Origin of the sequence: Granulicella sp. S190 (assembly GCF_009766095.1) — a bacterium.
Lineage (GTDB): Bacteria > Acidobacteriota > Terriglobia > Terriglobales > Acidobacteriaceae > Edaphobacter.
In genome coordinates, this window is sequence record NZ_LMUD01000014.1 from 367461 (window position 1) to 408085 (window position 40625).

A 40625-nucleotide genomic window follows, 5' to 3' on the forward strand; every position below is an offset into this window, starting at 1 on the left:
TGTCCGTCGCACTGCCAACGTCGGTCGAGCCCCATGGCGATGACCCGCAACTCGTGCCCCTGCAACAGCATGAGATGTCGCACCCGCAGATCTAGCATGGGAGACCCCGGCACGCGCTTTCACCGATGTCGACACCCGGGCCGTCCCGGCTGAGTGTCGCTTCGTCTTAGCCACTGCCGTCGTTGTTGCGTTCGCTCTCCCCCCAGCTCCAAGAACAAGGCCGAAGAGAAGTGCGCCTAAAACCTTCAATGATCTCGACACAGGCGATCCCTCTTATTGATTTGACTGCAATCGAACTGCCATCGATCCAGAATTCATCTAATAGAACACTCATTTAACAGCATATGTCGCGGCAGCACAGTTCCCCATTTGTGCTACTCCACCCGAAATCAGTTGTACCACTAGTTCCCGCGACGCAGAAACGCTGGTATATCAAGCTCATCCGACTCCGCTTGCCCAGTAGGCACCACCGTTGCGCTTCCCGACGCCGGAACACGTGCCGACGACTCCGCGCCATCTCCCGCCGCAGCACGGACATGTTCCTGTTGGACGTGCAATAACGCAGAAAAGTGAGTCGCCTCTCGCGCCCGATCCGTCGGCTCAGCCTCCGCGCGATCTGCTTCAGCGGCTCTCTCAGCGCGCCCCGCGGGTGTTCGGAAAAAGTCGTCATCGAAGACCGAAGCCGGTACCGGAATCAACTCCGCGCTGCCACCCTCTCTCTTCACCACCGGCTCTTTTATCTCATGAGACTCGCGCTCCGGCTTCGCAGCCTCAGGCCTCGTCTCCATCTCGCTCGCAAACCGCGTCGTACCCGCCCGCGGAGTCACGACACGCGGCTGAATCGGCACGTCATACCGCATCGTTGGCAGCGTCGCCTCAGCCAGCATCCGCTCCCGCCGCTGCGGCATCTCCTGCTGCTTGAATCCCGTCGCAATGACGGTGATCTTTACCTCATCACCCATCGACTCGTCCTGCACCGCACCGAAGATGATATTCGCATCCTCATGCGCCGCATTCTGAATGATGCTCGAAGCCTCATTCACCTCGCTCAGCTTCAAACTGCTCGAACCCGTAATGTTGATCAGAATTCCCCGCGCCCCATCGATCGCTCCGGCCTCCAGCAGAGGCGAAGCCATCGCGGCCATCGCAGCCTCAACCGCACGATTCGCGCCCGACCGCACGCCCGTTCCCATCACCGCATAGCCCATCCCCGCCATCGTCGTCTTCACGTCGGCGAAGTCACGGTTGATCACGCCAGGAATCGTAATAATGTCCGAGATCCCCTGCACACCCTGCCGCAATACATCGTCTGCAATCCGGAAGCTCTCAAAGAATCCCGCGTCCTTCGCCACTGCCAGCAGCTTCTCATTCGGAATCACGATCACAGTATCGACCGACTCCAGCAGCTCCTGCATACCGCGCTCCGCCTGCTGCATCCGTCGCTTGCCCTCGAACGCAAACGGCCGCGTCACCACCGCCACCGTCAACGCTCCCATCTCGCTCGCGAGGCTCGCAATCACCGGAGCAGCGCCAGTCCCCGTACCTCCGCCCAGCCCAGCCGTAACGAACACCATGTCCGCGCCCTCGAGCGCCTCGATGATCTTGTCCGAATCCTCCAGCGCCGCCCGCCGACCCACATCCGGATTCGCGCCCGCACCCAGTCCGCTCGTCAGCTTCACCCCAAGCTGCAGCTTCACCGGCGCATTCGACACCTGCAGCGCCTGCACATCTGTATTCGCCGCAATAAACTCCACGCCGACCACATTCGCCGCAATCATGCGATTCACCGCATTGTTGCCACCGCCACCCACGCCGATGACTTTAATCCGCGCACCGTGCGGTATCTCATCGTGATAGTGGATACGAAGATCGTCTGGCAGATTGGACATAGCGGCAGTACTCCTTAAGGTGTTTCAATTCTCCCATCTCCGCGCCAAACGCACGACCCTCGTTTTCCACCGCCCGTACCACGCATGGTTCCAAATCCCGCATAGCTGCACCACTTTTGGTGTGATGAGTCTTCGCCCTTCGTTACACTTTCGTTTCCCTGCAGTCAGTACGACTTTCTCCTTGCAAAGATCTTCTTCGCACCCCACACTAAAACAGTCCCTCACAATTCAAAGTCCATCGGAGCCATCGCAATGAGCCTGACCCGACGTGTCTTCCTCCAACGCATCGCCCAGATAGGCGGATACTCCGCCGCATTCGCCACCATGCAGGCACTAGGCCTCATGCCCGCCGTCGGCCAGTCTCCGATTCCAACTCTTGCCGCCGACTTCGGCAAAGGCAAGAAAGTCATCATCCTCGGCGGAGGCATCGCCGGCATGACCGCCGCCTACGAACTACGCAAAGCAGGCTTCGACTGCACCATCCTCGAAGCCCGAAACCGCCCCGGCGGACGCAACTGGACCGTCCGCGACGGCACCAAAGTCGAATTCACCGACGGCACCATCCAAAACTGCGAGTGGCAGGACGGCGGCTATCTCAACGCCGGCCCCGCGCGCATCCCCTCCATTCACACCCACATTCTTGGCTACTGTCAGGAGCTCGGCGTTCGCCTCGAAGTTGAAGTCAACAGCTCCCGCTCCGCTCTCATGCAGTCTCCCAAGCTCAACCATGGCGACCCCGTCCAGCAGCGCCAGGTCGTCCACGACACCCGCGGCTATCTCGCCGAACTCCTCTCCAAAGCCATCAACAAACACACCCTCGACGACGAGCTCTCCAAAGAAGAAACTGCCCGTCTCCTCGAATTCCTTCGGAACTTCGGCGACCTGAACAAAGAGGGACGTTACACCGGCACACCTCGCGCAGGTTTCATCACTGGCCCCGGTGCAGGCCCCGTCAACTCCGTTCTACACAAACCGCTCAACTTCTCCGAACTCCTCGCCGCCGACATGACCACCGGCGAGTTCTACGAGGAACAGATCGACTGGCAGGCCACCATGTTCCAGCCCGTCGGCGGCATGGATCGCATCGCCTACGGCTTCGCAAAATCACTCGGCGACATGATCCACTACGAGTGTCCCGTCACCGAGATCACCACCTCCGCCCAAAGCGTCACCGTCGCCTACACCAAATCCGGCACCACCCAAACCATCACTGCCGACTTCTGCATCTGCACCCTACCCCTACCAATCCTCGCCAAAACCAAAAACAACTTCTCTCCCGAAGCACAGCAGGCATTCACAGGCATGCCCATGGTCCCGCTCTATAAAATCGCCTGGGAGTCTCCACGCTTCTGGGAGAAAGAGAACAACATCTACGGCGGCATCTCCTTCCTCAAAGACAAGGTCGACCTCGTCTGGTACCCCACCGACAAACTCTTCTCCCCCACTGGCGTCCTCGTCGCTGGCTTCAACTCCGAGCAGAAGATCGTAGGCGGCGTAGGCGGCACTACAACCGGCGAGCTCTCTGCTTTCGGCGCACTCCCCACCATCGAAGCAAAGTTCGAAGCCTCCCGTCAGGCCGTAGAACTCCTTCACCCGGGCCGCTCGCACCTGCTCACCAAACCAATCTACGTCGCATGGGCAAAAATCCCATACTCACTCGGCTGCCTTGCAAACAACTTTGTCGCCAGCAGTGACCCGGCCTACAAACAGCTTGAAAAACCGGAGGGCAAGACCTACTTCGCCGGCGACTACCTCTCTCATCTCGTCGCCTGGCAGGAAGGCGCAGTCCTCTCCGCCCACCACGCCATCGAGCGCATCGCAAAGCAGGTTAAGAGCTAACTTCGCTCTACAACAAACCATGATCCTGATTCAACAAATCGAGCTGCCCATAGCAGGCCTGGAAGAACTCCACGCGGAAGCGAAACAAAGTGGCTACGACTTCATCGACACTCTGGTCGAAGAGTGGGCCAGCGGAGCCAATCGCTTCGAAGCTCCCGGCGAAATCCTCTGCGGTCATCTCCACCACGATCAACTCGTCGCAGTCGGCGGACTCACCCTCGACCCCTTCACCGCCGAATCACACACAGGCCGTATCCGCCGCGTCTACGTCCGCTCCGCATGGCGCAACCAGGGAGTCGGCCGCGCGCTTGTCTCCGCCCTCATCGAAGAAGCTCGAAAGAACTTCCGCCACGTACGCCTGCGCGCAGAGAATGCCAATGCCGCTCGTCTCTACGAAAGACTCGGCTTCACTCCCATCGACGACCCTGACGCAACCCACACTCTCTCTTTCATCAACCTTGCCGCACCCAACTAAAGCCACGCCAGCTGATCAGTCAGCCGGTCGAGGCTCTGACACCACCCCTCTGTCATTCCCGAAAGGTAAGGCGGCGCTGCAGGCGTCGTCTTGATCACTCGCGCAACCAGCGAGATCTCCGTTCCGCCACGTGCTTCCGTAAAAATCACCGTATTCAGTACTTCGAACATCGGCGTCCCCGCACCGTCAATCGCCGCCGTCACAAAGACCAGCCTGTGCGGCCGATCGATCGTCACAAATCGACCGGTCATCGGACAAACCACTCCATCCGGCGAACACATCTCGATCATCATTGCACCGCCGATACGAGCATCGACCTCGCACATCAGGGTAGTGAAGCCCTTCGGCCCCCACCACTTCGCAAGGTGCTCCTTCTTGATCCACGCCGCGAACACCACATCCGGCGAGGCCGCCACTCTTCGTGTCAGACAGACCTCCAGCAGCCCCGCCTCCATCACGCCAGCTCCAAACACCATAGTTCACCTCGCCAAAAAATCCTCCAGCTTATCGAAGCTGCTGTTCCATCCCTTCCCATGCCCGTCCCGGTCTTCTTCAGTTACGAAGAAAGTCTGGTGGAAGTTCATCGTCGTCTTTCCATCGCTCTCCGCCAGCGTGATCGTAATCACGGTGTCATGCTCTGGAAGTCCGCTGCCCTCTTCCCAATGAAACGTGAAGACAAGCCTCTCAGGCTCAACCAGTTCCAGATACTCGCCACCCTGCCACAGGTCTGCCGTCCGCCACTGACCAGCGGTATCGGTGAATCCGTCACTGTGCAAACAGTTTCGCCACTTACCGCCCGGCCGAACGTCTGCGGTCAGATTTCGGGCCTCAAACAGGCGGGGTCCGAACCACTGCGCCATATGTTCAGGGTCGGTCCATGCTTTCCACACCAACTCTCGTGGCGCATCGAACACCCGCGTAATCCAAAGCTCGTTCTGAGTCCTCGCCTTCGGAGATACAGTTACAGTACTCATCGCACTCCTCCTTGTTTGTTCGCCGCGAGCCGCTCCGACAGATAACCCGCCAGCCGCTCCAGCGTCTGCTTCCCGCCCTCAATCGATCCGTAGTCACGCACATTCTCGTCACGCGCCTCAGCCGAAGCAAACACATGACGCATCGTCACCCGCGTACCGCCCGCCACCTCTTCAAAGGTCGCGGTCTTTACAATGTTCACCACTGGCCCGCCTGCTCTACCGCCGGTCAACGTGTACACCAGCAACTCGCGCGGCACTACCTCTAAAAACACGCTCTCGTTCGGATAATCGGTGCCATCGGGCCCATGCATCACGTGCTTCCACACACCGCCCGGCCTCACATCCATCACTTCAATCGTCGTCGTAAAGCCCTTCGGCCCCCACCACAACGCAACCTGTTTCGGATCGGTCCACGCCTCCCAGACCATAGCGCGCGGCGCATCGAACACTCTCGTCAGAACGATCTCCCGCTCTGCGGTGCTCCCTTTCATCTCTACTTTCGTATCAACCGTCATCCCGCATCTCCTCGTCTTTAGTTTTGTCGTTCAATCTGTTGTGAAATCTATCGTCAGCCTTCCTTCTCACGTCGCCTCGTAGGTAACCAGAATCTTTCCGTTCTTGAAGACTCTCGTCTTCACCAGCTTCAATGTCAGCTTCTCTGTCATCCCCTCGAACATCGTTCGCCCTTTACCCAGCGCTACCGGATCGATCATCATCTGGTACTCATCGATCAGCTTCTCCGGCGCCAGCTGCGACACGATACTGCCGCTGCCAAGAATCACCATGTCCGGCCCCTGCTGCTCCTTCATCTTGCAAACCTCGGAGACAAGCTCGCCCCTCACCAACGTCGTGTCGCTCCACGCAGCCTCTGCAAGACTCCTGGAAAACACGACCTTTGCCATGCGATTCATCCCCTTGGCAACCGCAGGATTATGCTGATCGGCCATAGGCGATGGCCAATACCTCGCCATCAGTTCGTAGGTCACTCTACCGAACAACATCTGACCGGCACCACCCGCATTCCCCGCAACAAACTCCGCATACTCCGGATCGTCATTGCCGTTATGAGCCCAACTGAAGTCGCCGTTCGCTCCGACAAAATATCCGTCCAGCGACACATGATTGAACACGCTCAATCTCCGCATATCTGGTCCCTCTCCTCATCTCATCTCGTCTGCGCGGGCCCGATAATCCTCATCTCAACTTCGTCTTCGCCTTAGCCCTCTTACCGTTCTTCGGCGCCTGCTTCTTCTCTTTCGCCTGCAACGTCTTCAGGTACTCATCCAGCCGATCGAAGCTCTGCTCCCAGAACCGCCGGTACTCATCCAGCCAGTCCGCCGCCTGCCTCAGCGGCTCAACCTCCAGCTTGCACGGCCGCCACTGCGCCTCGCGCCCTCGCGAGATCAAACCCGCCTTCTCCAGAACCTTCAAGTGCCGCGAGATCGCCGGCATGCTCATCTCGAACGGGGCGGCAATCTCGGTAACCGAAGTCTCCCCAAGAGCAAGCCGCGCAAGAATCGCCCGCCTCGTGGGATCGGCCAGTGCAGCAAACGTCGATGTCATCTCGTCTGTCATAACCTATTTAACCATCAAGTTAATTAACCATAACGTTAAATACAAAATCTGGCTAGAGGAAAATCGAAATAATTATTTTTTTTTGAAGAGCCCTGCGACCTGCCCGAAAAAAGCTGGCCCCGTCCTAGAAGCTTCCAGCGAAGATCGCCTTCAACTTCGCTCGCAGCCCCTGCTCTTCGCTCGCTCGCCGAACCTGCGTGCGGTGCGTATAAAGCAGCATTCCAATCGCCGCCGCATACTCCGGCACAGCCAGCTCAGGCGGCATCCTCGACAGCGGAACAGGATAGCCAATCCGTGCCGGAACCCGCAGCAGACTCTCCGCGTTATCCAGCAGCCCCGCCATATTCGCGCCGCCTCCTGTCACCACGCAGCCCGCGCCCAGAGCCTCCAGCACTCCACCCTGCCGCAGGTTATCCCGCAGCATCGTAAACAACTCACGCGCACGCGGCTCCAGTATCTCTGCAAGAAATCTCTGGCGCACCATACGCGCCGGCTGGCCTCCGGAGAATGCCAGATTCCCGCCCACTTCAATCTCATTCAACTGCGGCACAGCCGTCACCACGCAATGCCCGTACAGCTTCTTCAGATACTCCGCTTCCTCCACCGTCACATGCAGACCAACCGCAAGGTCGTTCGTAAAGTGGTCTCCGCCAATCGGCAGTACGGCGGTATGCGCAATCGATCCTTCAAAGAATACCGCCAGCTCCGTCGTGCTCGAGCCGATATCGGCGATGCACACGCCCAGCTCCCGCTCATCTGCGCTCAACACCGCCTCAGCCGCGGCTATGCCTTCGTACACCGTATCCTGCACCTCTAAGCCCGCGCGGTTCGCACACGTAATCACGCTCTGCGCCACACCGCCCGAGCAAGTCGAAAGATGCAGATTCACCTCAAGCCTGTTCCCCACCATCCCCACCGGATCATGAATCCCCGGCTGGTCGTCGAGAATGAACTCCTGCGGCAGCAGGTGCAGCACCTCACGGTCGGGCGGCAACGCCACTGAACGCGCCCTGTCCACCGCCGCGCGAACCTCCTCCCGCGTAATCTCCCGCATCCGGCTGCCCATGCTGATGCCGCCGCGAGAGTTCACCCCGCGTACATGTGTCCCGCCAATCCCCACAATCGCTGTTTCAATTCCGGCCTTCGCGACTCGCTCCGCAGTCAACGCCGCGCGGTTGATCGCCTCCGCCGCCGGCCCCAGCTCCGCAATCAAACCCTTGCGCATCCCACGCGAAGGCTCTACGCCATGTCCGCGATAGCGCAACACGCCGTCCAGCAGCTCCGCCACCAGCACACAACTCTTCGTGCTTCCCGCGTCGAGCACGGTAATCAGATTGTCCTGCTTCTGATTCATGGTTGAACCGCCTGCGAAGGATGATACTGCGTCGAGCTGGCCGACGGCTTACCAACCACCGGATGGGGCTTCACAACGACAACATGCTTGGCCTTCGGAGCCGCCTTCTTCGCTTTCATCGCCGCACTCTTGGTGCTTCCACGAGCAGGAGTCTTCGTCGCGGGTCTCCCCTTCACCGTCGCCCCATGTCTCGCTCCAGGCTTCACAGGAGTCTTCGCCACAGGCTTTACTGCAGGCTTGGCCTCGTCGCCCCCCGCATCCACAGCCGCTTGCGCAGTAACCTTCGAATCTGCTGCCATCACCGCAGCGCCGTTCGTAGAAGAAGTGACAGGAACGCCTGAGCCAGCCTGCATCTCCAGCACAACCTGTCGCTCATACCTCATATCCACCGACGATAGCTTCGGATAAATTGTCCGCCACTCCGGCAGATGCTCTTCAAATCGTTTATACCGATCGAGAAAATCCACGTCGCCAAAGTGAACCTGGATCTCGGTTGACTTATCCGGAATCAACGCCTTCACATCTTCTGGATTCGATAGATCGACCTCGCTCAATTCCTGCGAGATCTTCTCTCCCGAACCATCCAACTCCGTCGTAAAACGCTCATAGATCTTCATCCGCGCAGCACGTGTCGAAAGCGGCTCATCCGCGGAGATCCCCGTCACCACCGGAAACGAATACTGTCCGTTCGGCTTCGTCTCCACCGGCATATCCAGCAAGACCCCGTTGGCGTCCACCAGCCCGATACGATTTCCCTGCCGCACAAAAGCGACCGGGGTTCTCTCCACAATCGAAACCCGCATCCGGTTCGGCAGCAGCCGCATCACCGTCGCATGCCCGACCCACGGCAGGCTCTCCAACTCCGCACGCCTCTGCGCCAGCGACACCGTAAAAATATTCCGCTCCACATCCTCGCCAAAGACGCTCAGCAACTGCGCCCGCGTCACATGCGCATTGCCCTCGAACTCAATCGAAGAAGACGATGGAATCACAAACCGCTCGTCATGCAACAGAAAACTCCTCACCATCAGGAACGCTCCGGCGAGTATTCCCAGCAGCACAACCAGCCCACATCCCGCGGCAACCCTGCCCCACTTCGTCGCAGGTACTCCGCGAAACCGTACCCTCACCCCCGCCTTACGCCTCCCTACGGGAGCGTCATCCTCCCACGGCAGATCTGCGAAGTCTTCGCTCAAATCGCGACGCAGCTTTCGATCAGGGACAGTCGTCACTCGTTGAGGCCCCCTCGAACGTCGGGTCTCTGAGGCATAGTTCTTCTCAGGCGCTTCTAGCACCGTTGTTCCACCCCTCGAAACCGCATCGCTTTGTCGCACGCCTGAGCAAGGCCGCGAGAATCGCCACCCTGAGCATAACCCGCGCACCCTCCGTTAAAATCCACCATCTTAGGCACGTACCCTTTCAGGAACTCACCCATTGGTCCCCAGCGCCTCCAGCAGCGCCGCGCCTGCCTGGGAGACACTCCCGGCCCCCAGCGTCAAAATCACATCCCCCGCCTTCGCCTCACGCGCCACTGCCCTAACACCCTCCGCCACCGAAGCCGCATACTCCACCCCCGGCCCACCGCTGGCGCGAATCGCCTTCACCAGCACCTGCGCATCGATCCCCTCAATCGGCGCCTCGCTCGCTGCATAGATATCCAGCACCTCGACCGTATCCGCATCATGAAACGCCCCGGCAAACTCCGCCATCAGATCCCGCGTCCGCGAGTACCGGTGCGGCTGAAACAGCACATGCACCCGCGAGTATCCACAATCCTTCGCCGTCCGCAGCGTAGCTAGAATCTCCGTCGGATGATGCCCATAGTCATCCACCACCGTCACGCCGCGCACCTCACCCTTAATCTGAAACCGCCGATCCACCCCGCGAAACGTCTCCAGCCCTGCAGCAATCTGGTCCGGGGCCACACCCAATTGCACCCCAACCGCCACCGCCGCCGCCGCATTCAGCACATTATGCCTCCCCGGAACATGCAACCGAAACTTCCCCAGCACCAGTCCCTTGTAGTTCACCGCAAAGCACGAGTGGCAAGCCTCATCCTTCGGCAGCATCTCCACGCGAAAGTCCGCATCCGCACTCTCTCCATACGTGTAGACCTTCCGCCTCACCCGGGGCAGCACCGTCCGCAGCAGCGCATTATCGACACACGCCGTAGTCGCTCCATAAAACGGCAGCTTATCCATAAACTCGACAAACGCTCCCTCAACATCCTCCATATCGCGATAGCAATCCATATGCTCGCGATCGAGATTCGTCACCACCGCCAGCACCGGCGACAGCTTCAAAAAGCTTCGGTCGCTCTCATCCGCCTCAGCCACCAAATACTGCGAGTTCCCCAGCCGCGCATTCGACCCCAGCGCATTCACCCTCCCACCCACCACCACCGTAGGATCCAACCCACCCCCAGCCAGCACCGCTGCAATCATCGAGGTCGTCGTCGTCTTCCCATGCATCCCGGCCACGGCTATCCCGTACTTCAGCCGCATCAACTCCGCCAGCATCTCCGCCCGCTGAATCACCGGAATCTTCCGCTCCCTCGCCTCCACCACCTCAGGATTGTCCTTCGCCACAGCCGAACTCGTCACCACCACATCGCTCGCTGCGGCATTGCTCGCCGTATGCCCTTCAAAGATCCGCGCGCCCATCCCCAGCAGCCGATCCGTCACCGCACTCCGCTTCAGATCGCTCCCCGAAACCGAGTACCCCATCGTCAGCAGAATCTCTGCGATCCCGCTCATCCCGATGCCGCCGATCCCGATAAAGTGAATCCGCTGCGACGGCGCAAACAAAAAGTGTCCAGGCACAAACATGCTTCGTAATCTCAACTTTCAAAATCGAGCGCTGATTCTTCAGATTACCAGCGTTCCCACCTCCCATCCGACCAACGGAAGGAGCACATCAATAGCATCACGAACACAAGGTACAAAAGTCACGAAGTGACCGCGCGAATCGGGGTCCCCACAAACAGGTCTTCGTTTGTGGGGTGGCAAGCGCAGTGGGCCCGTCCGGCAGGACATCATCTCTAAAAAATCGTGATATATAAAAGATCATGCCCACCAACCTCACCCGCTCCGCCGCCCTCTGCGCCGCTGCACTCCTCACCCTCCCTGCAATCGCGCAGCAAAACCACACCCTCCTCGCCACCCCCACCACCGTCGCCTGGGGCTTCTACTCCGCCAAAGCCACTCCAGCCCTCACCGTCCACTCCGGCGACACCGTCACCATCCAGACCCTCTCCACCTGTGGCTCGCCCGACCGCCTCAAATCCCTCGGCGTCGCCGCATCCGACATCCCAGCCTACGTCGACGACATCTACACCAAGGTCCCCGCCAGCGAAAAAGGTCCCGGCGGCCACATTCTCACCGGCCCCGTCGCCATCACCGAAGCCGAGCCCGGCGACGTCCTCGAAGTCCGCATCCAAAAGATCACCATCGACGTCCCCTGGGCCTGCAATGGCTTCGGCGCCGGCCGCGGCTTCCTCCCCAACGACTTCCCCTACAGCCGCACCCGCATCATCCCCCTCGACCGCGAAAAGATGATCGGCCACTTTGCCCCCGGCATCGACATCCATCTCCACCCCTTCTTCGGCAGCATGGGCATCGCCCCACCCGAGTCCGCCGGCAAGTACAACTCCGCCCCACCCTGGATGCACGCCGGCAACATCGACAACAAGGAGATGGTCGCCGGCACAACCCTCTACATCCCTGTCAACTCCAAAGGCGCCAACTTCGAAGCTGGTGACGGCCACGCCGGTCAAGGCAACGGCGAAGTCGACATCACCGCCCTCGAAACCCAGCTCACCGGCACCTTCCAGTTCATCGTGCATAAAGATCAACACCTGCTCTGGCCTCGCGGCGAAACCCCTACTCACTACATCGCCATGGGCTTCGACGAAGACCTCAAGACCGCCACCGAGATGGCCGTTCGGAACATGATCACCTTCCTCTCCGAACAAAATCCGGATCACCCCCATCTCACCCGCGACGAAGCCTACGCCCTCATCTCCACCTCGTGCGACGTCGACATCACCCAGCTCGTCGACACCAAGAGCGGCGTCCACGTTATGTGCCCCAAAAGCCTCTTCGTCAACACTCCAGGCACCCACTAAACAACCAAAAATCGCCCAAACTGGTACAACCATTGGCATCAAACCAAACGAATCGCGCCCATCAATCATTTAGCAACAAAGGGAATAAATTCGTGTCTAATCAACTGAGCACTTGACCCGGGACCGCTCCGCCGGGCTGGAACTCGTCCTTGCTCTCCGCGAAGTCCGCCGCACGTATGCACCACCGGATAAACGAAGGCTGAGCAGGAAGGTAACGCCATGACGTTCGCCCGCCTCTTCAGAAACTCCGTCGGTGCCATCACTCTCGCTGGCTTCGCTCTGTCTGTGCCTCTTATGGCCCAGGTTCAGATCCAGCCCTACAACCCCAACGACCAATACGGTGCGCCCGCAGCACTGCAGGCCCAGCAGGATCCCCAGTACATGGCCCAGCAGCAGGACAACACCGCTCCCCCGCAACAGTACGGCCAGCAGTACGGCGCTCCCGACCAGAACGGTGCTCCGCAACAATACGGTGGTCAGCAGCAGTACGGCGCACCTCAGCCCGGCCAGCCGCAGGGCATTGAACAGGCCCCCCCCGCTATCCCTGACTACGCGCAGCCCCCGGCTCCAGCAGACGGCGATATATGGACCCCCGGCTACTGGGCCTGGACCGCTGATGGCTACCAGTGGGTTCAAGGCGCATGGGTTCAGGCTCCTTACACGGGAGCCCTTTGGACCCCCGGCTACTGGGGCGACAACGACGATGGCTACTACTGGAACGCCGGATACTGGGGTCCCTACGTCGGCTACTACGGCGGCATTAACTACGGCTTCGGCTACTTCGGCATAGGCTTCTACGGCGGATACTGGGGCGGCGGTCGCTTCTTCTACAACCGCGCCTACTGCAACATCGGCCGCGGCTTTCGCGGAGGCAACTTCTACAACCGCTCCTATAACGGATACTCCGGTCGCCCCGGTGGAGCGAGCTTCAGCCGCGTCAACGGCGGCGGCTATCGCGGTAACAGCTTCTCCGGCGCCCGTGGATCCAACATCAACGGTCGCAGCTTCGCTCAGTCCAACGTTGGCCGCACCAACGGAGGCTACGGTAACTCCAACGCTGGCCGCACCAACACCGGCGGCTTCGGCAACTCCAACGTAGCCCGCGCCAACTACGGTGGCAACAACGCAGCTCGCTCCTACAACGGCGGTAGCTACAACGCCAACGCAGGTCGCGCCTACAGCGGAGGAGCAGCCAACTACAACGCGAATGCAGGTCGCTCTTTCAGTGGAGGCAGCGCCTACAGCGGAGCGTCCCGTAGCTACGCGCAACCCGCACAAAGCCACGGCAGCTACGCCAGTGCCCCACGCGCCTCCTCAGGCGGAGGCAACTACGGCGGATCACACGGCGGTGGCAGCTACAGCGGCGGAGGAGGCGGAGGCTTCCACGGTGGTGGTGGCGGAGGAGGCGGCTCACACGGAGGCGGCGGAGGCGGTCACCGCTAAACCGAAACAATCGACCAGAAAAGAAAAGGGCTGAGGAGCAATCCTCAGCCCTTTCTCTCTCCCAAACCCAAAGAATCGTCATCTCGACCGAAGCAGCTCACAGCCCCATCGTGAGCTGCGCAGCGGAGAGACCCCCGTATTTCGCCGTTGTCTGTTTTGGTTTGTGATCTCGCAGCGTAGTGCATGAGTCTGCGACGGTCTGCTCGGCTGCTTTTTCTGCTGCTTTTGCTGCTGCTTTGCTTTCGCTTTTATCGTTTCCCCAGCCCCCAAATAATCGTCATGTTTCCCCCAGCCCCAAAGAATCGTCATCTCGACCGAAGCAGCTCACAGTCCCATCGTGAGTTGCGCAGTGGAGAGACCCCCGTATTTCACCGTTGTCTGTTTTGGTTTGTGTTGTCGTTGCGCCGCTGAAAAATCTCCAGCTATCGTTGCATTTCTCTCGCAAGTTGCCGAAAAGCTGTCAAGACTCGGAAGCCCGAAAACCCTCGCCAATCCTGCACAATCGCATGGCGCACCAATTACAAGCTGCCCTCTATAATTAATGCAGAACTCCCTCATCGACCCTGGCAAGCAGCCGGGGTTTGTCGTTTAAACCCATAACCCACCTGTTTTGAATATTTTGCAGCTAAGTCTTTTGAATGCAATATTTTGGCGGCAACCACCCCCGCTAAATCAAACAAAATAATAGACTTCGGCACAAAATACTCCAGAGGGGGGAGGGGGTATCTCCAGAAAGGAGAGGACGAAATAACAATCACATCATCGAAGTAAAGCAGCCATTCAGCGCTGCTTCCCAGCAATCCCGGCAACCATCTGCCCAATCTTCTCGAGCGCACCCGGCTTACCCATCGCACGCGCCGCAGCACTCATCGTCCGCAACCGCTCTCCGTCCGTCAGCAGTCCGGTCAAACGCTCCAGCAGAACCTCCGGCGTCAGTTCAGCCTGCAACAGCATCTCCGCACCACCACCCTTCACCACCAGTTCAGCATTCTTCCGCTGGTGGTCGTCGGCTGCAGTCGGCAGAGGCACCAGCAGCGCAGGCTTGCCCGCTGCAGCCAGTTCGGCCACCGTGCTGCCTGCCCGCGCCAGCACCAGGTCGGCAGCAGCATACTGCTCCGGCATATCACTCAGAAAGGCAGTCACCTTGACTCGACCCTCATCGACGCCCGCGTTCCTGTACGCCTCTGCAGTCGCCGGCAAAGCCTTCTCGCCCGACTGGTGCACGATCGTCAGCCCCGGCACCCGTTCCAGCAGGCGCGCCGCAATCTGCGGCATCGTCTCGTTGAAGATCTTCGCCCCATTGCTCCCCGCCGTAATCAACAGGCGAGGCTCCGCGCCCAGTGCCCTATCCGGCACAGCAAAGATCGCCTCGCGTACCGGCACCCCCGTCACCACCGCGTTGCGAAAGTACCCGGCAGTCTCCGGAAAGTTCACCGCAGCTGCCTTGACATGCTTGCCAACGAGCCGATTCGCCAGCCCCGGAGCCGCATTCGGCTCATACGCCACCGTAGGCACTCTCAACAAAATCGCCGCCATCATCGCTGGCCCGGAGGCGTACCCACCAACACCAACCACCACATCCGGCCTGAAGCTCCGCACCAACTCCACGCACCGCACCATACCCAGCGGCAGGTCCGCCACCGTACGCAGCTTGGTCATGACGCTGACATTCTTCAGCTGCCCCACCCGAATCAGCTCCAGGGGAAACCCAGCCTCCGGGACCAGTCGAGTCTCCAGGCCGCGCGCAGTCCCCACAAACCGCACCTCCGCCCCATGCGCATCGCGCAACTCTCGCCCGATCGCCAATGCCGGAATCACATGCCCCCCGGTCCCACCACCAGCAATCAAAACCCGCATCGCCACTCAATCAATCTCGCGCGTAATATTCAGCAGCACACCCATGCTGGCCAGCGTAATAAAGATCGAAGTTCCACCAGAAGAGATGAAAGGTAAAGGGATCCCCTTCGTAGGAAGCAGCGCCAGCACCACGCTCATGTTGAAAAAAGCTTGGATCAAGATAGCCGTCGTCAGCCCGAACGCAAGGAACCGCGCAAACGGATCGGTCGAGAGGAACGCCGCTCGCAGCCCCCGGTACCCCAGCGCCACAAACAACCCCACCACCAAAAGCGCACCAATCAGCCCCAACTCCTCACAGATGTTCGCAAAGATGAAGTCGGTCTGAACCTCCGGCAGGTAGAACAACTTCTGCCGCCCTTCCATCAACCCCAACCCTCGGATCCCCCCGGTCCCCACCGCGATCAAAGACTGAAGAATGTGAAACCCAGTCCCGCGAGGATCGGCCTCGGGATTCACAAACGCCAGCATCCGCGCCCGTCGGAACGCAACGTGAAACAGCATGAAGTAAAGCACCGGAGCAGCAAACGCAGCCCCTACCGCAAAGTACTTGGTCTTCGCCCCCGCCAGGTACAGCATCAACGCCGTCACCGCCATGCAAACCATGCCGGTCCCAAGGTCGGGCTCCTTCAAAATCAAAGCCGTGAACGCCAGGGGTACCGCCACCGCCCGCAGAATCGTCCCCTTCCAGTCATCCATCTGATGGATTCGAGTCTGCAAAAAGTAAGCGAGGAACAACACCAGCACAGGCTTCGCTAACTCCGAAGGCTGAAACGTAAACAGGTTTCCAAACCGGACCCAGCGATGCGTCGCATGCGAGTCCTTCATCGCAAACACGCCAACCAACATCAACATCGTCACCGCAACCGCAGGAAACACGACCTTCGGATTGTTATAGGTCCGATAGTCCACCTGCATCAAGACAACCAGCGCGATCAACCCCAGCACTGCCCAGATCGCCTGCTTCATCACATAAGGATAAGGAGAACCCAGACTCGACTGAGCCATCACCGCAGACGCCGAAAACACCATCACCAGCCCAAACAGCACCAGAAGCAGCACCACTCCGAAGAGCCACTTGTCCACCCCAACTCTCTTCGCCATGCCTCACATCCACTTCTTCGCTAAATTAGTTCGTTCACCAACTGCCGAAACACGCGGCCGCGATGTTCATAGTTCTCAAACTGGTCAAAGCTCGAGCAAGCCGGCGAAAGCAACACCACATCGCCAGCCACAGCAGCCTTCGCCGCCTCCGCCACCGCAGTTTGCATCGTTCCCGCTGCCACCATCTTCACGACTCCGTGCAACTGCCGCTCAATCTTTTCTGCAGCCGAACCAATCGTGTAAACAGCCTTCACCCTCTCCTTCAGCAACTCGGCCATCAACCCATAGTCCGAATCCTTATCTTTCCCCCCAAGGATCAGGTGAATTCCCTTGCTGAACGAAGACACAGCCTTCATCGTCGCGTCCACGTTCGTAGCCTTCGAGTCGTTGTAGAACTCGACGCCATTTAGTTCCCGTACCAGTTCCAACCGATGCTCGACTGCCGTAAAGCTCGCCACAGAAGCCCTAATACTCTCCGCCGAAACCTTCGCTAACCGCGTCGCACATACCGCTGCCAGCGCGTTCTCGATATTGTGCGCACCCTTTAGATGCACCTCCGAAACCGGCATAATCGGCTCCGTTGCTCCACCCTCCTTCTCCACCCAAACAATCACGCCATCCCGCACAAACGCACCGCGCCTAGTAGCCTTAGTCCCACTAAACCAGAACACCTCGCTCTTAGCCTGTGCCGCACACATCTGCGTCACTCGGTCATCGCCGTTCAACACGAGAGCGTCTCCAGATCCCTGCTTCTCGAAGATCCGCTCCTTTGCCGCTACATACTTCTCAAAGCTCCCATGTCGGTCAAGATGGTCCGGTGTGATGTTGAGGATCACAGCAATCTGTGGATGAAACTCCTCGACAGTCTCCAGTTGAAAGCTCGAAACTTCGAGTACGTTCACAGTCTCCGGCGTGCTCTTCGCTACCAAATCGATCACTGGCAGACCAATATTCCCCCCGACTTGAGTCGATACACCCGCATCACTCAGAATCTTCCCCACGAGAGTCGTGGTCGTAGTCTTGCCGTTAGACCCGGTGATCGCCACCACCTGCCCCTTCAGATAGCGACTCGCCAGTTCCAACTCTCCGATCACCGTCAAACCGAACGCCACCACCTGCTTCACTTCAGGAGTATCCATTGGTACGCCAGGCGAAACCACAATCAGATCCTGCCTCCGAAACGTCAGAAGCCCATGCCCGCCGGATTCGACCATGATACCCGCTTCAAGTAATGCAGGAATTTCCTTCGCCAGCGCTACGGCACTTCGCGTATCGCTCACGGTCACGCGCGCCCCCTGCGCACGCAGAAACATTGCCGCCGACAAACCGGATTTCCCTAGCCCCACCACCAACACCCGTTTGTTCTTCAAATCCATCATGCCTACACACTCTCACCGCAGCTTCAAAGTAGTCAACGCAAACAATGCAAAAACAAGTGCCAGAATCCAGAATCGCGCAATCACCTTTGACTCAGACCAGCCCATCAACTCGAAATGGTGATGAAGCGGTGCCATCTTGAAGATTCGTTTTCCGTTTCTCAGCTTATAGCTTCCCACCTGCAGCATGACGCTCAGCGCCTCAAGAATAAACACGCCACCAATAAACGGTAGTAACAGCTCTTGCTTGATGACAACCGCCACCGTACCGATAGCTCCACCCAACGCAAGACTTCCTACATCCCCCATGAAGATCTCAGCCGGATGGGCGTTGTACCAAAGGAACCCTATGCTCGCACCGACCATGGACCCGCAAAAGACGGTAACCTCACTGACCATTGGCATCCTCTGTAGTTCCAGGTAGTCCGAAAACACCACATGCCCGCTTACGTATGTCAGCACCGTAAGTGCAGCGGCCGCAATGATCGTGCATCCGATTGCAAGTCCGTCAAGTCCATCGGTCAGATTCACCGCATTGCTCGCACCCGCGATCACAATCATCACAAATACTGCAAACGGCACAAAGACCAGCCAGTGCATATGTGGAATATGCCCCATCCACTCCCAGACCAGATCGGGCCGAAACCGCTTTGCAAATGGCACCATCAACCGAGTGGAATATCCGCCGCGCGTCTCCATCACAATCAGCGCCGCTGCTACCCCACCGCTCGCAACGAACTGGAATCCCAGCTTTGCTCGTGCCGTCAGTCCCTGATTTCGGCGATGCACCACCTTGATATAGTCATCCGCAAATCCGATCGCACCAAATGCCAGGGTGGAAAGCATCACCAACCAAACATATGGATTCGAAAGATCTGACCATAGGAGCGTGGGCACTAAAATCGAGATACAGATCAGAACCCCACCCATCGTTGGGGTTCCACTCTTCTTCTGATGCGATTGCGGCCCTTCCTCCCGAATATATTGGCCAATCTGAAACTCGCGCAGCTTTTCGATGACATACGGCCCGATCAATAAACCAATCAAAAGCGCCGTAAGGCTGGCAAACACCGTACGAAACGTGAGGTATCTAAAAATACGAAACAGCCGGAAATAAGGAAACAGCTTCTGATAGAGCAACCAATAGAGCAAAATGCCTCCGTCTTTTACCCGCAGCTTATGCCCGTTTTGTTGCGAGTCACGGCTATCTTAACAGCACCGTGCCCTGAGACCTTCGGTTATCTCATGTGTGAACCAAGCCGAATCCCACTTGGTCTGGGAGCCATCGCAATCAAAGCCCATTCTCAAGAGCAAAGCAGAGTGCATCCGCGGCCATGGCAAGCTCAAACGCCAGATGAGCATCGTGATCCGAATCCTCGGCTTGTCGCAGTAACTCAACGGTCACCGGAAAGAGATCTGCTCCCTTACCCCGCTCTGCGTGCTCTATCTTCTCCAATCTGTGATCTGTTCCCGCAATAAACTTCTCCAGCCAAGCCGGTGGTGGCGACGCAACCTTCTGCCTGTGCTTATCCCTTGCCGCATAAAGACCGGCCAGCGAAAGATGCTCCGCGGCACGCAAAACCCCGATCGCCCGCAGCACAAACTTATTGCCGTCTTCACCCTCCGTGGCTTTGCGATACAGCTTCACGCCTCGATTCAGTAAGTCGCGCAGATCTTCTCCGGTACCTTTTTCCATCAGCGAAATCACTACAGAAGCTCGTTGCATGTGGTGAAACGCCGTCATAAGGCCATGGTCCGCGGCATAAATAACCGTCGTCGCGACAGCTTTTCCCCCAATATGTTTCGTAGTCTTTTTTATGCGCTTTTTTGTCGAGTTTTTAACTAATTTCTTTGCGTGCTTCTTCAGCGCAGATCCAGATTCTTTCCTGACACGTGTACTTCCCTTATCTGCCATAGTTGCGCTCCGTAGGGTCTCATTAGGCTTCCTCACTCCGATGCTTGATCTTCTGGGCCGTTCACTCCGACACTCCCGAAAGAACCGTCAAAGCTTTCTCTAATCGCACACCGCGAGATGCCTTCAACAACACTACGTCTCCTGCACGTACATTCGCAACCAGCCACTCGCCTGCCTCTTCGGGACTCGCTACAAATACCCCGTCAACGCCTGCCGCTCTTGCAGCATCCACAAGAGCTTCGGCCATCCCGCGGACTCCGAGCACAAAGTCCACCCCTCTCATTGCCATCCGCGAACCGCAGGCACCATGAAACACGGCTGCGTCTGAACCAAGCTCCAACATCTCGCCTGAAATTACAACGTGTCGTTCAGCCGGAATCGCCATCAGCGCATCCACCATAGCATCTAACGCTGTGGGATTGGAGTTGTAGCAGTCGTTGATCAGCAGCGCCCCGCGCCACGCCAGCACCTCACCCCGTTTGTCGCTGGCGCGCATCTCACTCACCGCCGCAGCACATTCGTCGAGCCCCATCCCGCTCTGCAGCCCTGCAGCAATGGCAGCGAGTGCGTTCGGTACATTGTGCCGGCCGAGCATCCGCATCTGGACACTTGCCCGCATGCCTTGAGCCTCTACCGTAAACACCACGCCTTCTGCGCCCACCTCCGTCACGTTGATGGCTCTGACTCCGGCACCCTCGCCTAATCCATAGAACACTGCTCGGCTCCCAAGTCCGCGGCCAAATGCAGCTACATAAGCATCATCAAAGTTTAAGATAGCCAAACCGTCCTGCGGCAGCGCTTCAATTAACTCATATTTAGCGCGTGCAATTCCGACTATTCCTTCTGGGAAAAATTCAAGGTGCACCGGTGCCACATTCGAAACAATCGCCCAATCTGGTTCAGCGATCTTCGCTAGAGCAGAGATCTCACCTGCATGATTCATCCCCATCTCGATGACCGCGACTTCGTGTTCTCTTTCCAGTTTCAAAAGCTGCAATGGCACACCAAATTCGTTATTCAGATTCCCAGCTGACTTCAGAACTTTGAACTTTGAACCCAAAACCTGAGCGATAGCCTCTTTGGTGGTCGTCTTGCCAGCCGATCCGGTAACTCCAATCACTCTTCCGCCCCATAGTCGACGTACAGCATGTGCTAGTTGTTGGAGAGCCCGAAGGACACAGCCTTCGCAGTCTGCCACCTGCAATAGACGTCTCTCATCTACATCAGAAGGCACGAGCCAACTATTGCTCACCACCGCAGCTACAGCGCCATTCGCGAGAGCCCTAGACACATAGTCGTGACCATCCAACCGCTCGCCACGAACTGCAAAAAACAACTCACCCGAACCAATCGTTCGCGAGTCGATTCCGTACCCCAATGCCTCCACTGATGTATCGAATTCTCCATCCGCATGAATCCAATCTGCTACCTGCCCCAATGTAAGCTTCACGCAGTCCCCCTTAGAACATCAGCAGCTATAGCCACATCGTCAAACGGAATAGACCCGCCCTTGAGAATCTGCACCTTTTCATGTCCTTTGCCTGCGATCAAAACAATGTCTCCAATGCGAGCTGCGCGAATCGCAATCTCGATCGCACCAGCTCGATCTTCCTCAACAATGAAGGTCGTTGCGGTCTCTCGTACTCCAATCAAGGCATCTTGAATGATCACCATCGGGTCTTCGCTTCGAGGATTATCGCTCGTGAGAACCACTAGGTCGCTGCCCTCGCCAGCTGCCTTGCCCATCCGCGGTCGCTTCGTTTTATCCCTATCGCCACCACAACCAAACAAAGTAATTACCCTACCGCCGTGCTTTTTGACCAAATCCCTCGCCAATGAAATCAGGTTTCGCAGAGCGTCATCCGTGTGCGCGTAGTCCACCACCACCGTAAAACCAAGCGACGACGGCACAACCTCGAAACGTCCCGGCACCTGACTCCCCGAAGCAGCCCCCGCAACAACCTCTTCCAGCGTCAATCCTCTCGCCAATGCCGCGCAGGACGCCGCTAACAGGTTGTACACATTCACCCTTCCCGTCAACGGCGACCGAATCGGCACATCTCCGTTTGGAGTCTTAAAAACAAATGTCGTCTCACCTGCACGCAGCACCACATCCTCAGACCGATAATCGCCACCGTCCATACCATAGCGCATCACTTCCGACTGCAACGAACTATGCGCTAATCGTTTGCCACCCCAAAAATCATCATCATTAATCACCGCGACTCTCGGAGGAGGACTCCCGACTCCACTAAACAATCTCGCCTTCGCCGCAAAATACTTCTCCATCGTGCCGTGATAGTCCAGATGGTCCTGAGTCAGATTCGTGAACATCGCCACATCAACCGACAATCCCCATACTCGCTCCTGCTCCAACGCATGACTGGACATCTCCATCACTGCTTCGGTAGCTCCAACCTTCACACCCGCTGCAAATATCTCCAAGATGTCTCTAGATTCAGGAGTCGTATGGGGTGAGACACGCACCTCAAGTCCCACGTGCGTTTCAATCGTCCCAATTAGCACGCACGTCCGATGAACACTCCGAAGTATCGTCTCAAGCAGGAAAGCTGTTGTCGTCTTACCGTTGGTTCCGGTTACTGCACTTAGCGCAAGTTCGCGGTCCGGATGTCCCATCACTGCCGAACTCACCTCCGCTAAAGCACGCCGACCTCGCTCCACCAAAGCGGCACCAACTTTGGCATGCTCATGACGCAACTTCGCATAAGCTTCGCGAGAGTCCGTCACTACTGCAGTCGCACCCTTTGTAACGGCCGTCTCTATGTACTGATTACCATCAGTTGACTCGCCCCGCATGGCAACAAATACATCGCCAGATTCCACACGTCGCGAATCATACTCGACCCCGGAGACCTCGATTGGAGCACAAAAGCGATCCTCCGAACTCAGGCTGTTACAAATCGTCTCCCAATTCATAAAAAGATGCTAGCCGAGAACCCAACCATCTCGCAGCACAAATCGCTCATCGACTGAACCGTACCACGATCTCCGTCCCAGCAGGCACCATCATACCCGCTGCTGGCACCTGATCTCGAGCTAGTCCACTCCCCACCGCTTGCACACGTAAACCAACGGAATCCGCCCGTTCTACTACACCTCGCAGGCCCGTTCCCTCAAACGAAGGCACCGGAACCCGCAGTCCGGCATCCACCACGACGGCCCCCTTCTCCTTCGTATTGGCCATTGGTGAAACTTTCTGTGCTGTCGACTGTGTGGAAGTTTCTGAGACAGAACTGGGAACGCCGTTTGCGTGGAATGCCGTAAGCACCTTCGCCGGGAGCAGATTCAAGATTCCTGGTGTGCTCACGGAAGCCTTAGCTGTCATCGGAGCAGGCCTCTCGTTTACTGTCGCTACCTCATTGGTAGCAGGAGCAGAAGGCCCCGGTGCTCGCAGCGGATCGTCTGCAGGCAAACTGTTCACATCGTCGAACATCGCGTTCAGGTCCGCCGTGCTGTCAGTAGGCGAGTCGTCAATAATATCCTTCTGCGCTACCTGCAACTCTTTTTTTGTCTTCAAAGGCTGGTCATGCGGCACTCCCAGATACTCCAGCACTTGCTGCGCCACATCCGCAAACACCGGTGCGCTCGCCGCTCCGCCGTAGTGCGCTGCTTCACCGCCAGCCGTAGGCGTATCGATTACCACGGCGATCGAGATCGCCGGATTGCTCACGGGAGCAAAACCCGCAAAGCTTGCCACCAGTTTCGTGTGCGAATAAGTATGAGTCGCCACATCAATCTTCTGCGCAGTCCCGGTCTTGCCGGCGGAGCTATAACCGTTCAACGTCGCCAGCTTGCCCGTGCCCTCAGTCACAATGCCCTGCATCATCATGCGCATCTTGGCCGAAGTCATCTCCGAGATCACCCGATGAGCTCCATCAGGCAATGACAATGGTAGCTGATTCGATGGTCGAAACGCAGCCGGCTTCAACCTCGCATCACCCTTCATCTCATCGGTTGATTGCAACAGTACATGTGGAGGCATGTAAACTCCGCCATTCGCCAGCGCACTTACCATCGTCACGAGTTGCACCGGCGTGACGCCGACCTCCTGTCCGATCGCCATCGATAGGATGCTTGTCGATCCCCACTTCTTCGGCGCCCGCAGCAGACCACGTGTCTCGCTCGGCAGCTCAATCCCAGAACGGTCGCCAAAGCCAAATCCGCGCATGTAGCCATAGAATTTATTCGGCCCCAGCTTTAGAGCCATCTTCGCCGCGCCCACATCGCTTGAATGCTCCAGCGCATATTGCACCGTTACCACACCGAAGTGATCGCTGTGGTCGTCATGCAGGGTGCGACCGTACATCGTCATCGCGCCGCCTTGGCAGTCCACCAGATCTGTGGGCTGCACACCCGCGCCGTCCAGCGCCGCCGAATACGTCACCAGCTTAAAGGTCGATCCCGGTTCATACACATCGCTTACCGCCAGGTTCTGCAACACACTCGAATCCATGTGCTTCTGGTCATTTGGGTTGAACCGCGGCGCGATCGCCAGCGCCAGAATCTGTCCAGAGTGCGGATCCTGTACCACTACCGTCCCATGCAGCGCTCTTGTCTTAAGCATCTGCGCATCCAGGGCCCGCTCTGCCATGTATTGAATATTCGCGTCGATCGATAGAACGAGGTTCTCGCCCGGCATCGGTTGGCTCTCTTCGCTGCCCAGCACATGCCGTCTCGCGTCGAGTGCAGTCAGCATATGCCCAGGCTCACCATGCATATCCTGGTCAAACTGCCGCTCCAAGCCACCTAATCCGATGTCGTCCGTCCCCACATACCCCAGCACCTGAGCAGCCAGGTCATTGTTCGGATAAAAGCGCTTGAACTCTTTTTGAAAATAGACACCTTTCAAATTCAACTCACGCAGACGATCCGCAATACTGGGATCGACCTTCCTCGCGACCCAGGCAAAGTTCCTCGAAGCGTTGAATCGCGCCAACATCTGCTGTTGCGAAGTGAAGTTATCCCGCGGATCGGCATGCACAATCTCAGCCAGTATCTCCGCCGCGCTGACGCGATTATCTCCAAGTTCGGAAGGCACGGCATACACGCTATCTACCTGCACCGTTACTGCAAGCTCACGCAGGTTGCGGTCGTACAGCATTCCTCGGCGAGGCGCAACCTCGAACGTTCTCTGTTGTTGCATTGCCGCGCGATGCACAAAATCCGGATGGCGGACTACCTGCAGCCACCCTAGCCGCACGGCAATCATTACAGTCCACGCGAAAAAAAACAGCGCCACATAGGCGAAACGGATCCTCCGTATCGGAGCGGTCAACGTCTGCCGTGGCGCCTTGTTCATCTCATCCCTGCTTTATCGTTGTTGTACTTCCGATCCCTCATTCGTCAGAACTTCTCCGCTAAGTCGAACCACCTCGACCGCCTTCCGTCCAACACCCCTACTGAGCAATCTGCATTGAGGGAATACTTGCCTGTGCAAGCGCAGGAGCATTCGGATCTCCGCCCTCCGGCCGCACCACTTGTCCCGGCTCCGGCTCGCTCAACCCAAGCTGTTTGGCGATCCGATCAATTCTGCCCGGATCCGTCAACTGCGCCTCACTCAACCGCAGCTGCCGATTCTCCTCCCGCAGCTGTTCCACCTGTTGCTTCTGCGCCTCGACGTGATAACCAATCTCAATCGCCGAAAAGTGCTGCCACACATAAACCATCACCAGCACAAACAGCACGCTCATCACACCAGTAAACGTGCGCATCTCGCGCCGTCTCTCCGGATCATCCGCTTTCACAATGCGGCTGTTGTCGATATGCTTCGTGAAGAAAACCTCAGGCGTCGGTCCACGGCGCGCACGCCGCTGCGTCTCATACAGCTCACGATTCCGCGCTGTCAGCGACTCCGCACGGCTCTGCGCCCGCGAGCCCAGCATCTCTAACTGTTGTCCTGCCATCGCCGAAGCTGCCATCGTGCACCTCTCTGAATCTGCGTCGAAAACCCTGAGCCCAAATTTGCCACTCTCCAACGTACGAACCGGGCCGGGATCGCTATTGGAGGAAGGGACTTTTTGTTACAGAGTTGTCTTTCGCCTGAAAGAAGGTGGGACAACCCCGGCCCGATCACATGTTTTCTCTATATATAGACTGCACCATTTTCAGTGCAACAGAGAATCTCTTACCTAAATTTTTTCGGCCGCCCTCATCTTGGCACTGCGCGACCGCGGATTTCTCATCTGCTCTTGCTCTGCCGCCACAACCGGCTTCTTCGTCAAAACCTCAAATACCTTCGCGTCCTTCGCCGCCTTGAACGCATCCTTCACCAGCCGGTCCTCCAAAGAGTGGAAGCTGATCAACACCAGCCTTCCTCCCGGCTTCAACAGAGACCCCGCGCTCTTCAGCAGCGATTGAATCTCTCCCAACTCGTTATTCACGCGAATCCGAAGTGCCTGAAAGGTTCTTGTAGCGGGATGAATCTTCTCGCCTTTCATTGGTGGGGCCTCGGCCGATACGATTCGAGCCAATTCTGCTGTAGTCGTAATCGGCCGGGCCCTAACAATGGCTCTGGCGATTCTCCGCGACCTCCTTTCCTCTCCGAATTCGTAAATCAGGTCGGCGAGTTCGTTTTCGTCTTCCTGATTTACCACTTGCTCGGCCGTCTCCCCGCTGCGCGTATCCATCCGCATATCTAACGGGCCATCCGTCCGAAAACTAAATCCTCTGTGCGCCTCGTCCAGCTGCAGGCTGCTCACGCCAAAATCAGCAAGCAATCCATCCAGGCTCCCCGGCTCAAGCAGGCTCGAAGCCTCCGAAAACGCCCGCGGCTCAAACACCACCTCCGGCATCTGGTCTCCCAGCTCAGCCCGCAAGACCTCAAGCCTTGCTTTAGCCTTTTCCATCGCCTCCGGGTCGCGGTCAAAGCCAATCAACTTGCCTTTGCCGCCCAGCCTCTTCGCTATCTCCGAAGAGTGCCCCGCCAGACCCAGCGTCGCGTCAACCACCACGCCGCCCGGCCGCACATTCAAATACTCCAAAACTTCTTCTAAAAGAACCGGCACATGTTGCGGACTCTTCATAGTTCACCCGCCTTCTGTGCTGCCCCTGGGGGCCATCTTGCACTTGCTAAGCAACTGCCTTGGTCTTATCCGCGAACGCCATCAAATCCACATCCGTCAGCTCAACGGCTCCACTTGCCTTCTTCATCTCGGCATCGAACAGCTCTGCATTCACAACTTCCAACAACGTCTGCGATCCCAGAACATTGACCTCGCCCGTCACCTTCGCCAGCTCCCGCAGCTTCTGCGGAATCAGCACCCGGCCCTGTGCGTCCATCTCAGCCATCTGGCCGTAAAAATTCGTTACGTCCTGAAACTTCTTCCGAACCGGATCCATCGGGGACATCTTCGACAGCGACGCCTCGATCTGCTCCCACTCCTTCAGCGGATAAACCTGCGCCCGCTTCCCATCCATGCTCGTTATGTAGAACTGGGGTCCGTACAGCTCATCCACACGACGCTTGAACTCGGCAGGGAGTTTTAATCTCCCTTTCTCGTCAACGCGTGTTGGGTGATTTCCCCGAAACATAACGACCTCGATACCTTGTCCAACTCAAATTCCGTTCAAAATCACTTCACGTCGTAGAATTTTGTATGTCAGGAACCTAGTTTGATCCACTAGACTCCAAAATCTTCTACTTCGTTCCACCAGCATCGCCGAGCGCCTCCCCCCTGTAAAGAGTTAATTTGTGCAACTTCTGTGCAATTCCCATATTGAATTGTGGAAAACTCAGCACGTAGGGCGATCTAAGTTGAGGACCCCTACAGGTAGTGTTTACGCTTACGGTTCATACTCACTCAGTCACTTGCGGGCCTTGAATCGATCTGATAAGCGAAATAAAAGCGAAACTGCTAGCTTTCGCCAAGCATCTTCTTACGGCGCAGCAACCAGATCAGGTAAGCCAGTACCCCTAAGTTAATGACTAACAGGCTAAGACGAAACCAATCAGGCCGCCGAATCAACTCATACAGCTCCCATGGCAAAAATGAGATCGTCAGAATCAACGTCAGATACTCAGCCCAGACCTTCTCCATCAGCAGGCCGATCCCTTCCGTCAATGCCAGCGCCGAGTAAGCAAATGTCGCCACGCTGATCTGTCTCAACCGGTGTGCATCAATCAGGTCGACTTTATCGAGCAGAAGCGCAACCAGCCGGCTCTCAGGATCGAATCTCAGCTTCAAGGCAAGTCGCATCACCTCATCGCCGATGTCTTTATGCAGCAGATGAATCGCGCCAGCACCGATACAGAAGAAGAAGATCGCCTTCCCCAGCTTGAAGAGCCCGATCAACAACAATCCACGGTCATGCACACCGGCAGGGTGAGCCCCCTTGTCCTGTGTCGGCATCAACTCATGGCTGCTGATCGACTCTTTTAACATAAGCTCCGACCTTCAGTTGACGAGGACTGCGTGGAATTGTCAACGCCCCCTTGGTAGTAGTCGTCGCTTCACATCATCAACATCTTTCCGCTAACAGTTGCGCTCCACAATCAACATCGCGACGCACGGTCCAATCGGGAGCATCGCGGGCGTGGTGTGGTCAATCCACTCCACTCAAGTGGACGTAGATGATTATGAGTGCCCCTGCAGGGAACGAGCTTCTGAAAATCAAGAACACAAAAGGACATTGAAAATGAAGAAGACCTTCCTATCCACCCTTGCAGTAGCCGCTCTGGCAATCTCCTCTCTCGCCGCAAATGCACAGAAGGACCCTGATGTTGGCGGCGCAGCCATGTACGCCAACAAGACCATCGTTGAGAACGCGGTCAACTCACCGATCCACAAGACCCTTGTCGCCGCAGTCAAGGCTGGCGGCCTGGTGGACACACTCAACAGCGCTGGTCCCTTCACTGTCTTCGCTCCGACCGATGATGCGTTCGCGAAGCTTCCCGCTGGCACCGTCGATACGCTCGTGAAGCCAGAGAATAAGGCCACCCTCGATAAGATCCTCACCTATCACGTCGTAGCCGGCAAGATCTCTTCCAAAGAACTTATGAAGATGATCAAGAAGGGTGGCGGCAAGGCCACTCTGAAAACAGTTCAGGGCGAAGACCTCACCGCAACTATGTCAGACGGCAAGATAATGCTGACGGATGCTAAGGGCGGCATGGCCACCATCACCACGGCCGATGTCTTCCAGTCCAATGGCGTCATTCACGTCATCGATACCGTCCTTATGCCCAACTAAGAGTTTCCTCCGGCAGTTCCTTTAGGCGCCTCATAGGAGGCGCCTCTTTTTCTGATCACACAAAAGCGCATCCATCTCTTGGTTTCAACCCCTCGCGCTTTCGCTCGTGGCACGTTATAACCAACTCAGCTATGCGCCACACCTTTCACACCGAGCAGTGGCTTCCCTACCCAATCGATCTCGTCTTCGCCTTCTTCGCCAATCCCGAAAATCTGCCTCGGCTCATGCCTCTATGGCAGAAAGCTCGCATAGAAGAAATGACCGTTGCGCCGCCGCCATTGCGTCCCTCATCTTCCTCTGCGTCGCAACTCAGGAGCATCGCAGCCGGTGTAGGTACCAAACTCACCATCAGCTTTCGCCCCTTCCCTTACTCTCCTCTACGAGTTCCTTGGGAGGCCGAGATCGACGAGTTTATCTGGAACGATCATTTTTGCGACCGCCAACTCCGTGGCCCTTTCGCCTTCTGGCATCACTGTCACAGTACGTTTGCGAAGAGTTCTCCCAATGACTCTGGAGTCCACATCGAGGGTACGTTGCTCCGCGACAAACTCGAGTATGAGCTACCACTTGGCCGACTAGGCGAAATTGCAAACAGCCTTCTCATCGCTCGCCAACTTCGTAGCACCTTCGACTATCGGCACGCTCGCCTAAACGAACTTCTGTCTCTCTTATCCCGCACTGATATCGAGCCAAAGCCTCTACGTGCAAGAAGCAGTTATCCACCGATAAGATGAGCTCTAAAGCGGTCCGCTGATCGTCGTCGATAAGCCCACCTACGAATGCTTTGCCAGTACCTGCTCTATCATCTTGCTGAGGTAAGGCCTTGCCTTCTCCAGCGCAGCCTCTGCCGTCAGCCCATATCTCGCACGTAGCGACTCAACCTTGCCATGCTCAATAAACGCATCCGGCCACCCTACTCTCACAACCGGAACCTGAAGCTCCAGCTCATTCAACGTCTCCATCACGGCTGAGCCAAATCCACCAGCCAGCACATGATCCTCCAACGTCACCACAAGCCCACAGCGGCTACCGAACTCATTCACACAATCACGATCCACCGGCTTCGCGAATCGAGGATTGATCACCGCCGCAGAAAAACCTTCCTGTTTCAGCATCTCAGCCAGTCGCTCTGCCTCCGGTAGCATCGCACCAAGGCCAAATATCGCAACATCAGCTCCATGGCGAATCACATCTGCCTTGCCAATCGAAAGCGCGACAGGTTGCGCCTTCACCGCAACTCCAGGCCCTGTACCGCGTGGATAACGGATCGCACTAGGTCCATCATGCAGCATCGCCGTGTACATCATGTCGGCAAGCTCATCCTCATCTTTCGGTACCATGTGAATCAAATTCGGTACGCTCCTCAGATAGCTGATATCGAACAGCCCATGATGAGTAGGCCCATCATCGCCGCTCAAGCCGCCGCGATCCATGCAAAACACTACCGGCAGATTCTGCAGGCAAACGTCATGGACAACCTGGTCGAAGGCGCGTTGCAAAAACGTTGAGTAGATTGCGCAAAATGGCTTATACCCCTTCGTCGCCATACCGGCAGCAAAGATCACTGCGTGCTCTTCAGCAATCCCCACGTCAAAGTATCGCTTAGGGTGGTGGGGCCTGAAGAGATCGAGGGCCGTGCCGTTTGGCATCGCCGCCGTAATCGCGACTACCTTGTCGTTTGCCGTGGCAAGCTTCGTTAGAGACTCTGCAAAGATCTCGGAGTAAGTCTTCTGTCCTGTCGGCTTAGTCTCACCGGTTTGAGCGTCGTACGGTCCCAGCCCATGAAACTTTTTCTGCTTTTCTATCGCAGGCTGAAATCCTTTGCCCTTCTGCGTAATGGCATGCAGCACTACCGGCTTATTCTGCTGCTTCAAAAATTGAAAAGTCTCAATCAGCAGTGGCAGATTGTGTCCATCGATGGGCCCAAAATAGCTTAGGCCAAACTCTTCAAAGAGTGTACCGGGACCGATCAACCCCTTCGCTGCTTCCTCTGCTTTCCTGGCGACATGACGCACAGTCTTGCCGCCAAAACGCTCTAACAAATCTGCAGCACGGTCATGCAGACTCGAGATCGTCGGATTCGTCACTATCTTGTGGAAGTACTCCGCGATCGCTCCAACATTCTTATCGATTGACCACGCGTTATCGTTTAGCACCACAATCAGCCGCTTCGTCTGAACAGCAATATTATTCAGAGCTTCAAACGAGATTCCATTTGTAAACGCTGCATCCCCGGCCAGCGCGACAATATGTTCCTTCCCACCCGACATATCTCTGCCGACAGCCATTCCCAGTGCAGCGCTCAACGCTGTCCCTGCGTGCCCCGCACCATAGCTGTCGTGTTCGCTTTCTGTACGCAGCATAAAACCGTTCAACCCACCCGGCTGCCGAATCGTATGAAATAGCTTCTCTCGCCCTGTCAGCAACTTGTGCACATAGGCCTGATGACTCACATCAAAGACAAAGCTATCCGTCGGGGTATCGAACACATAGTGCATCGCTAGCGTCAGTTCAACGACGCCAAGATTCGGACCGATATGTCCGCCCGTCTTTGCAACCCCCACAATCAATCGCGCCCGTATCTCCTCCGCTAGCTGAGTCAGCTCCGGAATCGACAGCTTTTTTACATCTGCGGGAGAGTTAATCGTCTCAAGAATGTTGCTCATTAAAACCTGTTCTGCAGGTCTCGCTCACCGAGCGTCGCGTCCTGCCCCAAACACGTACCACATTCTCAACTCGGCTGAATGAGGTAGCCCTTAAGTATATCAACCCACGCGCCTCTTCCTTGTTGCTTTTTATCCACCTTTTAGACATCCTGCTCGACATCTGCTAGCTGAGGGATCTATTCACAGGAAAGAGGCAGGGCAACGCAGCATCTTCAAAACCACAAAATGCCGCACTAGACCATTCAATAGCTAAGGTATCCTTCCTTCACATGATCCCAGCCGTCACCACCACTGGCCTGACCCGCCGTTTCGGCGAGTTCACCGCAGTTCAGGACGTCAATCTTTCCGTGGCGCCCGGTCAGTTTTTTGGCTTTCTAGGCCCTAATGGAGCCGGCAAATCCACTACCATCAAGATGCTCACCGGTCTGCTCGCGCCCACCTCTGGCAGCATTCAAATTCTCGGCCTCGATGCCCTTTCCAACCCCACCGAGGTCAAGCGTCAGATTGGAGTTGTTCCCGAGGGCCTTGCCCTCTTTGGCCGTCTCACCGCAGCAGAGTACCTCCGCTTTGTAGGCCGCATGTACGGCCTGGACCAGGCAACCACCGCCTCCCGCACCATCGAACTTCTCGAGTTCATGAGCCTCGCCGGGGAAACAAAAAAACTCATCACCGACTTCTCCCACGGCATGCAGAAAAAGCTCGCCCTCGCCGCCGCCGTCATCCATGGTCCTCGCATCCTCTTTCTCGATGAACCCTTCGAGGGAGTCGATGCCATCGCCTCCGGCACCCTCAAAGCCATGCTTCAGGGCATGATTGCCCGTGGAGCTACCATCTTTCTCACCTCACACGTCCTGGAAATCGTCGAGCGTCTCTGCACTCACATCGCCATCATCGACCGTGGCCACCTTATCGCCAGTGGGTCCCTCGAAGAGTTGCGCGCAGGCGTACAAGCTCGCATCCCCGAAGGCACCGTCGACAGCAGTCAGACTCTCACCCTCGAGCAGATCTTTCTCAACATAGTCGGCAGCGGTTCAAACGCCGTGCATCCTGAGCAGGAGCTCTCATGGCTGGGCTAACTTCTACTCCGCCCCCGCCCCTCGCCACACTGACAGCCGATACCGCCCCATGGACCTCTGCTCAAAGCCGAGCTCAGCTCGCTGCCCTCGCTCAACTCCGTTGGTGTATCTTCCGCAACGCCTTCCGGCGAAAAGGAGGAATAGGTGAGCTGGTCGCTCGCATCGTCTTTCTCCCCATTCTTGGCATCATCGCCATCGGTCCCATCGCAGGCGCAGGCTTCGCCGGCTACTACCTCGTCACATCGGGCAAGCTAAGCCTGCTGCCAGCCCTAACCTGGGCCGTTTTTGCTCTGTGGCAGCTCGTCGTCCTCAATATCTCTGCGCCTGGTCTCAGCTTCGATATCAACACCATCATCCGATTCCCCATCAGTTTTCCGCGCTTCCTCATCGCGCGTCTCTTCTTCGGACTTCTCTCTGCAGCGAACGTAATCGGAACGCTGGCTCTGATAGCTGCCGACATCGGCATAGGCATCGCCCGCCCATCCCTTATTCCCTGGACGACTCTCGTTCTCATCCTCTACGCCCTCTCAAATATCTTTTTCACTCGCATGGTCCTTACCTGGGTCGACCGCTGGCTCTCAACCCGCCGCGCCCGAGAGCTTCTGACCGCATTCGTCCTCTTCGCCTCGCTCGGCTTCCAATACCTCAATCTCAACTTCAACCCCGGTCTTCAGAATGGTCGTCACCACGCCAACCATCTTCCTTTCCTCATCAAACTCTTTCATCACGTCGAACCTGTCGCCGCGTTCCTTCCTCCAGGACTCACCGCAACCTCAATTACCAGCTCCGCCAGGGGACAGGAACTCAACTCTATCGCCGCACTAGTCGGTCTCATCTCGTTCGGAGCTCTTTTTCTTGCCGTCTACGCCGTACGTATGCATCGCGAATTCTCCGGAGAAAATCTCAGTGAACTCACAAAGCAGCCACAGATCCTCCGCGCTCCACACACCTCCACAATCGCCTCGCATCCTTCCTCCTCTTTCGTAAGCGCCAGAACGCTTGGCCTGAGCCCCACCGTCGCCGCCTGCCTGCAAAAAGAGCTCCTCTACCTTCGCCGCAATACTAACCAGCTCTACGGATTCATCGCGCCCATCTTCATGGTCTTTCTCTTCGCCAGCCGCATCGGCAGCAGTGGACGCTTCGGCAGCTTCGTATTCCCTGCGGCGGTAGCCTACTCCATCCTTGGCGTCTCCATCCTCTCCTACAACCTCCTTGGCATGGATGGCGCCGGCATCCAGTTCTACTTCCTCGCGCCCGCCCGTCTGCGAGACGTCTTTCTCGCAAAAAACATAATCGGCTTTCTACTGGGCCTCATAGAGTTCTTCTTGATCTTTGTCGTTGTCAGCTTCGTCGCCCAAGCTCCTTCATCTCTTCTCGCTTTCTCCACGTTCTGCTGGCTTCTCTTTGCCGCCTTCACCAACGGGGCCGTCGGCAATCTACGCTCTTTAGCCGCCCCAAAGAAAGTTGATCTCTCGAAGATCAGTCGCAAGCAAACCTCTCAACTCAGCGCTCTCATAGCCCTCGGTATCGTAGGAGCCTGCTTCGCTGTCGGCTATGGGGGCGTCGTTCTAGCCAACTTAGTCAATCGCCCATGGATCATGATTCCCTTCTTCCTGGCACTAGCCGTCGTTTCCTTTCTCTTCTACCTCGGGGTTCTCAGCCGCATCGATAGAATCGCACTTGATCACCGCGAACAGCTTGCCGAGGAGCTCTGCAAGACCTAAATCGCCTCTGACAAAACTGCAGCAAACCTGCGCTACACTAACCACCTTCACCAACCAACTACTCCAACTGGCCTCAAAGCAAGCGGAATAAGACATGAAGGGAAAAACAAGATGCAGCTTCGGAGCCGTAAGACAGCACTTCTCATCGCATACGCTCTAGTTACCGCTTGGGGAAGCATCTACTCAAAGGCACAAGGCCCCACGGAGCAGCCAGACAAATATCAATGGCTTGAAGATGTCTCCGGCGAGAAACCCATGGCCTGGGTCAACGAAGAAAATGCTCGATCCGCCAAGGTTCTTCAGGCCGACCCACGCTATGGAAGCCTCGCCGAAACCGCCCTCAAAGTGCTCGAATCGCCAACCAGGCTGCCCTCTCCTGACTTCCGTGTTGGCGAGATCTATAACACTTGGCAGGACGCCCAGCACGTCCGCGGTATTCTTCGCAAAGCCTCTCTCGCGAGTTACCTCACAGACCAACCCGACTGGCACACCGTCATCGACTACGACTCCTTGGCCGCGAAGGATAACGAGAAATGGGTGGAGAAGGGTCTGCACTGCCTCTATCCAGGCAACGGCCTCTGCCTTGTCTCTCTCTCAGCCGGTGGAGAAGACGCGGAGACACTTCGTGAGTTCGACCTGAAGACAGAAGAATTCGTCGAAGATGGCTTCGTCCTTCCAAAGTCAAAGCAGGAAGTCACCTGGGTCGACAAGGACTCCCTGCTGGTCGCCCGTGATTGGGGTCCTGGCACCATGACCACATCCGGTTATCCCTTCGTCGTGAAACTCTGCAAGCGCGGCCAGATGCTCGATCAGGCAAAGGAGGTCTACCGCGGTACGGAAGCCGACGTATCTGCGGACGCGACGTCTCTTCACGACAGCCAAGGCAATACAGCGGTTATTCTCTCTCACGGCATCAACTTCTTTGAACGCGAGATCTCCCTCTATACTCCGGAGGGTCCAAAAAAGATCTCGGTTCCCGGAAAATCTGAACTGCAGGGTATGCTCGATGGCCAACTTATCATTGAGCTCAACGAAGACTGGAAGCCCGAGGGTCTCTCGAACACCTATCCCCAAGGCTCAGTCGTTGCGCTTGATCTAGAGGCCGTCAGCAAAGATCCCATCCATCTCAAACCCGCCGTCATCTTCACTCCCACCGCCCGGGAGTTCTTCCAGCAGTCCGCCATAACCAAAAACCATCTCCTCCTCACTACGCTCGACAACGTGCAAGGACGCGCCTATATCTACACCCGGGACGCAAATAAAAACTGGACCCGCAAAAAACTCGACGTTCCCGACAATCTCAGCGTAGAGATTGCAACCACCAATATCTCCGACGACAAGTTCTTCCTCGAAACTACTGGCTTTCTCACGCCCTCTTCACTCCTACTGGGCGACGCCTCCTCAACGACTCTTAAAACGGCGAAAACACTTCCTGCTCAGTTCGACACCTCTAACCTCGTTGTAGAGCAACTTCAGGCCACCTCTAAAGATGGAACCAAAGTCCCATACTTCCTCGTCCGTCACAAAGACATCAAGTATGACGGCTCAAATCCAACGCTTATGAACGCCTACGGCGGCTTTCAGGTCTCGTTGACGCCCGTTTACAATCCAATCCTCGGCAAACTGTGGCTCGAACGCGGAGGCACCTTTGTCCTTGCCAACATCCGTGGAGGCGGCGAGTTTGGTCCTGCCTGGCACGACGCGGGACTTAAGACCAGCCGCCAACGCATCTACGACGACTTCGCCGCAGTGGGCCAGGACCTCTTCGCTCGGAAGATCACCTCTCCACGCCGCATGGGTATCGTCGGCGGCTCTAACGGTGGTCTGCTCATGGGTGTCGAGTTCACGCAACACCCGGAGATGTGGAACGCCGTCGTGATTCAGGTGCCTCTACTTGATATGCTCAACTTCGAGCACATCGCCGCTGGTGCCTCCTGGGTCGGAGAGTACGGCACCGTCACCATTCCCAAACAGCGGAAATTTCTCGCTTCGATATCACCCTATAACCAGCTCAACCCCAGCACAACCTATCCGGAACCGCTTATCTTTACCACCACCAAGGATGATCGCGTAGGCCCCGTCCACGCGAGGAAATTCGCTGCTCGTCTCGAAGAGTTTCACAAGCCCTTCTTCTATGACGAGATCGTCGAAGGCGGCCACGCAGCCGGAGCAAACCTCAAGGAGCAAGCCAATACCCGAGCCGAACAGTACACCTATCTCTCCCGAAAGCTGATGGACTGACCCTCTCTCCACTTGCACAAACGCCGTCCAGACGAATCAAGCTCTCCGTCTGGACGGCGAAGCTCATCCAGCCACACCCACTACGCTCAACATCCTCCCGGTAATTCCCTGTTCCCCGCGATGTGAAAAATACTTCAACCTCCCATTCGCATCGACCCCGCACGCCGTACAATCTCCCACCACGGTAATTCGTTCTTCCGCCACTCCCGCGTTGAGCAGTTGTCGCCGGTTTGCCTCCCAGAGATCCAGGTACATCTCCGCTTCTTCTTCATCGACTCCGATGCGGAATAGTTCCTCGGCATAGTCAAACCTTCTGCCAAACCCCTCTCTCACCTCCAAGCCCACGGCGTAGCAGCAATCCCCAATGCTCGGTCCCACTGCCGCCGCAAGGTCTTCCACATGCGAACCATACTCCTCTACCATCATCGCGACTCCCTGCTCTATAATTCCCGCCACCGTTCCTCGCCACCCTGCATGAAAAGCGCCAACCGCTCTGGTCCTCTCATCCACTAACAGCACAGGCACACAGTCTGCGGTCCCCACTCCCAGCAACACTCCCGGCATGTTTGTGATGAGCCCGTCCCCCTCCAGAACCGCCCTCCCATCAGCAGTCTGCAACTTGCCCTCCGATGCCCCTTCTCCCTCTCGGATCACATGAATGGTGTTCGAGTGAATTTGCCGTACAGTCACCAGCGAAGAACCACTTTTTGTTCCAAAATCAGGATCGACGCACTGCGCAAAATGGACCCGATTTTCCTTCACCGAGACTGCGTCGTCCTCCTTCGTCCACCCTAGATTCAGCGAATTTCCTCCATAAATCGCAGAAGCGCCTCCATGACGCGTACTAAACCCATGCCGCAGCCAGCCGTACCTCTTCCAGGCATCAATCCGCACTATCTCCAGCTCGTTATCCAAGCTAACCCTTTCAATTTAGAACACTTACGTCTAGGCACGGCTCATGCAACTGAAGGTATTTCACGAGTTCCCAGGCTACCGGTTACCTTCTTCGATGGCCGGAGTCTACTTTTAGTACCATAACTAAGCTTCCCGCATCCAAAGAGATGAAAACCATTGACGATGCAAGACAAGGTTAACCCCCTTATACTTCAACAAAAATTTGCATCCTTCCCCGTGGGTCTGTAATATACCGCGATTGTAGACATGAGAGTGAATGTGCCCAGTTTAGCCCCCCAACTTCTTCGTTCCCGTATCGGCAAAGTTTGCGTCGCCATCATCGGCGCCACTCCTGCCGAGATGCTTGAAAAAGCCACTGCCGTCGTCAAAGAGACGCCCTTCCTTGAGTTTCGCCTCGACTATCTCGAGAAACCTCTCCTCGCGCTGCCGAAGTTTAAGCAGTTTCTCAACGACAATACCGCAGTCACAGCTATCGCTACCTGCCGCCGTGCCGCCAATGGAGGCAAATTCACAGGGAACCTCGCCACCGAGATGGAGATCCTCTCTAAGGCAGGGACCTCCGGCTTCCACCTTATCGATCTCGAGCTCGAGTCTGCTGAGAGCTTAAAGAAAGGTGAACTTCAGAAGCTGCGTGACACTGGGGTCGCCCTCATCATCAGCCACCACGACTTCACAGCAACCAAAGATCTCGACGGCATCTTCAAACGTATCGAGCCCTTCAAACCCGACTTCATCAAGATTGTGCCCACGGCCAAAACACTGACTGACAACGTTACTCTTATGCGTTTCATCGAGCGCATGGATGACCACTCGAACATCGTCGGCGTATGCATGGGAGACGCAGGAATCATATCGCGCGTACTCGGTGTCCGTGCTGGGAGTGCCTTCACCTTTGCCGCGGCTACGGCGGGCGAGGAGACCGCTCCTGGTCAGATTGCTGCCCGCACGCTGATCGAAACCTATCGCATCGATCAGGTCGATGCGGCCACCAAGGTCTACGGCGTCGCCGGCAATCCCATCCGCAGTTCGCTCTCTCCCATCATGATGAACACTGCGTTCCGCCGAGAGACGGTCAACGCAGTCTATCTTGCTCTACAGGCCAATAAGCTCGCAGATCTGCTCAAGCTTGTTCACGAGATTCCCATTCAGGGTCTCAGTGTTACCATGCCTCTCAAGCAGGAGATCATGGCGCACCTGGAGAAGACTGATCCTCTTTCGGCCAAGATTGGCGCCTGCAACACGGTTCTTCGCCAGGACGGCAAGCTCTACGGCTTCAACACCGACGTCGCTGGCATTACTGGTCCCATCGAGAAGCGCATGTCACTGCGTGGTGCGAAAGCCCTTGTTCTTGGTGCCGGCGGGGCTGCTCGCGCCGCTGTCTTTGGGATGCGCGATAAGGGTGCTGATGTCTTCATCCTCAACAGAACCGCGGAGACCGCGCAGAAGCTGGCGAAGCAGTCCGGCTCGAAGGCCATCAAGAAGGATGCCCTCACCAAGACTACGTTCGACATCATCGTCAATGCGACTTCGGTCGGCATGACTGGTGTTAAAGGAGCGCCGATCCTCGACGCTGGGGACCTCAACACCAAGCTGGTGTTTGATCTTGTCTACAACCCGTTGGAGACGCCGCTCCTGCGGTTGGCGCGCCAGCAGAGCATCCCAATCATCACTGGAATTGAGATGTTCGTGCAGCAGGGCGCACGCCAGTTCGAGATCTTCACTGGTAAGCCTGCTCCTGAAGAGGAGATGCTACGGGTTGTCATTCACGCTCTTCGACAGCAGGCCGAGGCCGCCACAGAGACCCCGGTACCTCCCTCTAAGACTAAAAAAGCGTCCTGACGGCGAGTTGCCCGGCAGAAAAAATTGGAACCCCGGTGCGAACCGGGGTTTCGACGTTTTACTGGGTTTTTGAGGGGTGTTTTGAGAAAAACGGGTGTTTTCGCGTGGTGATTTTGTGGTGTGATCGTGGTGAAATGCGTGGTCGACGTGGTGCCCTGACAACGTGTTCGCAGTGGTCGAAAAATACGCCACAGGTTTGAACTTTTTTTTGCGAGATAAGAAAGCCGCCTCAACCGAGGCGGCTTTTCAGTTCTCAAAGAAAGAAACGTTAGCTGCTCTTGCCGTCGGCTGAGGCAATCTTCTCTTCAGCCTCGCGGGTGATGGCGTTGGCTTCGTCGTACTTTGCGCCATCGTCGCCAGCCGCATGCCAGAGCTTATCACCCTCCTGAAGCTCCTTCTGAGCCTCAGCACGGTCAATCTCGTTCGGATGCAGCGCGGTCTCGGCCAGAATGGTCACACGCTCCGGCAGCACCTCTACAAATCCCCAGGCGACGAAGAACTTCTGATCTCCCGAGCTTCCTCCATGGAGGCGTACCTCTCCTGCACCCAGCTCAGCGAGCAGAGGAGCAGCGCCGTAGAGTGCCTCAAGGTACCCCGACATCGACGGCAGCTCTATTGACTCCGCCGTCGCGTCCAGCAGAACGCGGTCCGGCGTAACCAGCCGAACCGCTAACAACCCCGAATTGCCAGTCGTCTCTGCCATGAGTTATACCGTCTGCTTCATCTTCTCAGCGGCTGCAATCACGTCTTCGATTCCACCCTTCAAGTAGAAGGCCTGCTCTGGAATGTCGTCGTGCTTGCCTTCGATGATCTCCTTGAAGCTGCGAACCGTGTCCGCGACCTTGACGTAGGCGCCGGGGATGCCGGTGAAGATCTCAGCCACGTGGAAGGGCTGCGAGAGGAAGCGCTGTACCTTGCGGGCACGAGCCACGGTGATCTTGTCTTCTTCCGACAGTTCGTCGATACCGAGAATCGCGATTATGTCCTGCAGATCCTTGTAGCGCTGCAGAATCTTCTTCACGCCCTGCGC

34 protein-coding genes and 1 pseudogene are annotated in these 40625 nt (G+C 56.9%); 9 read left to right on the forward strand and 26 right to left on the reverse strand.

The window, feature by feature from the left end; all coding sequences use genetic code 11:
- Positions 1-401 precede the first annotated feature (401 nt).
- Complete coding sequence (ftsZ, locus tag GSQ94_RS07995; RefSeq protein WP_158943038.1) at positions 402-1889, reverse strand: cell division protein FtsZ; 1488 nt, start codon at positions 1887-1889, stop codon at positions 402-404.
- 252 nt (positions 1890-2141) lie between these two features.
- On the opposite strand from ftsZ, the gene GSQ94_RS08000 reads away from it, so the two are divergent.
- Both GSQ94_RS08000 and GSQ94_RS08005 read left to right on the forward strand, forming a co-directional pair.
- Entirely contained in the window at positions 2142-3728 is a 1587-nt protein-coding gene (locus GSQ94_RS08000) for an FAD-dependent oxidoreductase (protein ID WP_158943039.1), read from the forward strand.
- Positions 3729-3747: 19 nt separating this feature from the next.
- On the forward strand, positions 3748-4203 hold the full coding sequence (locus GSQ94_RS08005; RefSeq protein WP_158943040.1) for a GNAT family N-acetyltransferase: 456 nt from the start codon (positions 3748-3750) through the stop codon (positions 4201-4203).
- On the opposite strand, the gene GSQ94_RS08010 is transcribed toward GSQ94_RS08005, so the two are convergent.
- From GSQ94_RS08010 to murC, 8 genes are all read right to left on the reverse strand, one after another.
- Positions 4200-4679 (reverse strand): SRPBCC domain-containing protein, encoded by a 480-nt coding sequence (locus GSQ94_RS08010; RefSeq protein ID WP_158943041.1) that lies wholly within the window; start codon positions 4677-4679, stop codon positions 4200-4202. The genes GSQ94_RS08005 and GSQ94_RS08010 overlap by 4 nt on opposite strands.
- A gap of 3 nt (positions 4680-4682) precedes the next feature.
- The gene (locus tag GSQ94_RS08015) at positions 4683-5177 is read right to left on the reverse strand and encodes an SRPBCC domain-containing protein (RefSeq protein ID WP_158943042.1); all 495 of its coding nucleotides are present in this window, start codon (positions 5175-5177) and stop codon (positions 4683-4685) included.
- The gene (locus GSQ94_RS08020) at positions 5174-5692 is read right to left on the reverse strand and encodes an SRPBCC family protein (protein ID WP_216843047.1); all 519 of its coding nucleotides are present in this window, start codon (positions 5690-5692) and stop codon (positions 5174-5176) included. The genes GSQ94_RS08015 and GSQ94_RS08020 overlap by 4 nt, the downstream gene beginning before the upstream one ends.
- A gap of 66 nt (positions 5693-5758) precedes the next feature.
- On the reverse strand, positions 5759-6322 hold the full coding sequence (locus GSQ94_RS08025) for a dihydrofolate reductase family protein (RefSeq protein WP_158943043.1): 564 nt from the start codon (positions 6320-6322) through the stop codon (positions 5759-5761).
- Positions 6323-6371: 49 nt separating this feature from the next.
- On the reverse strand, positions 6372-6740 hold the full coding sequence (locus GSQ94_RS08030; RefSeq protein ID WP_254063729.1) for a helix-turn-helix transcriptional regulator: 369 nt from the start codon (positions 6738-6740) through the stop codon (positions 6372-6374).
- 136 nt (positions 6741-6876) lie between these two features.
- On the reverse strand, positions 6877-8106 hold the full coding sequence (ftsA, locus tag GSQ94_RS08035) for a cell division protein FtsA (protein WP_158943045.1): 1230 nt from the start codon (positions 8104-8106) through the stop codon (positions 6877-6879).
- Positions 8103-9338, reverse strand: a complete 1236-nt coding sequence (locus tag GSQ94_RS08040) for a cell division protein FtsQ/DivIB (protein WP_158943046.1) — start codon at positions 9336-9338, stop codon at positions 8103-8105. The genes ftsA and GSQ94_RS08040 overlap by 4 nt, the downstream gene beginning before the upstream one ends.
- A 195-nt stretch (positions 9339-9533) precedes the next feature.
- The gene (murC, locus tag GSQ94_RS08045) at positions 9534-10934 is read right to left on the reverse strand and encodes a UDP-N-acetylmuramate--L-alanine ligase (protein WP_158943047.1); all 1401 of its coding nucleotides are present in this window, start codon (positions 10932-10934) and stop codon (positions 9534-9536) included.
- A 239-nt stretch (positions 10935-11173) separates the two neighbouring features.
- On the opposite strand from murC, the gene GSQ94_RS08050 reads away from it, so the two are divergent.
- Together GSQ94_RS08050 and GSQ94_RS21710 are read left to right on the forward strand one after the other, a co-directional pair.
- Positions 11174-12232, forward strand: a complete 1059-nt coding sequence (locus GSQ94_RS08050) for an acetamidase/formamidase family protein (RefSeq protein WP_158943048.1) — start codon at positions 11174-11176, stop codon at positions 12230-12232.
- Between the two features lie 219 nt (positions 12233-12451).
- The gene (locus GSQ94_RS21710) at positions 12452-13675 is read left to right on the forward strand and encodes a colicin transporter (RefSeq protein WP_305794715.1); all 1224 of its coding nucleotides are present in this window, start codon (positions 12452-12454) and stop codon (positions 13673-13675) included.
- A 554-nt stretch (positions 13676-14229) separates the two neighbouring features.
- On the opposite strand, the gene GSQ94_RS08060 is transcribed toward GSQ94_RS21710, so the two are convergent.
- The 13 genes from GSQ94_RS08060 to GSQ94_RS08120 form a co-directional block, all read right to left on the reverse strand.
- Positions 14230-14373, reverse strand: a complete 144-nt coding sequence (locus GSQ94_RS08060; RefSeq protein ID WP_158943049.1) for a hypothetical protein — start codon at positions 14371-14373, stop codon at positions 14230-14232.
- An 82-nt stretch (positions 14374-14455) separates the two neighbouring features.
- Positions 14456-15532, reverse strand: coding sequence for an undecaprenyldiphospho-muramoylpentapeptide beta-N-acetylglucosaminyltransferase (murG, locus tag GSQ94_RS08065; protein WP_158943050.1), 1077 nt, complete (start codon positions 15530-15532; stop codon positions 14456-14458).
- A 6-nt stretch (positions 15533-15538) separates the two neighbouring features.
- Complete coding sequence (gene ftsW, locus GSQ94_RS08070; protein WP_158943051.1) at positions 15539-16633, reverse strand: putative lipid II flippase FtsW; 1095 nt, start codon at positions 16631-16633, stop codon at positions 15539-15541.
- Positions 16634-16653: 20 nt separating this feature from the next.
- Complete coding sequence (murD, locus tag GSQ94_RS08075; RefSeq protein WP_158943299.1) at positions 16654-18009, reverse strand: UDP-N-acetylmuramoyl-L-alanine--D-glutamate ligase; 1356 nt, start codon at positions 18007-18009, stop codon at positions 16654-16656.
- Between the two features lie 15 nt (positions 18010-18024).
- Positions 18025-19161, reverse strand: a complete 1137-nt coding sequence (mraY, locus tag GSQ94_RS08080) for a phospho-N-acetylmuramoyl-pentapeptide-transferase (protein WP_158943052.1) — start codon at positions 19159-19161, stop codon at positions 18025-18027.
- A gap of 139 nt (positions 19162-19300) precedes the next feature.
- Positions 19301-19924: a hypothetical protein gene (locus GSQ94_RS08085; protein WP_158943053.1), complete on the reverse strand. Its 624-nt coding sequence runs from the start codon at positions 19922-19924 to the stop codon at positions 19301-19303.
- Positions 19925-19985: 61 nt separating this feature from the next.
- On the reverse strand, positions 19986-21374 hold the full coding sequence (murF, locus tag GSQ94_RS08090; protein WP_158943054.1) for a UDP-N-acetylmuramoyl-tripeptide--D-alanyl-D-alanine ligase: 1389 nt from the start codon (positions 21372-21374) through the stop codon (positions 19986-19988).
- Positions 21371-22861, reverse strand: coding sequence for a UDP-N-acetylmuramoyl-L-alanyl-D-glutamate--2,6-diaminopimelate ligase (locus GSQ94_RS08095; protein WP_158943055.1), 1491 nt, complete (start codon positions 22859-22861; stop codon positions 21371-21373). The genes murF and GSQ94_RS08095 overlap by 4 nt, the downstream gene beginning before the upstream one ends.
- Positions 22862-22907: 46 nt before the next feature.
- Positions 22908-25244: a penicillin-binding transpeptidase domain-containing protein gene (locus GSQ94_RS08100; RefSeq protein ID WP_158943056.1), complete on the reverse strand. Its 2337-nt coding sequence runs from the start codon at positions 25242-25244 to the stop codon at positions 22908-22910.
- 97 nt (positions 25245-25341) lie between these two features.
- Positions 25342-25863: a cell division protein FtsL gene (locus GSQ94_RS08105; protein WP_158943057.1), complete on the reverse strand. Its 522-nt coding sequence runs from the start codon at positions 25861-25863 to the stop codon at positions 25342-25344.
- Between the two features lie 210 nt (positions 25864-26073).
- Positions 26074-26967 (reverse strand): 16S rRNA (cytosine(1402)-N(4))-methyltransferase RsmH, encoded by an 894-nt coding sequence (rsmH, locus tag GSQ94_RS08110; RefSeq protein WP_158943058.1) that lies wholly within the window; start codon positions 26965-26967, stop codon positions 26074-26076.
- 46 nt (positions 26968-27013) lie between these two features.
- A complete protein-coding gene (locus GSQ94_RS08115; protein WP_158943059.1) occupies positions 27014-27475 on the reverse strand; it encodes a division/cell wall cluster transcriptional repressor MraZ in 462 nt (153 codons plus the stop codon).
- Positions 27476-27798: 323 nt separating this feature from the next.
- Positions 27799-28326 carry a DUF2127 domain-containing protein gene (locus GSQ94_RS08120; protein WP_158943060.1) on the reverse strand — a complete coding sequence of 176 codons (528 nt, stop codon included), beginning with the start codon at positions 28324-28326 and terminating at the stop codon, positions 27799-27801.
- Between the two features lie 253 nt (positions 28327-28579).
- On the opposite strand from GSQ94_RS08120, the gene GSQ94_RS08125 reads away from it, so the two are divergent.
- Positions 28580-29134, forward strand: coding sequence for a fasciclin domain-containing protein (locus GSQ94_RS08125; RefSeq protein WP_158943061.1), 555 nt, complete (start codon positions 28580-28582; stop codon positions 29132-29134).
- 773 nt (positions 29135-29907) lie between these two features.
- Here the strand turns inward: GSQ94_RS08125 and dxs are convergent.
- Entirely contained in the window at positions 29908-31800 is a 1893-nt protein-coding gene (dxs, locus tag GSQ94_RS08130; protein WP_158943062.1) for a 1-deoxy-D-xylulose-5-phosphate synthase, read from the reverse strand.
- Between the two features lie 269 nt (positions 31801-32069).
- On the opposite strand from dxs, the gene GSQ94_RS08135 reads away from it, so the two are divergent.
- The 3 genes from GSQ94_RS08135 to GSQ94_RS08145 all read left to right on the forward strand — a co-directional run bounded on the left by GSQ94_RS08135 (position 32070) and on the right by GSQ94_RS08145 (position 36841).
- On the forward strand, positions 32070-32876 hold the full coding sequence (locus GSQ94_RS08135) for an ABC transporter ATP-binding protein (protein ID WP_158943063.1): 807 nt from the start codon (positions 32070-32072) through the stop codon (positions 32874-32876).
- Complete coding sequence (locus tag GSQ94_RS08140; protein ID WP_158943064.1) at positions 32864-34600, forward strand: hypothetical protein; 1737 nt, start codon at positions 32864-32866, stop codon at positions 34598-34600. Before GSQ94_RS08135 ends, GSQ94_RS08140 begins: the two co-directional genes overlap by 13 nt.
- Before the next feature lie 111 nt (positions 34601-34711).
- Entirely contained in the window at positions 34712-36841 is a 2130-nt protein-coding gene (locus GSQ94_RS08145) for a prolyl oligopeptidase family protein (protein WP_158943065.1), read from the forward strand.
- A gap of 63 nt (positions 36842-36904) precedes the next feature.
- On the opposite strand, the gene pgeF is transcribed toward GSQ94_RS08145, so the two are convergent.
- Positions 36905-37735 carry a peptidoglycan editing factor PgeF gene (pgeF, locus tag GSQ94_RS08150; RefSeq protein ID WP_254063731.1) on the reverse strand — a complete coding sequence of 277 codons (831 nt, stop codon included), beginning with the start codon at positions 37733-37735 and terminating at the stop codon, positions 36905-36907.
- 279 nt (positions 37736-38014) lie between these two features.
- Between pgeF and aroE the strand changes: the two genes are divergently transcribed.
- A complete protein-coding gene (gene aroE / locus GSQ94_RS08155) occupies positions 38015-39595 on the forward strand; it encodes a shikimate dehydrogenase (protein ID WP_254063732.1) in 1581 nt (526 codons plus the stop codon).
- A gap of 268 nt (positions 39596-39863) precedes the next feature.
- Here the strand turns inward: aroE and atpC are convergent, their stop codons facing one another.
- Together atpC and GSQ94_RS21350 are read right to left on the reverse strand one after the other, a co-directional pair.
- Complete coding sequence (gene atpC, locus GSQ94_RS08160; RefSeq protein ID WP_158943067.1) at positions 39864-40298, reverse strand: ATP synthase F1 subunit epsilon; 435 nt, start codon at positions 40296-40298, stop codon at positions 39864-39866.
- A gap of 3 nt (positions 40299-40301) precedes the next feature.
- A pseudogene (locus tag GSQ94_RS21350) lies at positions 40302-40625 on the reverse strand (F0F1 ATP synthase subunit beta); the annotation flags it as partial.

Excerpts from the sequence above, each read along its gene's own strand:
- ftsZ (WP_158943038.1), bottom strand. The coding sequence starts at position 1,889 with ATGTCCAATCTGCCAGACGATCTTCGTATCCACTATCACGATGAGATA.
- GSQ94_RS08000 (WP_158943039.1), top strand. The coding sequence starts at position 2,142 with ATGAGCCTGACCCGACGTGTCTTCCTCCAACGCATCGCCCAGATAGGC.
- GSQ94_RS08005 (WP_158943040.1), top strand. The coding sequence starts at position 3,748 with ATGATCCTGATTCAACAAATCGAGCTGCCCATAGCAGGCCTGGAAGAA.
- GSQ94_RS08010 (WP_158943041.1), bottom strand. The coding sequence starts at position 4,679 with ATGGTGTTTGGAGCTGGCGTGATGGAGGCGGGGCTGCTGGAGGTCTGT.
- GSQ94_RS08015 (WP_158943042.1), bottom strand. The coding sequence starts at position 5,177 with ATGAGTACTGTAACTGTATCTCCGAAGGCGAGGACTCAGAACGAGCTT.
- GSQ94_RS08020 (WP_216843047.1), bottom strand. The coding sequence starts at position 5,692 with ATGACGGTTGATACGAAAGTAGAGATGAAAGGGAGCACCGCAGAGCGG.
- GSQ94_RS08025 (WP_158943043.1), bottom strand. The coding sequence starts at position 6,322 with ATGCGGAGATTGAGCGTGTTCAATCATGTGTCGCTGGACGGATATTTT.
- GSQ94_RS08030 (WP_254063729.1), bottom strand. The coding sequence starts at position 6,740 with ATGACATCGACGTTTGCTGCACTGGCCGATCCCACGAGGCGGGCGATT.
- ftsA (WP_158943045.1), bottom strand. The coding sequence starts at position 8,106 with ATGAATCAGAAGCAGGACAATCTGATTACCGTGCTCGACGCGGGAAGC.
- murC (WP_158943047.1), bottom strand. The coding sequence starts at position 10,934 with ATGTTTGTGCCTGGACACTTTTTGTTTGCGCCGTCGCAGCGGATTCAC.
- GSQ94_RS08050 (WP_158943048.1), top strand. The coding sequence starts at position 11,174 with ATGCCCACCAACCTCACCCGCTCCGCCGCCCTCTGCGCCGCTGCACTC.
- GSQ94_RS21710 (WP_305794715.1), top strand. The coding sequence starts at position 12,452 with ATGACGTTCGCCCGCCTCTTCAGAAACTCCGTCGGTGCCATCACTCTC.
- murG (WP_158943050.1), bottom strand. The coding sequence starts at position 15,532 with ATGCGGGTTTTGATTGCTGGTGGTGGGACCGGGGGGCATGTGATTCCG.
- ftsW (WP_158943051.1), bottom strand. The coding sequence starts at position 16,633 with ATGGCGAAGAGAGTTGGGGTGGACAAGTGGCTCTTCGGAGTGGTGCTG.
- murD (WP_158943299.1), bottom strand. The coding sequence starts at position 18,009 with ATGGATTTGAAGAACAAACGGGTGTTGGTGGTGGGGCTAGGGAAATCC.
- GSQ94_RS08085 (WP_158943053.1), bottom strand. The coding sequence starts at position 19,924 with ATGGCAGATAAGGGAAGTACACGTGTCAGGAAAGAATCTGGATCTGCG.
- GSQ94_RS08095 (WP_158943055.1), bottom strand. The coding sequence starts at position 22,861 with ATGAATTGGGAGACGATTTGTAACAGCCTGAGTTCGGAGGATCGCTTT.
- GSQ94_RS08100 (WP_158943056.1), bottom strand. The coding sequence starts at position 25,244 with ATGAACAAGGCGCCACGGCAGACGTTGACCGCTCCGATACGGAGGATC.
- GSQ94_RS08105 (WP_158943057.1), bottom strand. The coding sequence starts at position 25,863 with ATGGCAGCTTCGGCGATGGCAGGACAACAGTTAGAGATGCTGGGCTCG.
- rsmH (WP_158943058.1), bottom strand. The coding sequence starts at position 26,967 with ATGAAGAGTCCGCAACATGTGCCGGTTCTTTTAGAAGAAGTTTTGGAG.
- GSQ94_RS08115 (WP_158943059.1), bottom strand. The coding sequence starts at position 27,475 with ATGTTTCGGGGAAATCACCCAACACGCGTTGACGAGAAAGGGAGATTA.
- GSQ94_RS08120 (WP_158943060.1), bottom strand. The coding sequence starts at position 28,326 with ATGTTAAAAGAGTCGATCAGCAGCCATGAGTTGATGCCGACACAGGAC.
- GSQ94_RS08125 (WP_158943061.1), top strand. The coding sequence starts at position 28,580 with ATGAAGAAGACCTTCCTATCCACCCTTGCAGTAGCCGCTCTGGCAATC.
- dxs (WP_158943062.1), bottom strand. The coding sequence starts at position 31,800 with ATGAGCAACATTCTTGAGACGATTAACTCTCCCGCAGATGTAAAAAAG.
- GSQ94_RS08135 (WP_158943063.1), top strand. The coding sequence starts at position 32,070 with ATGATCCCAGCCGTCACCACCACTGGCCTGACCCGCCGTTTCGGCGAG.
- GSQ94_RS08140 (WP_158943064.1), top strand. The coding sequence starts at position 32,864 with ATGGCTGGGCTAACTTCTACTCCGCCCCCGCCCCTCGCCACACTGACA.
- GSQ94_RS08145 (WP_158943065.1), top strand. The coding sequence starts at position 34,712 with ATGCAGCTTCGGAGCCGTAAGACAGCACTTCTCATCGCATACGCTCTA.
- atpC (WP_158943067.1), bottom strand. The coding sequence starts at position 40,298 with ATGGCAGAGACGACTGGCAATTCGGGGTTGTTAGCGGTTCGGCTGGTT.